The organism is Methylotenera versatilis 79, assembly GCF_000384375.1.
GTDB classification, from domain to species: Bacteria; Pseudomonadota; Gammaproteobacteria; order Burkholderiales; family Methylophilaceae; genus Methylotenera_A; species Methylotenera_A versatilis_B.
The window spans coordinates 920581-978251 of record NZ_ARVX01000001.1 but is presented as its reverse complement, the minus strand read 5'-3'; the positions used below and the strand labels follow the sequence as shown (position 1 = coordinate 978251).

46 protein-coding genes and 1 riboswitch (2 of these 47 only partly in view) are annotated in these 57671 nt (G+C 41.7%); of the genes, 14 read left to right on the top strand and 32 right to left on the bottom strand.

Going from position 1 to position 57671, the window contains the following annotated elements:
* A protein-coding gene (locus METVE_RS0104895; protein ID WP_020167333.1) for an ATP-binding protein crosses the window boundary here: on the bottom strand, positions 1 to 1294 show its 5' portion. It extends 68 nt beyond the left edge of the window; only the first 1294 of its 1362 coding nucleotides appear in the window; its start codon is at positions 1292 to 1294; the stop codon falls past the left edge of the window.
* A complete protein-coding gene (locus METVE_RS0104890) occupies positions 1291 to 1956 on the bottom strand; it encodes a response regulator (protein WP_020167332.1) in 666 nt (221 codons plus the stop codon). Before METVE_RS0104890 ends, METVE_RS0104895 begins: the two co-directional genes overlap by 4 nt.
* 337 nt (positions 1957 to 2293) lie before the next feature.
* Here METVE_RS0104890 and METVE_RS0104885 point away from each other — a divergent pair, with 337 nt between their 5' ends.
* The 6 genes from METVE_RS0104885 to METVE_RS0104860 all read left to right on the top strand — a co-directional run bounded on the left by METVE_RS0104885 (position 2294) and on the right by METVE_RS0104860 (position 11038).
* On the top strand, positions 2294 to 3586 hold the full coding sequence (locus tag METVE_RS0104885; RefSeq protein ID WP_232415393.1) for a TolC family protein: 1293 nt from the start codon (positions 2294 to 2296) through the stop codon (positions 3584 to 3586).
* Between the two features lie 23 nt (positions 3587 to 3609).
* On the top strand, positions 3610 to 4905 hold the full coding sequence (locus tag METVE_RS0104880; RefSeq protein WP_232415547.1) for an efflux RND transporter periplasmic adaptor subunit: 1296 nt from the start codon (positions 3610 to 3612) through the stop codon (positions 4903 to 4905).
* Between the two features lie 18 nt (positions 4906 to 4923).
* Positions 4924 to 8052 (top strand): efflux RND transporter permease subunit, encoded by a 3129-nt coding sequence (locus METVE_RS0104875; protein ID WP_020167329.1) that lies wholly within the window; start codon positions 4924 to 4926, stop codon positions 8050 to 8052.
* A gap of 71 nt (positions 8053 to 8123) precedes the next feature.
* On the top strand, positions 8124 to 9779 hold the full coding sequence (locus METVE_RS0104870) for a phosphoethanolamine transferase (protein ID WP_020167328.1): 1656 nt from the start codon (positions 8124 to 8126) through the stop codon (positions 9777 to 9779).
* A gap of 30 nt (positions 9780 to 9809) precedes the next feature.
* A complete protein-coding gene (locus METVE_RS0104865) occupies positions 9810 to 10232 on the top strand; it encodes an EamA family transporter (RefSeq protein ID WP_020167327.1) in 423 nt (140 codons plus the stop codon).
* A gap of 50 nt (positions 10233 to 10282) precedes the next feature.
* Entirely contained in the window at positions 10283 to 11038 is a 756-nt protein-coding gene (locus METVE_RS0104860; protein WP_020167326.1) for a COG4705 family protein, read from the top strand.
* Positions 11039 to 11144: 106 nt separating this feature from the next.
* Here METVE_RS0104860 and METVE_RS0104855 read toward each other — a convergent pair whose 3' ends face one another.
* The 8 genes from METVE_RS0104855 to METVE_RS0104820 form a co-directional block, all read right to left on the bottom strand.
* Complete coding sequence (locus METVE_RS0104855; protein WP_020167325.1) at positions 11145 to 13022, bottom strand: AsmA family protein; 1878 nt, start codon at positions 13020 to 13022, stop codon at positions 11145 to 11147.
* A gap of 10 nt (positions 13023 to 13032) precedes the next feature.
* The gene (locus METVE_RS0104850; protein ID WP_020167324.1) at positions 13033 to 13632 is read right to left on the bottom strand and encodes a hemerythrin domain-containing protein; all 600 of its coding nucleotides are present in this window, start codon (positions 13630 to 13632) and stop codon (positions 13033 to 13035) included.
* A 321-nt stretch (positions 13633 to 13953) separates the two neighbouring features.
* Positions 13954 to 14949, bottom strand: coding sequence for a vWA domain-containing protein (locus METVE_RS0104845; protein ID WP_020167323.1), 996 nt, complete (start codon positions 14947 to 14949; stop codon positions 13954 to 13956).
* Positions 14946 to 15482 carry a hypothetical protein gene (locus tag METVE_RS0104840; RefSeq protein WP_020167322.1) on the bottom strand — a complete coding sequence of 179 codons (537 nt, stop codon included), beginning with the start codon at positions 15480 to 15482 and terminating at the stop codon, positions 14946 to 14948. The genes METVE_RS0104845 and METVE_RS0104840 overlap by 4 nt, the downstream gene beginning before the upstream one ends.
* Positions 15476 to 16447 (bottom strand): vWA domain-containing protein, encoded by a 972-nt coding sequence (locus METVE_RS0104835; protein ID WP_020167321.1) that lies wholly within the window; start codon positions 16445 to 16447, stop codon positions 15476 to 15478. The genes METVE_RS0104840 and METVE_RS0104835 overlap by 7 nt, the downstream gene beginning before the upstream one ends.
* Positions 16444 to 17385 carry a hypothetical protein gene (locus METVE_RS0104830; RefSeq protein WP_020167320.1) on the bottom strand — a complete coding sequence of 314 codons (942 nt, stop codon included), beginning with the start codon at positions 17383 to 17385 and terminating at the stop codon, positions 16444 to 16446. Before METVE_RS0104830 ends, METVE_RS0104835 begins: the two co-directional genes overlap by 4 nt.
* A complete protein-coding gene (locus tag METVE_RS0104825; protein ID WP_020167319.1) occupies positions 17382 to 18245 on the bottom strand; it encodes a DUF58 domain-containing protein in 864 nt (287 codons plus the stop codon). The genes METVE_RS0104830 and METVE_RS0104825 overlap by 4 nt, the downstream gene beginning before the upstream one ends.
* 16 nt (positions 18246 to 18261) lie before the next feature.
* Positions 18262 to 19299: an AAA family ATPase gene (locus tag METVE_RS0104820; RefSeq protein ID WP_020167318.1), complete on the bottom strand. Its 1038-nt coding sequence runs from the start codon at positions 19297 to 19299 to the stop codon at positions 18262 to 18264.
* Positions 19300 to 19549: 250 nt separating this feature from the next.
* Between METVE_RS0104820 and METVE_RS0104815 the strand changes: the two genes are divergently transcribed.
* Together METVE_RS0104815 and METVE_RS0104810 are read left to right on the top strand one after the other, a co-directional pair.
* Positions 19550 to 20305 carry a hypothetical protein gene (locus METVE_RS0104815; RefSeq protein WP_232415390.1) on the top strand — a complete coding sequence of 252 codons (756 nt, stop codon included), beginning with the start codon at positions 19550 to 19552 and terminating at the stop codon, positions 20303 to 20305.
* A gap of 9 nt (positions 20306 to 20314) precedes the next feature.
* The gene (locus tag METVE_RS0104810) at positions 20315 to 20869 is read left to right on the top strand and encodes a TetR/AcrR family transcriptional regulator (RefSeq protein WP_020167316.1); all 555 of its coding nucleotides are present in this window, start codon (positions 20315 to 20317) and stop codon (positions 20867 to 20869) included.
* Between the two features lie 41 nt (positions 20870 to 20910).
* Here the strand turns inward: METVE_RS0104810 and msrB are convergent, their stop codons facing one another.
* Complete coding sequence (msrB, locus tag METVE_RS0104805) at positions 20911 to 21351, bottom strand: peptide-methionine (R)-S-oxide reductase MsrB (protein ID WP_020167315.1); 441 nt, start codon at positions 21349 to 21351, stop codon at positions 20911 to 20913.
* Positions 21352 to 21549: 198 nt separating this feature from the next.
* A complete protein-coding gene (locus tag METVE_RS0104800; protein ID WP_020167314.1) occupies positions 21550 to 22143 on the bottom strand; it encodes a DNA-3-methyladenine glycosylase I in 594 nt (197 codons plus the stop codon).
* Between the two features lie 448 nt (positions 22144 to 22591).
* Here METVE_RS0104800 and METVE_RS0104795 point away from each other — a divergent pair, with 448 nt between their 5' ends.
* On the top strand, positions 22592 to 23767 hold the full coding sequence (locus METVE_RS0104795; RefSeq protein WP_020167313.1) for a GGDEF domain-containing protein: 1176 nt from the start codon (positions 22592 to 22594) through the stop codon (positions 23765 to 23767).
* Positions 23768 to 23957: 190 nt separating this feature from the next.
* Here METVE_RS0104795 and METVE_RS0104790 read toward each other — a convergent pair whose 3' ends face one another.
* Positions 23958 to 24845, bottom strand: a complete 888-nt coding sequence (locus tag METVE_RS0104790) for an SDR family oxidoreductase (RefSeq protein WP_020167312.1) — start codon at positions 24843 to 24845, stop codon at positions 23958 to 23960.
* Positions 24846 to 25012: 167 nt separating this feature from the next.
* Here METVE_RS0104790 and METVE_RS0104785 point away from each other — a divergent pair, with 167 nt between their 5' ends.
* Positions 25013 to 25933 (top strand): LysR family transcriptional regulator, encoded by a 921-nt coding sequence (locus METVE_RS0104785; RefSeq protein WP_020167311.1) that lies wholly within the window; start codon positions 25013 to 25015, stop codon positions 25931 to 25933.
* A gap of 237 nt (positions 25934 to 26170) precedes the next feature.
* On the opposite strand, the gene METVE_RS0104780 is transcribed toward METVE_RS0104785, so the two are convergent.
* From METVE_RS0104780 to METVE_RS0104760, 4 genes are all read right to left on the bottom strand, one after another.
* Positions 26171 to 29293: an efflux RND transporter permease subunit gene (locus tag METVE_RS0104780; protein ID WP_020167310.1), complete on the bottom strand. Its 3123-nt coding sequence runs from the start codon at positions 29291 to 29293 to the stop codon at positions 26171 to 26173.
* 9 nt (positions 29294 to 29302) lie between these two features.
* A complete protein-coding gene (locus METVE_RS0104775; protein WP_198290303.1) occupies positions 29303 to 30508 on the bottom strand; it encodes an efflux RND transporter periplasmic adaptor subunit in 1206 nt (401 codons plus the stop codon).
* Positions 30509 to 30766: 258 nt separating this feature from the next.
* The gene (locus METVE_RS0104765) at positions 30767 to 31267 is read right to left on the bottom strand and encodes a DUF2165 family protein (RefSeq protein WP_020167307.1); all 501 of its coding nucleotides are present in this window, start codon (positions 31265 to 31267) and stop codon (positions 30767 to 30769) included.
* Between the two features lie 54 nt (positions 31268 to 31321).
* Positions 31322 to 32851 carry an MFS transporter gene (locus tag METVE_RS0104760; RefSeq protein WP_232415389.1) on the bottom strand — a complete coding sequence of 510 codons (1530 nt, stop codon included), beginning with the start codon at positions 32849 to 32851 and terminating at the stop codon, positions 31322 to 31324.
* Here METVE_RS0104760 and METVE_RS0104755 point away from each other — a divergent pair.
* Entirely contained in the window at positions 32835 to 33497 is a 663-nt protein-coding gene (locus tag METVE_RS0104755; protein WP_020167305.1) for a helix-turn-helix transcriptional regulator, read from the top strand. The two genes, METVE_RS0104760 and METVE_RS0104755, sit on opposite strands and share 17 nt — an antisense overlap.
* 543 nt (positions 33498 to 34040) lie before the next feature.
* Complete coding sequence (locus tag METVE_RS0104745) at positions 34041 to 36602, top strand: TonB-dependent receptor (protein ID WP_020167304.1); 2562 nt, start codon at positions 34041 to 34043, stop codon at positions 36600 to 36602.
* A gap of 361 nt (positions 36603 to 36963) precedes the next feature.
* On the opposite strand, the gene METVE_RS0104740 is transcribed toward METVE_RS0104745, so the two are convergent.
* From METVE_RS0104740 to METVE_RS0104705, 8 genes are all read right to left on the bottom strand, one after another.
* Positions 36964 to 37656 carry a TSCPD domain-containing protein gene (locus METVE_RS0104740; protein ID WP_020167303.1) on the bottom strand — a complete coding sequence of 231 codons (693 nt, stop codon included), beginning with the start codon at positions 37654 to 37656 and terminating at the stop codon, positions 36964 to 36966.
* Positions 37657 to 37789: 133 nt separating this feature from the next.
* Positions 37790 to 39967 carry an adenosylcobalamin-dependent ribonucleoside-diphosphate reductase gene (locus METVE_RS0104735; RefSeq protein WP_020167302.1) on the bottom strand — a complete coding sequence of 726 codons (2178 nt, stop codon included), beginning with the start codon at positions 39965 to 39967 and terminating at the stop codon, positions 37790 to 37792.
* Between the two features lie 649 nt (positions 39968 to 40616).
* Complete coding sequence (locus METVE_RS0104730) at positions 40617 to 41465, bottom strand: thioesterase domain-containing protein (protein WP_232415388.1); 849 nt, start codon at positions 41463 to 41465, stop codon at positions 40617 to 40619.
* 42 nt (positions 41466 to 41507) lie between these two features.
* A complete protein-coding gene (locus tag METVE_RS0104725) occupies positions 41508 to 44039 on the bottom strand; it encodes a glycoside hydrolase family 2 protein (protein WP_020167300.1) in 2532 nt (843 codons plus the stop codon).
* A gap of 5 nt (positions 44040 to 44044) precedes the next feature.
* Positions 44045 to 45025 (bottom strand): DUF1839 family protein, encoded by a 981-nt coding sequence (locus tag METVE_RS0104720; RefSeq protein ID WP_020167299.1) that lies wholly within the window; start codon positions 45023 to 45025, stop codon positions 44045 to 44047.
* Positions 45026 to 45034: 9 nt separating this feature from the next.
* Complete coding sequence (locus METVE_RS0104715; RefSeq protein ID WP_020167298.1) at positions 45035 to 45949, bottom strand: amino acid--[acyl-carrier-protein] ligase; 915 nt, start codon at positions 45947 to 45949, stop codon at positions 45035 to 45037.
* Between the two features lie 62 nt (positions 45950 to 46011).
* Positions 46012 to 47184, bottom strand: coding sequence for an acyl-CoA dehydrogenase family protein (locus METVE_RS0104710; RefSeq protein ID WP_020167297.1), 1173 nt, complete (start codon positions 47182 to 47184; stop codon positions 46012 to 46014).
* A 2-nt stretch (positions 47185 to 47186) separates the two neighbouring features.
* Complete coding sequence (locus METVE_RS0104705; protein WP_020167296.1) at positions 47187 to 47444, bottom strand: acyl carrier protein; 258 nt, start codon at positions 47442 to 47444, stop codon at positions 47187 to 47189.
* Positions 47445 to 47679: 235 nt separating this feature from the next.
* Here METVE_RS0104705 and waaA point away from each other — a divergent pair, with 235 nt between their 5' ends.
* Complete coding sequence (gene waaA / locus METVE_RS0104700) at positions 47680 to 48936, top strand: lipid IV(A) 3-deoxy-D-manno-octulosonic acid transferase (RefSeq protein ID WP_020167295.1); 1257 nt, start codon at positions 47680 to 47682, stop codon at positions 48934 to 48936.
* A 35-nt stretch (positions 48937 to 48971) separates the two neighbouring features.
* Here the strand turns inward: waaA and METVE_RS0104695 are convergent, their stop codons facing one another.
* The 7 genes from METVE_RS0104695 to METVE_RS12790 all read right to left on the bottom strand — a co-directional run bounded on the left by METVE_RS0104695 (position 48972) and on the right by METVE_RS12790 (position 57140).
* On the bottom strand, positions 48972 to 49535 hold the full coding sequence (locus METVE_RS0104695; protein ID WP_020167294.1) for an isochorismatase family protein: 564 nt from the start codon (positions 49533 to 49535) through the stop codon (positions 48972 to 48974).
* A 1-nt stretch (position 49536) separates the two neighbouring features.
* Complete coding sequence (locus METVE_RS0104690; protein ID WP_020167293.1) at positions 49537 to 50946, bottom strand: TolC family outer membrane protein; 1410 nt, start codon at positions 50944 to 50946, stop codon at positions 49537 to 49539.
* Entirely contained in the window at positions 50915 to 51652 is a 738-nt protein-coding gene (locus METVE_RS0104685) for a protein-L-isoaspartate O-methyltransferase family protein (protein ID WP_020167292.1), read from the bottom strand. The genes METVE_RS0104690 and METVE_RS0104685 overlap by 32 nt, the downstream gene beginning before the upstream one ends.
* A gap of 95 nt (positions 51653 to 51747) precedes the next feature.
* Positions 51748 to 54951, bottom strand: a complete 3204-nt coding sequence (locus METVE_RS0104680; RefSeq protein WP_020167291.1) for an efflux RND transporter permease subunit — start codon at positions 54949 to 54951, stop codon at positions 51748 to 51750.
* Positions 54944 to 56089 (bottom strand): efflux RND transporter periplasmic adaptor subunit, encoded by a 1146-nt coding sequence (locus METVE_RS0104675; RefSeq protein ID WP_020167290.1) that lies wholly within the window; start codon positions 56087 to 56089, stop codon positions 54944 to 54946. Before METVE_RS0104675 ends, METVE_RS0104680 begins: the two co-directional genes overlap by 8 nt.
* A 45-nt stretch (positions 56090 to 56134) precedes the next feature.
* Positions 56135 to 56767: a TetR/AcrR family transcriptional regulator gene (locus METVE_RS0104670; protein ID WP_020167289.1), complete on the bottom strand. Its 633-nt coding sequence runs from the start codon at positions 56765 to 56767 to the stop codon at positions 56135 to 56137.
* A 232-nt stretch (positions 56768 to 56999) separates the two neighbouring features.
* The gene (locus tag METVE_RS12790; protein WP_020167288.1) at positions 57000 to 57140 is read right to left on the bottom strand and encodes a hypothetical protein; all 141 of its coding nucleotides are present in this window, start codon (positions 57138 to 57140) and stop codon (positions 57000 to 57002) included.
* Positions 57141 to 57301: 161 nt separating this feature from the next.
* A riboswitch (TPP riboswitch) is annotated at positions 57302 to 57404 on the top strand.
* Between the two features lie 105 nt (positions 57405 to 57509).
* On the opposite strand from METVE_RS12790, the gene thiC reads away from it, so the two are divergent.
* A protein-coding gene (thiC, locus tag METVE_RS0104660) for a phosphomethylpyrimidine synthase ThiC (RefSeq protein WP_020167286.1) crosses the window boundary here: on the top strand, positions 57510 to 57671 show its 5' end (the start). 1734 nt of this gene lie beyond the right edge of the window; 162 of the gene's 1896 nt are visible here — the first part of the coding sequence; its start codon is at positions 57510 to 57512; its stop codon lies off the right edge, out of view.

Genomic DNA, 57671 nt, shown 5'->3' with positions numbered 1-57671 from the left:
TTACAATCTTGGCATCATGCTGATCTGCAATTTCTTTCACGATAGATAAACCTAATCCAGATCCTTTAGCATCTTTGTTTTGACCTCTGTAAAACCGTTCAAACACGCGTTCAAAATCTTCAGTAAAAATACCTTCTCCTGAGTCATTTATTTCTAAAATGACCTGTTCATTCTTTTGGATGACAGAAATATCCACTTTGGCGTTGATTGGCGAATAGCGAATGGCGTTATCAATAATATTATTAATCAATATTTTAATTTCATGACGAACAGCATGAATGTAAGCAGCATTCGATGTGATTAAACCAACGTCAATCGATTTGGCTAGCGCGAGCGGCAGTAATTCCCCTATGCTTTCTTTAACAAGTTTCAGCAAATCAATAGTTTCCAGCTCTCGAATCTGGCTATTCGGCTCAATTTTAGCCAAGGTCAATAACTGGCTCACCAGTTGTTCAGAGCGATCAATCCCGCCTCTAAGCGCATCAATCGCTTGATCGCGCTCCGATTTATTTTTCGCTTGCTCAATTAAAGTGAGTTGTAGTTTAAGCGCCGTGATGGGTGTGCGAAGCTCATGTGCCGCATCTGATGTGAATCGTTTTAATACGCCAATCATGTCAGAAACTCTAACCATAAATAAATTAAGCGCGTGTACCAAAGGTTTGATTTCCGCAGGCGTTTTATCTTGTGAAAAAGGTTGCAAATCAATACTTTGACGACTTTGAATCGCTTGAGATAACGTCGTTAAAGGAGTTAACGCTTTTTTAATCGCAAAAAAGATAATTAAGACCAACACAGGTATAAATAACAGTTGAGGCGCCAATAAACTAAGCGCTGTTTCGGTGATGGTTGCGTTTCGTAATTTTAATGACTGTGCGACTTGAATGGTCTCTTCATTCACTTTGATGGTAAATAGACGCCACTTTTTATTTTTATAAGCTTGGGTAGAAAATCCCTCCATTGCCGTTGCGGGCACTTTTTCTTTGGCGTGAGAAACATATAAAATATGGTCCTGATTATCGATGATGCGCACATAAAATTCTTGCTCACGTTGAATTTTCCCGCCCGCGCCTAACGTATTTTTATCCTTCTGCGCGTCAACATCATTTGTTGCAGTATCGCGCAACGTTACATGTCGCGCCGCAATGGTATTGGCAACCTGCTCTAAGTTTGCATCATATAATTCATCTAGCTCACTCTTGCTCGTCATGTACGAAACAACGCTAATCAATGCGTAAATGACAATAATGGCTAACGTAATATTAACGAATAAAAAGCGCTTAATTGAATGCGTCATTTTGAGGTGGATTCCTTAACAAAGGTATAACCAACGCCGCGTACGTTCACAATGATTTCAGCGCCAAATTTGCGTCTAATGGTATGAATATGCACCTCGACTGCATTGCTTTCAATTTCATCTGTCCAGCCGTAGATTTTTTCTTCCAATTGATTTCTAGAAAAAATCACGCCTGGGTTTTCTAACAAAACCGTCATTATCGCAAAAGCTTTAACAGATAAACGTTCTGTAATGCCTTTAAAAGTTAAGGTATAAGTAGCTGGGTTTAAAATGGCGCCGCCGTATTGAATCAACGGATCGCTTCGATCTTGTTTGCGTCTTGTCAGCGCTCTGATTCTCGCTTCTAATTCATCCACCGCAAACGGTTTAAGCAGATAATCATCCGCACCACTATCCAAACCTTTTACACGATCTTCAATACTATCTTTTGCTGTAATAATCAGCACTGGCAGCACCTCTCCTCTGCTGCGTAAACTGATTAAAAAATCGATACCAGAACGCTTAGGCAAACCCAAATCTAACAGAATCAAATCATAGGCTTCAACACTTAAGGTTAAATCGGCAGCAAAAGTGTCTTGCACCCAATTGATCGTATGATGCTTCAATGCTTTTTGTAAGCTTTGACCAATCATCACATCATCTTCAATTAATAGTAAGCGCACAAAAGTTTTTCCAAAATAATTAAAGGTTTTTTAAAGATTTTAAGTGGTTAAGTTTTACTGATTACTCATATCACCAAGCTTAGCAAATACGCTTGATTGATACAGAACGATATATTGATAGCGATTACTTAATGGAAACTTAACACTTATTTTGAGTGAATTTAAATTCCAGATTAACGCTTTCAGTATTCAAGCTTTTTAATCGTTAAGTCTTTTAAGTTTCCATTAAGTTTGGCGCTCTATATTTCGCACTACTTAATCGTCTCTGACTTAAAAAATGCACCGCAGGTTTGTCTCTATTACTAAAAACTGTTTATGTTTATCAGCCATTATTTTTATGGCTGGTTGCCAGTCTGTTCCTCAAACAGCGGATAAAGCGGCTGTTTTAAACAAAATAATCGCATACGATCAAGCATTAACGGCCAGCGCATCTGCTGAAACTGAATCTGCAGCAGCGAAATTAAGTCAGCAAAAAACACTCACTGAAACAGAGGCAGTCTTGTTGGCATTAAACAATAATGCTGCTTTTAAGTCACTATTAATCGATTTAAAGTTAGCCAAAGCCGATTTAACCACTGCAGGCTTGCTGCCAAACCCCGATTTATTGTATGCCTTTGGCACAATCAACAAACCCTATAAATACGCGATAGATTTGCCTTTAGAGGCGCTGTGGTTGCGTCCGATAAAACTGCGCGCCATGAAAAATGAAGCGGATGCGACTGCGAATCGCCTGACGCAATCGGGGCTAAATCTGATTAAAGAGGTACGAGTTGCCTACGCGCAACGCGTGTTGGCACAAGAAAAATTGCAAGTGAGCGAATCATCGTACCAATTACGCCAAAAAATTTATACGCTTTCTAACAAACGTCTTGAAGCAGGCGATATGAATGGCAAAGACATTCTCATCGCAAAAAATGATGCGATTATCACCAAGCGCGATTGGGATCTTGCGCAATATGATGTGCAATTGAAAACGGAGATTCTGCTTAATCTGCTTGGTGTAAATAGTTTAGATACAGCACAAAAAAATCGCAATATTCAATTATCGCCTAATGTTATTCCTGCCTGCCAAGCAGTTGATATTGACCACTTGCTCACTCAATCGCTAGCGCAACGTCCAGACATTATCGCCTCACAATTTTCAATCGATGCCAATAAAGAGAAACTGAAATTATCCAATATAAGCTGGTTTAAGTTGACCGGTACTGCGGATGCGACAAGTGGTCAAAATGGGCACGTTCTTGGCCCGACCATCCGCACCACTATTCCAGCGCTCAATCAAAATCAAGGCGAGATTAGTCGGGCAGAAGCGGAGTTAGAACGTGCAGAACTGAACCTTGAAGTATTGAAGCAACAGGCCTTATTAGAAACTAGAACTGCGCACCTTCAATATCAACAATCTTGCCACGACTGGAATGTGCTGCAGGATGAATTAATGCCTTCGATATTAGAAACCATGCAATTAACACAACAAGCCTACGCAGAAGGTGACATTTCCTATTTGCAAACACTAGAAGCAAATCGCCAATTGGTTGATGCGCAAATGCGGCAGATTCAGTTGAAGGCCGAGCTTATTGGCAAATGGGCAGAATTAATGCGCAATATCGGGCCAAAACTGAGTGCGAGTTGATGATGGATTTAAACAAATTACAAATGAAATTTAAAAAGATGAATCGTACTGTTTTGATTATCGCGGCCACCAGCGCACTCACTGTATCCGTTTTGCTGGTTTGTTCGGCCTTAATCGCCAAGCCAAACGAAAGTTTAATGTCTAAAAATATTGCTCAGCCCAAAACGGTTTCTGAAAATGATCTGAATCAAGTGCAGATTACTGAAGATGCCTATCGAAAATTAGGTATTCAAACTGCCGCGCTGAAACGTGAACGCGTGACGGCAACAAAAACTTACGCAGGCGAGCTGGTTATTCCCACCGGCGAAAAAGTCACCGTTACAGCGCCCATTGCGGGCAAATTGGTTTTTGCTCAAAAAAATGGGTTAACTCACGCGTTACAACCTGGGGCGCAGGTAAAAGCAGGCGAGGTGCTTTATTTTATTCAGCCATTGTTAACACCCGATGCACGCGTCAATATGTTGAGTGCGTTAGCCGATGCCGAAAGCTTGGTGAACACGACAAAGGCGCAGCTAGAAGCGGCTGATATCGCGCTGGTTCGTGCAAAAAAATTACTGGATGAACTGGTTGGTAGCCAACGCAATGTAGATGAAGCGAATGCGAACTATCAGTTTGTGTTAAAAAACTTAGACGCTGCAAAAACCAAAAGAGACGTATTAGATCAAGTAGTGAATATCGGCACCATCGCGCCGATGGAAATCAAAGCGCCGCAATCTGGCATCATCAGCAATATTTTAGCGGTTTCAGATCAGCTGGTTTCTAGCGGAAATCCCATCATTGAAATCTCTAAGTTGGATACACTTTGGGTGCGCGCGCCAGTTCCAGCAGGTGAACTTGATGAAGTTAACCTGCTGGCAGACGCAAAAATCACGCCCTTATCTGTTAGTGCAAATGCAATACCACTCACTGCAAAACCAGTCAAAACACCACCTTCAGCAGACCCATTAACCGGCACCGTGCATGTGTTTTATGCAGTGGCTAATCAACAAGCGCACTTAAGCCCTGCGCAGCGTGTAACTGTCACTTTAAGCACGCGAAAAAATCTGCAAGACGTGATTCAAAAACCAACCCAAAACTCAACCGAACATTCAAACCAAGATGCAATGACTGTGCCTTGGTCTTCAATCGTGTTTGATGTCTATGGCGGCAGTTGGGTGTACGCACAAACTTCGCAAACCATTTATGCGCGAAAAAGAGTGTTTTTAGAACGCGTAAACGGTGCAACTGCCGTGATTAGCCAAGGCCCAGAGATCGGCACGCAAGTCGTGACCAATGGCGCTTTGGAACTATTTGGCATTGAAACTGGCTTTGCCCACTAACCCGAATAGGCACTTAATATGCTCAACAAATTAATCCATTCGGCAGTTAAAGCACGTTTGCTTGTGTTGTTTTTGTCCGCACTTCTTATCGCAATTGGCATTAACACGATTAAAAAAGCGCCTCTCGATGTATTTCCAGAATTCGCGCCAGTGAAGGTTGAGATTCAGACAGAAGCACCTGGACTTTCAACCTTAGAAGCTGAGCAACTGATCAGCATGCCTTTGGAACAAGCACTTAACGGCACGCCGAAGCTTAAAACACTGCGCTCAAAATCTGTGTTGGGATTATCTTCTGTTGTACTGATTTTTGAAGATGGCACTGATATTAATCAAGCCAGACAGTTTGTTCAAGAACGTCTCACCTTGGCCGCTTCTAAATTGCCATCAGTCGCAAGACCACCTGTTTTAATGCCACCTTTGTCTTCACTTTCCCGCGTATTGAAAATCGGCATTTCGTCTAAAACGCTTTCGCAAATGGATATTAGCGCGTTGACCATGTGGACGATTAGGCCGCGATTGATGTCTGTGCCTGGCGTTGCGAATGTTGCCGTTTGGGGGCAGCGCGATAAACAATTGCAAATATTGATTAACCCAGACCGTCTGCGCGCTTCTGGCGTCAGTTTGCAACAAGTGATTAAAGCTTCGGGTGACGCGGCCAGTATTGAATCGGGCGGATTTGTTGATACGCCGAATCAACGTATTGCTATACGCCACACAAACCTGACAGCGAAGCCAACAGAGTTAGCAGCAACAGTAGTTGATTTTAAAAATGGTGCACCGATTCGATTAGGCGATATTGCCGATATTACAGTTGGCAGCCCGCCGCCGATTGGCGATGCGGTGATTAATCAAGGCGATGGATTATTGCTGATTGTAGAAAAGCACCCCAATGCCAATACGATTGAAGTGACAAAAAATCTGGAATCTGCACTCGCAGAACTCAAACCTGCGTTAACAGGATTAGAAATTGATTCGACAATATTCAGACCCGCAACATTTATTGAGCGCGCCATTCAAAACCTGCAAAAAGCCTTACTGATAGGCGCAGTATTAGTTGCGCTTATTCTGATGGTATTTTTACGCAATAAACGCGCTGCGCTGATTAGTATTTGTGCCATTCCGCTGTCATTAATTACCGCAGTTTTAGTGTTAACTGCACTCAATATCAGCATCAATACTATGGTGATTGCAGGCTTAGTTATCGCGCTTGGAGAAGTGGTGGATGACGCGATTATTGATGTCGAAAATATTATTCGGCGATTAAATTTGAACAAACAGTTAGCGTCACCCAAATCTAAGCTCAGTGTCATCGTTAGTGCGTCATTAGAAGTCAGAAGTGCTGTGGTATACGCCACGATGATTGTGATGGTGGTTTTTCTTCCTGTGCTGTTTTTAGACGGAATCGCTGGCGCATTTTTTAGACCGTTAGCCATGGCCTATTTATTAGCCATTTTTGCTTCGCTACTAGTTGCGTTAATCGTCACGCCTGCACTTTCCTATCTATTGCTAGATGGCGAAACGCACAGCCAAGAAATGCCTGTTGTGCTTTGGCTACGTCAGCAATATGCCCGAACACTCGATATTGTTTTAGCAAGACCTAAAAAGATATTTATCGCAACGGCGATTGTGTTTCTGACGACGGGATTCGGCAGCCTTTTTTTAGGCTCAGAATTTTTGCCAGATTTTAAAGAGACTGATTTTTTGATGCACTTTCTGGAACGTCCTGGTGCATCGATTGAGCAGATGAAAAAAATGAGTGTGCGCGCAAGTCATGATTTGCTTGCGATACCTGGCGTTAACAATTTTGGTGCGCATATTGGGCGGGCAGAAGCGGCAGATGAAGTGGTTGGTCCGAACTTTACCGAACTGTGGGTGAGTATTGACCCGAAAGTGGATTACCAAAAAACTGTTGCTGCGATTCAACATGCGATGCACGGCTATTCAGGTATTTTTACTGATGTGCAAACCTATTTAAAAGAACGCAGCAAAGAAGTGTTGTCTGGTACCAGCGCCAGCATTGTGGTGCGTTTATTTGGGCCAGATTTGGATGTATTGCGTAAACAAGCTGAAGCAATCAAACAGACGATGCAGTCTGTGGATGGTATTTCAGATTTAAAAGTAGAACCACAGGTTCTGATTCCACAAATTGAGATTCGCCTTAAACATGACGTCGCACAACGTTACGGCATTAATACCAATGACATTCGCAAAGTCACCAGCCCTATTTTAAAAGGCACAAAAGTAGGTGAAATATATGAATCCCAACAAAAAGTAGACGTTGTGGTTCTAGGTAGCGCTGAAACCAAATTAGATTTATCTGCCATCCAAAATCTAGCCATAGATACCGCTTTCGGCACGCAATTAAGAATTAAAGATGTAGCAGACGTTTATTTTATCGGCATGCCAAATGAAATTAAACGTGAAGCGGTATCACGTCGTATTGATGTGTTAGCCAATGCAAAGGGTAGAGATTTAGGTTCTGTTGCCGCAGAAGTACAACAAAAGGTGTCTGCGATGTCATTTCCAAGTGGCTACTATCCGCAATTTCTGGGTGAACATATCGCGCAAAAAGATGCGGCAAATAAGTTGTTAAGTCTGTCGTTGGTGGTGTTGCTGACCATTATTTTTATCGTGTATATCGATTTTAAATCGTATCGACACACGCTGGTATTTTTACTCTCACTACCTTTTGCAATTGTTGGCGGCGTGATGGGCGTATTTATTTCTGGCGGCGTTGTTTCGTTGGGTTCAATTGTGGGCTTTATTGCAGTGTTGGGTATCGCTGCCAGAAACGGCATTTTGCTGATTAGTCATTACCGACATTTAGCGATTGATGAAAAACTTCAATACGGCATTGAGCTGATTAAGCGCGGCTCAAATGAAAGACTTATCCCGATCTTAATGACTGCGCTAGCGACCACACTGGCATTGCTGCCTATTGTCATCAAAGGTCCAATCTCGGGTTATGAGATTGAATATCCACTTGCAGTTGTAGTGGTCAGCGGACTTTTAACCTCCACTGTATTAAATCTTATTTTACTACCCGCTATTTTCTTAAGATTTGGCGGCGGTAATGCGCAGACTTTAGAACGGCCTTTAAAAGCACCTTTAAAACAACCGTTAAGACAATTGATAAAGCAATCTTAAAAGTTAGTCCCTATACCCACTGGAAACCCTATATTATGTCCTCAATAATTATAAATGCTAGGTACAAATCTATGCTACTTCAAGGTGTGCTTAAAACACAAACGCGGACTATTTTACTGGTCGTCGTGTTCATTATGCTGACGGGTAACTATTCACTGTTTCATGGCATCTTGAATATTTATCCACTTACTATTGCAAACGTGCCTTTTCTGATTTCGCTGGCATTATTTTTCACTTCGCTCACCGCCATCTTTTTCTTGCTGATTTGCTATGGAAAATTAACGCGTTGGACACTCGCTTTATTTTTAATCGTCGCGTCACAATCCGCTTATTACATGGACTATTTAGGGGTGATTATCGATACGGTCATGATAGACAATATCATGCAAACCAACAGTAGCGAATTTGCCAGTTTAATCACGTTAAGTTTGGTTGCCAAAACCATTTTTTTAGGCATCATCCCGGCTTATTTCGTCTTAAAATATTGTCCAAAACCTGGCACTATTCAATCAGAATTAAAATCTAAATTACGTCATGTATTATTATTTTTACTGGCAATCGTGTTGTTAATACTGCCATTTACAGCCGATTACAGTTCATTTATTCGCGAGCATAAAATCGTTCGATTCTATGCAAATCCCACTTATTCGGCCTATTCAGTCATTAAGTATGTAACGCAACAATCCAGTATTTCTTCTCATCATATTCCCTTAAATAAAATTGCAGATGATGCCGTTTTACTAGACCCACCCACTAGCAAAAAAGAGTTGATTATCTTGGTGGTGGGCGAAACAGCGCGAGCAGATAGATTTTCTTTGAATGGCTATAAACGCGAAACCAATCCATTACTATCTAAACAAGATGTTGTCAGCTTTAGCAATGTCAGTTCTTGTGGTACATCGACTAGCGTTTCTGTGCCTTGCATGTTTTCGTCCTTAGGGCGCGAAAAATATGACAAAGAAAAAGCACTAGAGCAGGAAAACGCCTTAGATGTATTACATAAAAATGGCATTGCCGTATTATGGCGAGACAATAACTCCGACTCGAAAGGTGTTGCAACGCGCATAGACTATGAGGACTTTAAAACGCCAACACACAACCCTTTGTGTAAAGGCGAATGTAGAGATATTGGCATGTTAAGTGGTCTGGATGCGTATATTGCGGCACACAAAGATAAAGACATGCTGATTGTGTTGCACCAAATGGGCAACCATGGTCCAGAATATTATCGCCGCTATCCAAAAGAGTTTGAGCGCTTTAAACCCGCTTGCCAAACAGGGGAATTGAGAGATTGTACGCAACAAGAAATTGATAATGCTTACGACAATGCTGTTTTATATACCGACTATTTCTTATCTGAAGTGATTAACTTTTTGAAGAAATATGACAATCATTACGAAACGGCGATGTTATATGGTTCAGATCATGGAGAATCATTGGGAGAGCATGGCATTTATTTACATGCTGCGCCTTACGCAATTGCACCTAAGGAGCAAACGCATATACCCGTCATCGCATGGACTGGTCAAAACTTTGATTACAAATTACAAGATATCCAGCCATACAAAGATGCGCCACTGAGCCATGATTATTTATTTTGCACAATATTGGGGGCTTATGAGCTTAGCTCAAAAGCGTGTGAAGGCAAAAATAGCATGCTGAGTAAAAATAGTAATGTAAAACTTTACAGCGCGACAAGAGAAGTTTTAGATCAAAAATTAGATTAACTCATGGATTAGCTGGCGGATTAACCACCTATGGAACGTTGGATTTTATACGCACTGATTTCAATGCTTTTTGCTGGCTTTACTGCGGTGATTGCCAAGCAAGGATTGATTGGCATTTCCGCTGAATTAGGCTTAACGGTAAGAACGGCTTTTGTCTGCATATTTATCATTATTTTTGGCCTATTAGCCGTTGCGCCTGCCGAAATAAAGTCACTTCAAAAAGCCAACTATATATGGCTGGCACTTTCTGCATTAACAACCGCTGGCTCTTGGATTTTTTATTACAAAGCACTCAAAATGGGCGATGTAGCCACGGTTGCGCTCATTGATAAAGGTAGCGTTGTGGTTTCCATTTTGTTGGCATGGTGGATATTTAAAGAAGTGATTACGTTGCGCATGATTATTGGTGCTCTGCTCATCGTCATTGGGGTTTTAGTGATATCAAAAAAATAAACCCATATTGTTTATGATCATTACATTTTTGAAAAGTTAACGACGCTTAGATGACTAAATCTATACAAGACACGGTAAGCAAAGTAGCTGAAGTAACGCTGACATTTTGGATCATCAAAATCATCGCTACCACTTTGGGTGAAACAGGCGGCGATGCCTTATCTATGTCGATGCAGTTGGGCTATCTGGTTAGCTCGTTTATTTTTTCAGCTATTTTTATAGTCGCAGTTGTCGCGCAAATTAGGGCAACTCGCTTTAATCCAGCACTTTATTGGGTGACGATTATCGCAACCACCACATTGGGTACGACTTTAGCTGATTTCGCTGATCGCTCGCTCGGCATCGGCTATGCTGGCGGAACGACACTTTTATTTTCGCTGCTGATTACTTCATTATTTATTTGGTATCGCTCAATCGGCACCATTGCCATATCCAGCATTCACACACCCAAAGCTGAAGTTTTTTACTGGGTAACCATTCTATTTTCTCAAACGCTTGGCACTGCGCTGGGTGATTGGACGGCAGATTCTGCAGGGCTGGGTTATGTGGGTGCCGCAACTATTTTTGCAACGCTGCTATTAATAGTGGCCGCGCTGTATTTTTGGACAAAGATATCTAAAACCCTATTATTTTGGTCCGCTTTTGTACTAACGCGTCCACTAGGCGCCGTTGTTGGCGATTATTTAGACAAGCCAATTGCTGCTGGCGGTTTAGCATTAAGTCGATACACTATCAGCGCTTTAATGATTATCATCATTGTAGTTTTGCTAAATGTCTATCCCCAACGTGCGGTGCAAAAAACGTAGGTTTTATGGTTTTAACTGATCCGTAATATGCAGGCTAAATTTGTTGCTGTTAGCGGTTATTCAGTTGACAATCCAGTTAGGAAACGAAGCCTCTAAACACTTTGATTTAGTGCTGATTACACTGCTGATGTGACGCATTTTTAGCAGATTTTTTCAGTTGATTATCCGTAGTATTGATGGCGTAATTAGCCTCATCAAACTGACCAGCTACTTGAATGGATTTATTATTCACGAATAAACTTGGGTCTTTAGGTTGCGAGTCCAAAAGCACATTAACCTGCTTATTAATCAAGTTAATATTTGCATCACCCTGAATAACAGTTTGCTGCGTGTTCACCCAAAATACATTCGAAGTTGCTATGCCATCTTTGATATCAAACCCGAATTTGCCACAATTTAAAGTGATATTTTTATCACCGCGCAATGATAGCCAAAATAGCTTGCCGAAGTCCAAACCCAACTTAGCATCTAGCTTGTTTGAAATCACACCTTTCCCAATTGTTACATTTGCATGACCAAACATATTATTAGTGATTTCGGCTAATGAATTTCCTTTTGAGTGAGCATTCACTGTTACATTTAACGGCGCAGATACTTGGTTTTCCAAATTTTCATTAGCTAATAAACTTTCAATTTTAAGCTTATTAACAATAATATCGCTTTGAAACTCAGGTAAATCTTTGTTTACATTTAAGGTAGCATTAGCTGAAAGTTTGCCGCCATTGATTAAACCATCCTGAATTTTTAAATCGAATTTTCTCGCATTTCCGTTCGCTTTTAAGGTTAAGTTACTAAGCGTAATCTTGTTTAAATGCGCTACTTTTTTAATTTTCAACACCAAACTCAACTGTGATTTTTTTAGATTTTCTATTATGGAAGATTGATTTGTTGAGCCGAGTTTTAGTGAATTGGCTTTGGGTAAATTAGAATGAGCTGAATGTGCGTCAGATTTTTTTAGCTGTTTGAATAGGTTAAGTAAGCCTTTAAAATTGATTGCTTCGCTAGTGAAATCACCTTTTATTTGAGGCGTATCTTTGTCATCCAAATAACTGAAATTCCCCTTTAAATCCGACCCATTAATACTCCCAATAAAATGATTCACTTGGTATTTATTTTTCGATTTAACGATATGCGTAGACACATTAAAAGCATCTTGTCCTGCTAATTTATCCTTACTGACGATATTAACTAAAGAAAATAAATTTCCGGAAATCTTCATGTCAGCATCAATTAAAGGATCTTTAAGAACGTCACCTAATTTACCGATTATGCTGACTTTATTTTTACCTTGATTCACAAAACCATCCACATTAAAGAGCGCATTGGTTTGCTGAAAAGTCACTTTGGCATCCGTCAATAGTTTGCCGTTAAAAGGCGCTTTCAGATAATTGCCTGAAAACGTAACGCTGTTTGACATTTTTTGCGATTTTAGATTGGAGTTAGGATTAGGGTCTATTTTGGCAATTAAGTCTAAATCTAAAGCATGATTTTTAACACGGATGACACTACGTTGAACCGTTAGCGAAAGCACAAGATACTTTCCTAAACCCTTGTAATTAGGATCTAACAAACGCCAATTACGTAATCCATCGTTCAATCTTTCCAGATTCACTTCACTATCAGACAGTGTCACATGAACGATTCTAGCTTTTGGGTTTAGTAAAAATTGCAACGCATTAAACCTGAAAGAAATTTTTTTGGCCGAAATTAATGGTCGCTTATCCGCCCACGATGCATTAGGAATGTATAGGTTTTCAAGCTGAATAGTTGGATTTAAAAACCCTGAAAAATCCACATCTAGCTTGCCTATCTTAATGTCACGTTCTGACTTTTGGCTGACATAACTAACAAGAAATGGTCGAAACCAATTCCAGTTAAACGTAGCCAAAAATGTGATGAAAACAATTAAAACCGCAAATATGATTAATGGTACTTTATAGTGAATTAAAGCGTCTTTTATCTTGAATGATGAAAAGGCAGACATTTGGCCAATGCTAGCTAATGTCTTTTGGTTTTTTATTTCTAGCAGAAATCAACGCATGACGATCTCGAGTTAGCGCTAACTTTCTCAAAGCGATTTCTTGCCCTAGTGCTTTTAAATCAATATTGCTTAATCTTAATTTGGGGAATATTTGCTCATGATCTTCTTTAACGTGATGTTTCACATATTCTGCCAAAAATTTTATTTGGTCGTCAAAGCAGTTTCCTGGCAAATAAATAGCTTCAATATCCGCTATTAAAGCTTTCAAACCTTCATATTCAATAATCGGCTCTGGTAATGTAGCGCCTTTGTCTAATATGGTTTTAACTAACGGGTAAAAAATCTCTTCTTCCACTTGAGTATGCACCAACAATTCTGTGCATATTTCTAAAGCCAAACGCTCTTTTACTGAGGTGGTTTCCGCGTTGTTGTAATCTAAAAATAAATGGGTTAAATAATCATGATCGGCCGTTAATAAAGTGATTGCATCTGTAGATTTTGAGTCCTGCGTAATGGAATGCTGAAAAGTAATAAATTGTTCCAAATCAATGCACTCCATATTTTGAATAACGCTACTTTTAAAGCTTTTGTTATTATTTGAAATTGTTAACATGTTTAACTCAATAATTTTTTACGAAGCGAATTATCCTTTTAATTAGTGCAATCACTTATCAGCATAAAGTGGATTCTGCTGTCAGTAAATTCTGACAGATGATTGATGGTTAAATCTTGACGGATAAATCATCGTCATTCACGCGCAGCAAATGGTAATCAAGAAAAAACGACTAAACAATTAGATAAATTGTTTAGTCGTTTAGATTTAAATTGACGTATTTTTAAGTGTTAACTTGATATTTCTGCCGCAATTGCTCAATAGAACAAATGCTCATATAACTGGTGCTTAAACATACTTTTTAGATTTTATTTCACACGCTTATATTGTGCTTTTGCGCGGCGTTTTACTGACTAAAGCACCTTTAGATTTAAAAGATTTCAGAATAATATTGGGTAAAAAAGTCAGCAAAACCAATACTAACGCGCATACTAGATACATCCAACGGATTGAATATGCCGTCACAAAACTTGCTGCTGGCTTTTGCTGTTGCACAAAGGCATAAAACTCTGGCGTGTCTTGTCCTTTGATATATTTTGCTTTTATATCGCCCGCAAGCGACTTGAGATAATCATCCTCGAGCTGAGATAGAAATTGGTCATATTCGGCACTTGCGATTGGCGGATCAGGTTCATCTTGACTAGCATCAGAATAAGTGACGCCAACTGCACCCGAATTGTTGTTATCATTAATTGGCCAATAGCCTACTCGCTTATTAGCCGAGTTGAAGCGCGGCACAGCTACTTTTGTTGCTCCGCCGACACCGACAAAAACAAAGTTTTTCCCTATTTGTACGCCACTTAAGTCTTGTTTAATGGTGACATTCACTCTTGGTGCTTCGTCGCCATCGGTAAAAAATAGCATTTGCGCGGGCACATTTAATGAGTCGAATACATTTTCAGCAGCCTTTACACCAAAACTCAGGCGACTGTTACCCTTCCAAGCCATACGCCATTCTAAGTGTGAAATGGTGTCTGTAATCACGTCGTAATTCGCGCATACTTCTAAAGGCGTAATCAGCAAAGCGACGTTATCGGAAGCAAAAATACCCACACTGATATACGTGCCGCATGAAGAAGTCTCAACGATTTTTTTCATCATTTGTCGCGTATAGGCTAATCGACTCACCGCCTGATTGTTCAGTTTCTCATCTTCCGCATTCATGCTTTGCGATACATCGGCAACCAATAAATAATTATGTACCTTTTGCTCCAATTGAATCTCTGGCTTGACTAGCGCCAAAGTGAGCAAGGTAATTACACCAATATAAAGTGCGGTTTCATAGTTATTCTTAGCAAATTTGATGAATTTTTTCATGGCAAACCAATCGGCAAATTGCTCAATTCCATTGTCGACTGATCTTTAGGCGCCGCTTTCATATTGTTAAACATGACAGAATTTAACAAGCTTAAATTGAATTTTGCAGGCAAAGATTGCGGGGACAATCTTAACGATTGCTCATAGGCAATTTTCGCTTGCGAATACGCATAACGCGCTTCGTCCTGCAGTGTGCCGTCATCATTAATGCGCCGAATCAAGCCAAAAATAAACAGATTATTACCAATGTTATATTGAATTTTCGCCTGTTCGGCTAGGCTTGGTGAGGTATCTAATAATTGGCCATAAGTCTGCACCGCGTGTTTGTAATCACCTTTTTTGCCTTGACCATAAGCGGCAGCAAATTTTTGCAATTCAGGATACGATTTATCGGTAATCTGCTGTTCAGATTGGATGGCACGATTCACTGTGACGATTTTGTTGTATTTAACAATCTCATAGACGCTACCAATCAAACCGATTATCAGCAGTAATCCAAAAACAAGATTACCTTTATGCAATTTTTTTACCATGAATACACCTTTAAGTTTTTGAAGATCAATATAAAAACGCCGAATACCAGTGCAAAAATAATCAAATCACGTGAGTAATCATGCCCTGGAATATTCACAGAGTATTGAATGATATTTTTTTCTTTTGAATCAATATATTGCAACGCAGATTGCAAAGTAGCTGGATTATCGGCTTCAAAAGCTTTGTATTTTATTTTGATGGATTTAAAGAATTTATCCAAAGCAATCGCATCAGGCACGCTGTCAGCAGGATAAACTTGTTTAGTAAAAATACTAATGTCATCTGGCTCACGCAGCACGATCCAGTAGAAATTTAATTTTTTACCACTTAACTCTTCAGTGATTTTTCGCTTAACGCGCGGGCTCAACTTGCCTGCACCATCAGACAATAAAATAATGGCGCGCGAGCCAGAACTCTGAATATTATCAAAAAGAGTGACTGCCTCTGTTACGCCAGCGCCAATATTGGTTTGATTAATTGCTGGGCCAGTCGCTGCATTGATGGCGGAATGAATCGCATCGATATTGGTAGTGATTTTCATGCCATATAAAGATGAGTTAGTGAAACCAACTACGCCCATCATGTCATCTGGGCGTGAGTCGATAAATTGCGTAATCAAGCGCCTAGCAGCAGCAGATTTAATCTCAGCGGCACGACCACTATTTGATTGGCCGGCGAACGGATGATCCATACTCACGCTACGATCAATCACAAAAACCGTTTGTGCGCCTTTGCCCACTTTCAGCACTTTTTTGCTTGCGCCTTGCGGTGAAGCCAGCGCCAAAATAAGGCTCAATATGATGGTGGCGATCATTGTCTTCACCACGTAATTCGCAATGTCTGACGGCCTGTCTACCGGAATGATCGGCAGCCAGGAATACAGTTGGCCTTGATGGCTTTTAAACCAAAATGGAACGAATACAAGTGGCAGTAAAAATAATACCCATGGATGCAAAAGCGTCATTTAACGCCTCTTTCACAGTTTCTGAGTGCCTTACTTAACGTGATTAATGCATTGATATGTGTTGCGCTATTTTCGTTTTGGTCAGAGAACAGCGCCGCATTTGAGCGCTCAAAGAAATTGATAATCTCTGTTTGCATTGAAGCATAAGCAGGATTTGCCAAAATAAACGCCTTTACATCGCTGGCAAATAAATTCGCACCATGAATTTTATTAAAAGCTTGATGCATATAAAGCAAAGCTTTTTGTTCGCTCGCTTTGTCTTTATTGAGTTTTTTAATTTTGCGATGCGCTTGCGCAAAAGCGCCGTTCATAAATGGCAGCCATTGTTTATCTGCATTGATATATATCAACCCAATCGCACCGACAATCAACATGCTAAACAATGTAATCAGCTTAATCTGATGCTGACGCAAATCGATTAATGTGGGCTTGTATTGCGGCTGAACATTGTCTTTGGCATTCTTGATTCCAGTTGGCACCAGCGATGCCTGCCAAAAACGCCATGCAGGAATATCGACAGAAAATGCCGTCTGATTATTGCCAGACACTGCAATGTGCTCTGCTGGCAATTGCATCACAGTTGGTTTAGCGGAATAGCCGAATACTTGATAAGTTAACCTAATTTTATAGGTGGTTTTTTGATCACTTTTCTTGGTTTCTACTTTAATATCATTTAGCTCAACGCCGTCCTGATTCGCACCTTTCACTGGAAATGCGTTCTTGCTGATTTGATACGGCTTTGATACTTCAATCTCTATTTCTCTATTGAGTAAATCCCCAATTTGAATGCCGACACTTTTTGATGGATTTATAGTGTTAACTATTTTGGCACTGGATTCTTGCGCAGCCCAACTTACATTGCTGAAAGCGATTGCACCAAAAGTCATCATCAAATACAGCAATTTAAAGCACAGCGGTTTATGGATTATATTTTTCATAGGCTCATATATTCTTCAAAATAATGTGACATCGCATCTGCATCAAATTTACCGCTGATGTAAATCGCTTGGGTATCGAAACGAGAAAACAGAGTTTCAAGCGCTTCTTTTCTTTCCGCAAATGCGCCTTCTAACTGTTTTCTGACCGAATCTCTAAAAAATAGCGTTCTGCTAGCGCCTGTTTCGGGATCGATCATATTGCCGAAACCAAACTTAGGCAGTTTTTTGTATTCGTGCTCATCCCACAACACGATAGGCACAATTTGGTGTGCTGACATCGCGTTAAATGCTTGCTCGATCAAATGGTTCGGCATATGAAAATCAGACAGCCAAAATACCATTGACTTGTTTTGGCTTAAATATTGCGGCACATCCAAAATACCTTCGGAACTCACACGCATTTTTTCGTAATCGTCTAATTGCGCTATCGTTTCAAATGCGAGATGCAAATGGTGGCTTAAAGGCAACGTGAGCTCTTCTATCACATGCTCGTTATAGGCAATAAAGCTGAACAAATCGCCGGTTTCTGACGCGGAATAAGCAATCGATGCAGCGATTTCTTTGGCTTGATCTAGCTTGCGCACATTGCCGCGATACTGCATCGAGCTAGACAGATCACACACCGCGAAAATAGGCGTTGTGTTGTCTTGGTTAAATATGCGCACCTGCACTTGCTCGTAAGGGTCGCGTAGCGTCTGGCGTAAATCCATGCGTCTGGCATCTGGATAATCAATCAGCGAAACGTTGCTTTTATACTCAAACCCCAAGCCGCGTTGCAAACCTTTATGCCCACCGAAATGGACGCTGTTGGATTTCCAAGGAACCAGATAGGTAAAAATCTTGGCGTAATTTGGGATCATGCGTGGAATCCTGACGTTAAGCTTTTGCTGGTACAGCGACTGTGTTTAATATTTGTGATGTCAACTCACGCGCCAGTTGTGTTCTGCGGTTTTCATACATGGCGTTAAATACTAATCGATGTGCAATCAACTCATGAAACACTGCATGAATATCTTCAGGATACAAATTATCGCGATTGTGTAGCCAAGCATTTACGCGCGCGGCTTTCAGCAACATGCCCATGCCTCTTGGGCTGGCGCCGGTGTGAATCAGTCTGTTCACATCGACACTATCCAACTTAACACCGTATTTTTCTGGCGATTGGGTCGATTCCCATAAGTCCAGCGCATAATCTTCCATCGTGCTACTGGCTTTGATGTGGCGTTGCAAAATGTCAGAAAAAGCATTCAACTGATCAAATTGCAATACATTGGATTCCACCTGTTTAGTCAGGCTTTCTGCATGTTGGAACTTTAAGTTGAACATGAGTGATTTTCTAAGCTCGCGGTCGGCAGGAATATCAATCGGGATTTCCATCATAAAGCGATCGCGGGCGGCTGAAGGAATTTCAAAGGTTTCGTTTTTTTCGACTTGGTTTCTATCAGCAAATACCACCATGTGCGGTAAACGATATTCTTTTTTGAAAGCACTGATATGGCGCTCTGCCATCACGCGTAGCATCAAAGCATGCACTTGCGGTCTGGCGCGATTGATTTCGTTGAAAAAGAACACGGATAGGTTCTCACCTGCGCGTAATAGCGGACCTTCATCAATCTTTGGGCGACCGTCTTCGCCCAAATAGGTGTGGTAAATCAAATCATTCGGCATTAAGTCGACAGTGCCTTCAATACGCTCGTAAGCGCCGCCAATACAGCGGGCGATTGATTGCAGCAAAGTGGTTTTACCAACGCCAACACCACCTTCGAGCAATACGTGGCCGCGAGCAAAAATGGCCGTATTCATCAGTCGAATAGCTTTATCTTGGCCAACAATGACTTTCTTTACTTCGTTCTCAAGTTTCAGTGCGTGACTGCGCCAGTCGGTAAGCTGAACATCGGTAGATGCAATATTCATAGATTTCCTATTTAAAAAAATATAAAGTACAAAATATAAATACAAAGTCAGCTAAAGCTAGATTACTAAAAGTTGTTATGCTTAAAGTTGTTTTCACTGGACTTTTGTAGTAGTATGCAGACAGGTCTGTTCACTTATTTACAGTCTACTTCAAGAGTTCTAGAAATTGCAAGGGATTTTGTCAGTATATTTTTAGGGGTAATTTACATTGAACCAGGTACGAAGTTTTTATATGGAAAGTCTGAAGCACTTGAACTTCAGTCGTCTGTTTTCATTGGATTTTGTTGAGTATTTGAGCGCGCTAATTAGGCCTTCTAATGCGCAGCTGCTAAAACTTTGCGCTGAGCTTAAGTATTGGAATATTGACCGTATTTCTAAAAAAACCGCCAATCAATTACCGCACGATTTAACGCTGGAAGACGTGAATGCCATTAAAAAAATGATTCATGTTGCCATTAACAAAGCGTTGATTAAGTATCCAGAAGTAATGTCTGACCAACTGCTATTTTTAACAGTTGGCGCCATACAGATACAATCGCAAACCAGCTCCGATAAAGCATGGAGATTAGTCAATCAATCCATCGTTAACCATTTGAACTCACAAAAAGAAAAACGCTTTTTTGCGATTGGATTTTTAATCACGGCTATTGTGATGTGTGTGTATATCACCAGTGTGAACAATGTTAAAAAATTAGATAGCCATCACGATGTTCCACAATCTCCGCTTGAAGTGTTTGGAATAAGCGAACCAGTCAAAAGTGATGCCGACCCTGTGACCCTGAGCATGCTAAAACTGACGTATCACAAAATGCAAAGTGGCACTTGCCAATTACCGCAGGCAGCCATGTTGCCGCCTGAACAAAGACACGCTTTTTTATTGTTTATAAACAAAGGTGTGGTTGAAGTGCAGCATGTAGAAAATCTTAGACTTGCTATCAATTATGTTAATTGCCTCTATCCACAAGAGCTGATGCATCCATCGCCCTCCATTGGAAATAGGTTATAAGGAAATATGATGAACATGAATGAAAAAATACTCGCAACAGCAACCATGCTTTTTGAATCTAGAGGCATTCAAGCCTCCGGTATTGATACGATTATTGCAGAAGCTGGCATTGCAAAAGCGACGCTTTACAAATACTTTCCGAGTAAGAATCTGCTGATTACCGCTTACTTAAGGGATAAATCGGATAAGTTTTATGAGTGGTTGAATGCAAGACTGGTATCAAAAAAAGCTAACTCGATTGATATACTGATCTCACTATGTGAATTGGTGGAAATATGGATTGTGACGCCTAAGTTTCATGGATTGCCGTTTCACATCGCATCTGTGGAATTTCCAGATCCAGAGCATCCGATCAATCAATATTCCGCAGTATTGGCTGTTGAATTACAAGGTTATTTAACCAAGATTGCAGAAACGGCGGGGGCAAAGGATCCAGAAGCACTTAGCCAGCAACTCACTATTTTATTTGAAGGCGCGGCATTATTGGAAAGACTAAGCCCAGGTTTAGGTGCCGCTGAACGCGCGAAAAATGCAGCCATCACCTTAATTAAAGCATCTGTATAAAAGTAAAAAGCTGAATTTTTCTTTCGCCGAACTATTTCTAGTTATTTCTTTAAAAGCGCGATTGCGTTCATACAGTAACGCAAACCACCTTTGCCCGGACCATCTGGGAACACATGGCCTAAGTGCGCATCGCAAGTATTACAGGTAGTTTCCACACGCGTCATGCCATGTGCGTTATCCAAATGATAAGCGATCGCGTTTTCTTGAATCGGTTGGCTAAAAGAAGGCCAGCCTGTTCTGGAATCAAACTTTTCTGAAGCATCAAACAGCAAATTATCACAGCATCTGCAAGCGTAAATGCCTGACTCTAATACTGAGCATAATTCAGAACTAAATGCTCTTTCAGTTCCCGCTTCTCGCGTGACCCAATATTCCTCGTCACTCAATTGCTGACGCCATTCTGCTTCTGTTTTAACTACCTTCTTTTCTGGCTTAAGATTGCCTTCACGGGCAAAACCCAATACATCATTCCATGTCAGCATACTGCTTCTCCTGATTGAATTTTTATACTTATCTGAGCTAACTAAACTTGATTTAGTTGCATGATTTTAATTACGTAAAAATTATGCCGTATTCTACATGAACACTAAAAAGTGAGATTAAAAGCAGTATTCTTTCTACTCATTTTTTAGAGGTGAATGATTGAAATTATTATTAATTGAGCGTTAAGTAACGGTGAGCTAAATGTGCACAGCTGCTGTTGAACAGAAACAATCTGATGCATGGTCATTCACAATTCCAACCGCCTGCATCCAAGCATAAACAATGGTTGGGCCTACGAATTTAAAACCGCGGCGTTTAAATTCTTTTGAAATCTCTTCAGAAAGTGGCGTTGTGACAGACACATGTGAGCCATCGCCTTTTAATACTTTGCCTTTTGTAAAAGACCAGCAAAACTCACTGAAATCCTCACCTCTTTCCAGCATATCGCAATAGATTTTTGCACCTTTGATGGTTGCCTCAATTTTGGCGCGAGCGCGAATAATTCCTTCGTCATTCATCAAATGCTCTATGTCTTTTTCATCGAATTTTGCTACTTTTACTGGATCAAAATTAGCAAATGCTTTGCGAAACGCCTCACGCTTTTTAAGCACGATAATCCAAGCAAGCCCCGCTTGAAATCCTTCCAGCATTAGCATTTCCCAAAGCATACGTGAATCACGCTGCGGAACTCCCCACTCACTATCATGATAGGCTTGCATCAGCGCATTGCTTTCTGCCCAAACACAGCGTTTGCGCGTACTTACTTCTTTTGAAGATATATTTGGACTCATTTTACCTATTAGCAAGCTATCTAGTTTTTAATCATAAATGTAATAAAGTTAAAAATCACCTTTATTTCCTGCTTTAGTAAGGTTAAGTTCTCTTGGATCATTTGCATGAGACCAATCAAATTCAACCAGTCCAGATTCCAAATTCAACCGTTTTAAAAGTTTGTGCGCATCGAAAGGTGCTTCACTTTTATATCATTATCGAAATAACAGTAGATATCGCACGATTTTCTTACTAACGGTTCTTGGTCAGAAACTAAATTAGTACTTTTTGGTTGTCCGCCTTCGCTCCATGTATCTATAAAAAGTTTCTAAACGGCCCTATCTACCAATGTAGTTGCTGTAATATATGTACGAGATTGACCAAGTTTCAGTTGTGTTGATTGGAACCTACAAAACCTAGTAAAACTCAAGTAATATGGTTTCACTATAATAAAAATTTAGGTGTGGAATGAAGCTTGATGTGCGTACAACCATGGTGCTACTCGCAATGCTGTCCATCATGATTTCGGGTTTAATACTACTAGCCGGTCTTCGTACACGAAGTTTTACTAGCATAAAACAATGGTCAATTGCTAGCTTATGCATTGGTTTGGGCTTAGGGTCTGCTTATTTTTTCAGAACAGTAACACCTAGCGCTAAATTAGCTGTTGTCGTTGGCTCAGCACTAGTGGCCTCTGGTGTAGCTTTGCAATTCACTGGGATACAATCTTTCAAGCTGAGCCGCATTTACAAGGGATTAGCTATTTCCTATGTCGCTGTGACTATACTTCAGACTTATTGGTTTGAATTTATACAAATAGATATTAGCGCTCGTTCTATTGCGAACTCACTTTTGTTGTCTATAGGGTACGCAGCATGTGCCAGCCTGCTTTTGCGTAACACTAAACCTCCACTTAGAGCAGTCTTATGGTTTACTGGTTTGTCGTTTGCCTTGCTATCAGTAGTCATGCTGATAAGGGCAATTGTAATCGCGCACTCTTTAGAGGTTTATAGTCTTTATTCAAATACTCCGATTAATCCGATTACTTTTGTTATCAGTTGCGTACTTCAGGTGTGTGTTGCGTTTGGCTTCATGTTAATGTTGAACCATCAATTCATAGCAGAAATTGAAAAAATAGCTTCTAGGGATACATTAACAGGAGCTTTCAATCGACGTCAGCTTGAACAAGAGATAGTACGGTTACAGTCGCGCTTTGAACGTACAGGCGATAAATTCTCTTTAATGCTAATAGATGTAGATAATTTCAAATTCATTAACGATAACTATGGGCACCCCAATGGCGATGAAGTCTTGCGCAGATTAACCAATATAGCAATTGCAACCATACGGGTTGAGGATTATTTTGCGCGTTATGGGGGAGATGAGTTCTGTATTCTACTTCCCTCAACATCAACTGACAAAGCTCTTATCGTAGCTGACCGCTTAAGAGAAGCATATGCCTCGACTACTTTTGAATTCGGAGGAGAAGTTATGAAAAGTTCGATTAGTATCGGAATTACTGATTCTTCTAAAATTGGTTTAGAGTCCAGAAATCTAATTGGTGCAGCAGACCGAGCACTCTATAAAGCCAAGCAATATGGTAGAAACAAAGTGGTTTTTTACTCGGCATCAGATAGCGTATGAATAACACTTTAACTCAGAAATTCTTACAAGTGACAGTTGATATTCTTTCAAACAGATTGCCGTAGTCACCCTTCGACTCAGATTTTGAATGTCCGCTATGTATGGGCCGAAAAACTGCGACATTAACGGCTCTAAACGGACGCTCAGTCTAGCGACCCCATCTTAACTAAATTCATCCGCTGGAAGAAGATCAATAAGCGAAAGCTGCCTGGTGTTTCTTCACGAACGCTTCCCACCGTACGGGTTCTTTACCAGTAATGCCTGAAAAATTGTCGAATGTCTCGTCCACGCCGGGAATGGCATAGGCGGCAATGCGTTTGAAGTTATCGCACACGCAGTTCATATAAGCCATTTCGGCACCGGCTACCCGCATGTTCTCCAGAAAAATCTCTGGAGATAAGGACTCGTAGCGGAACGGCTGCCCTAACACTTCGGACATAATAACCGTGATGTCGCCGTATGATTTGGCGTCATAACCTAAGCGATACGTTTTACCGGCATGTTTGTCTGGGTGTAAAAGCGTTTGTGCAGCGACTAAGGCAACATCCTCGCCATCGACCCAGCTAAACGGAGCATCTCCGGTGAATTGCTGGATGACGCCATTATTCACCGCCTTCGTGCCATCGTAGCTGAGTAAATTTTGCATGAAGGCTTCCGGTCGCAAGTGCGTGAATGAGAAACCTGACCACTCAATGTACCGCTCCACAAACTGATGCCATGCCCAGTGCCCAATCGTCGTGTCGTCACGTCCGCAAGCACCGAGATGCACAATATGCTGCACACCGGCCAGCTTGGCTTTGTCCAAAAATGCTTTGCTCTGGCGCAGCATGTCTACTGAATAACCAGTCACAAGGAAGACTCTGTCGATTCCTTGTAACGCGGGTGCCAAGGTCTCCTCTTTATCAAAGTCGAGGATGACCGTACGAATACCTTGCGTTTCGAAAGCTTTGGCCTTGGCGGGTGAACGTGCTGCGGCCACTAACGTGATGGAGTCATCGGCTTGAAGGAAGCGAAGTGTGTCGCCGCCAATTTGACCGGTAGCGCCAGTAACGAGAACGGTTGGTTTCTGATTGTTCATCTGTAAATCCTATTCTATGGTGGATGTAATGTCTGGCTGCTGAGCCCTTCTCGACTTGGTCACATGCTCGGCGCAGCTTGAAAGCACAAGCTTACTATAAAATTTATTTCAGATTAATGGTATATTTTACTATTAAATGAGAATTTAATTCATTAATAGGAGGCTTGATGTATTCTTCGGAGCGTTTGAAAGGCATAGATGTGTTTGTCTGCGTTGCAGATATGGGCAGCTTTACAGCAGCGGCTGCACGGATGAACCTAACTAGTTCTGCTGTAAGCAAGGGCATCGCCCGATTAGAAGGCAGACTTCAAACACGCTTATTCAATAGAACTACACGACGTCTGTCGCTGACTGACGCTGGAACGGAGTTCTATCGCACGTGTACAGGAGTATTGGCAGATCTTAAAGAGGTTGAGTCGTCTCTTCATTTGGAAAACACAGAGCCTCGTGGAAAGGTTCGTATTGACCTACCTGCGTCATATGGGCGCTTGCATGTACTACCGGTCATTCTGAAATGTATAGAAGAGTATCCATTGCTAATACCGCACATTACGTTCTCTGACCGATTCGTCGACCTTGTTGAAGCAGATATCGACATTGTCGTGCGAATCGGTGGCTCTGACGTCTGGCCTAATGTCTTAGGACATCACTATTTAGGCAAGGCTCGAAATATATTTTGTGCTTCACCCACGTATCTAAGCAAATATGGCGAACCCTTAAATGAGCTAGATTTAGAACATCACAGTTGTATTGTATATGGCGAAGGTCAAGGCATGGTGAGTCCTTGGTACTTTTCCGAAACTAAGACTGGATACACTGAACGCCGAGTAATGCCAGCGCGGATTGCTATAGGTGATGGTGAGGGTGAGTTAGTTGCGGCAATAGCCGGACATGGAATCGCTCAGTTACCAACATGGTTGGTCAAGCACGAGATCGAAAAAGGCACAATAGTAGAAGTTCTTCCAAACTTGGCAACGGATGGCCTGATACTGAACCTTGTCTGGCTCAAAAGTCGTCAAGCTCTTCCCAAGGTCAGTGTTTTACTAGGGGCGCTCGCCGCAGGATTGACGCTACCAAGCACCAACTGAGTCTTCAATAAACGGGCAAAAGATACGTCCGTTTCGGGCCGACCTATGCCAGCTTACTAAAGACAATAAGCGGCCCAAAGCAGACATTGATAAATAGCACCGTGCTTACAACCCTATATAAATTGATTTAAATTTATATAGGGTTGTAAGTAGTCGGTCGGTCCACTGTATTTTCGATATGTTGCATAAATTAATTTAGAATTTTACTAATTAGCCATATACAGAGTTTACGGCGCATCATCTTGCAGCTAGTTTCCTTAGTACCACATAGAAAACAGGCGTTAGAAACAATCCAAATAGCGTTACACCAAGCATGCCCCCAAATACAGTGATACCCGTAGCCTCCCTAACTTCACTGCCTGCGCCATGTCCTAAGAGCAATGGGACAGAGCCTGCAATAAAAGCAACAGAAGTCATGATGATTGGGCGCAACCTCAAGTGGCATGCCTCAAGTGCTGCTTCTATGATGCCCATGCCTTGAAGTTCCAACTCACGCGCAAATTCAACAATCAGTATCGCATTTTTGCATGCCAAGCCCATTAGTACTACAAGGCCGACCTGTACGAACACGTTGTTGTCACCTCCTGTGAGCCATACTCCGAATAGCGCTGAACACATACAAACAGGAACAATTAGAATGACGGCGAGAGGTAGTGTCCAACTTTCATATAGGGCAGCTAGCACTAGAAAAGCTAGCATGACAGACAGTGGAAACACGACTGCCGCGGTATTGCTTTGAGAAACCTGCTGGTAACTAAGATCTGTCCATTCCATCACGATTCCTGGGGGTAGCGTCTTCTTTGCTATCTCCTTTAGTTTAGAAATAACTTCAGATGACGATAGAATTTTGGGGTCTGAATCACCAATAACATCAGCTGCTGGATAGCCATTATAACGAACGACAGGATCAGGCCCAAAAGTTGGTACTACCGTCACCATTGATCCAATCGGCACCATTTCTCCATTAGCATTACGGGTACGTAAATTAGTGATATCTTCAGGTTGCTGGCGAAATTCAGTATCCGCCTGAACCATGACTCTGTTTACACGACCGAATATATTAAAGTCATTTACATAGGCAGATCCAAGATAGATTTGCATGGTGTCAAAGATATCTGTCATAGAGACGCCTTGAGCTTTTGCTTTCTCTCTATCTACCTTCACTTCCAACTGTGGAATATTAGATTGATATGAACTGACTGGGTATGTCATACCTGGCGTATTCGCTATTTCAGCTTGAAAAGCCTTAAGTGCATTTTGAAGTGCGCCATAACCTAGACCTGCTCTATCTTCCAAATAGAGTGAGTATCCCGAACCATTGCCAAGCCCTTGAATAGGTGGCGGTAACAAAGCGTAAGAAAAGCCGGACTTAATTTCAGCAAACTTGCTATTTAGCTCATCATTAATCGCTGCTGCACTCCTGCTACGCTCATTGAAAGGTTTTAGAATAACGTATGAGGTGGTGAAGTTGGGCGTATTCACTGACTGTAAGGCATTTAAACCAGAGTATGCATTGACCATCTCTACTCCCTCGACTTGCTTAGCAATAGCTACCATTTTGCGTGTCACGTCATCAGTTCTTGATAAAGATGCACCTTCTGGCAATTGAGAGCCGGCAAAGAGGTACAGCTTGTCTTGAGTAGGTATAAATCCGCCCGGTACTGTATGAAACAAAAAAGCGGTTACAATCAACAAAATAGCATATACAGCAAACACTGGTCCCCGATTACTAAATGTGCGCGAAACAATCGTTTGATATCCTTTTGAGCTACGCTTAAAGAATCTATTAAAAGGATTGAAAATCCAGCCAAATGCAAATTCAATTCCACGCGATAAAGCATCTTTGGGAGCGTCATGTCCTCTTAACAACATTGCCGCCAATGCAGGTGACAAAGTTAATGAGTTAACAGCTGATATGACCGTTGAAATTGCGATAGTGACGGCAAACTGTTTGTAGAACTGGCCAGTTACTCCTGACATGAACGCCATTGGCACAAAAACAGCACAAAGCACAAGTGCGATAGCGATTATAGGACCTGAAACTTCCTGCATTGCAAGATGAGCAGCCTCTTTTGCACTATGACCAAGTTCAATATTTCTCTCTACGTTTTCGACCACTACAATGGCATCATCTACAACAATACCTACAGCAAGGACGAGCCCGAACAATGTCAATGTGTTAATTGAATAACCAAATAGATACAAAAATGCAAATGTTCCTACTATTGAAACCGGCACTGCAATGAGTGGGATAATTGAAGCTCTCCAACTTTGCAGAAATAGAATAACAACTAAAACTACCAATATGACTGCTTCAAACAATGTGTGTTGAACTGCACTAATGGAGTCTCTTACAAACGTAGTGGGATCCCATACAGCACGATATTCAACGCCTTTAGGAAATCTTTCTGCTAGCTCATCTAATTTTTTATACACTTCATCAGCGACACCAAGTGCATTTGCCCCTGGTGTTAAAAAGATACCGAGCGATGTTGAGTTATTCTCATCCTGATATACACGTAGCGTATAGTCACCAGCTTCAAGGGCTACTCTGGCAACATCTGAAAGACGAACAACTTGGCCATCAATACCATTTTTTATAATGATGTCTCTAAATTCTTGCTCCGTCACCAGTCGACCACGCACATTGATTGAAATGAGCGAGTCTGTGTTTTTAGGAGAGGGTTCAGCACCAAGTTGGCCCGCAGACACCTGCACGTTTTGCTCTCGAATTGCGTTGATAGCATCAGTAGCCGTAAGCTCCCTAGACGCTAATTTATTTGGATCTAGCCAAATACGCATTGCGTAATCACCGGAGCCATAGAGCCCAACGTCACCGATTCCATTTAATTTTGAGAGTTCATCTTTAATGTGCAATCGCAAATAATTGCGCAGGTACAGAGAGTCGTAACTATTGTCTGGCGAAAAAAGACTCACATACATCAGCGGGGTAGGCGATTGTTTTTGGGTTGTCACTCCAAACTGGCGCACTTGGTCTGGTAATCTTGTTAAGGCCTGACTTACTCTATTTTGTACGCGAACCGCTGCAACATCAGGATCCACATCCGATTTGAAGGTAATAAACACTTGCAAGCTCCCGTCAGAGCCTGCAACCGACTTCATGTAAATAATGCCTTCAACACCATTTATGGCCTCTTCAAGCGGAATGGCAACGGATTCTGCAATTTCCTTCGGGTTAGCGCCAGGATAGGTGGCACGGACCACGACACTCGGTGGAACCACCTCTGGATACTCACTAACTGGCAATTGAGGGATTGCAATAAGGCCAATAGCGAACAGGATAATTGACAATACAATTGCAAAAATCGGTCGATCAATGAAAAATTTAGAGAAATCCATTGATGACTCCTATTTATTAATTGAGTTATTTGGAGATGCGGCTTTGGTAGAAGATAATTCCATAGACACAACGTTTGGTTTCACTTGTGCGCCTGAAAAATAAATTCTTTGTAATCCGGCTATAACTACTTTGTTATCTGGCGCTAGCCCAGATTCGATTACTCTCAGTCCGTTCCATGTTCGGCCAAGCACCACATCTTTTCTGACTGCTTTATTGCCTTCTTCTAAGATATATACATAGTTGCGATCCTGATCAGTAAGAATCGCTTTGTTATCAAGAAGAATCTTCTGAGTATCATCATCGCCGGCCATTTGGACACGAGCGTACATTCCTGGCGTAAATAACCTATCTGCATTATTGAGTTTTGCGCGGGCACGAATGGTGCCAGTAGTAGGATTGATTTGATTGTCGAGAAAATCTACGTTACCTAAGTGCGGAAATCCTTGCTCATTAGCCAAGCCAACTCGCACCTGCGCGCCTCCCTCGCTTTTACTCTTCCTTCGTGCTTCTGACTTGTAACGCAAATAGCTATATTCATCTGGGTCAAAATAAACGTATACAGGGTTTTGTGAAACGAGTGTGGTTAGAGTGGTTTGATCGGCAACAACGAGATTACCAACAGTTAAAATAGCTCTACTGACACGCCCGCTGATGGGTGCTCGTACTTCAGTAAAGCCTAAATTCAACTTAGCTACTTCCAATGCAGCTTCAGCATCCTTAATATCTGCTTGAGTTTGCGCTTGAGTCGCTTGACGAGCTTCAGTTTCCTCTCTTGAAATTGCGTTATCTTTCAATAAGACTTGAGCGCGATTACTTTGTGATTGAGCAAGAGCATCAGTAGCAACCATTCGCTCATGACGCGCGGCCGCACTGTTCAAGGTAGCTCGGTACGGGCGCTGATCTATGAGAAACAATAAATCTCCTTTTTGAATTTCATCCCCTTCTTTGAATGCAATTCTTTGAATATATCCGCTGACACGCGGCCTTATATCCACAGATTCAATTGCACTTATGTGGCCATTAAATTGATCCCACTGTTGGATAGATTGAAATAAAACGGTTGCAACATCGACTTCAGGAAATGGAGCGACTTGAGCTTCCTTCGCTTTTTTCTCGCATCCATTTAACATGGTTGTAATTAGCAGTATCCCTACGGCTATTAAAAATGATTTATTTGAAAAACTTTTGACTATTGATTTATTCAAGTCATTCATGACGTTGCTCTTATCTATGTTAATTTTGATGCATTGATTGTTAACGATTATTTATGATCTATTTATTCAATAAAGTTGAATCATTGGAAATATTTGAGGGCACTATAATATGGATATTAAGACTATATTAGTAGTAAGGATTTTTGTATAACTCATTCAAATATTTTGAGTTTTTTAAGTTACAGCTCCTGTTTTTGGCCGCTAAGCATCTAATAACGCATCTTGGTTATCAGTACAATGAAGTTAGTACTTAACCATTTAATAACTCCCCATATTATTCCATGAAATATTGAATAGAAAGAAAGCCGCCAGCGTCCAAATTAGCAAGCTGATATGAGTAAGTTGTAGACCTTCTTGCTTAATCCAATAACCGAACCACAGACCACCTAGATGCATGGTAAAAAGACAAGCAGAAAATGAAGCAAGTGCAATATTTAACCAAGGTTGTGCCGCAGTGAGGTCGCATGCAATGACCAGCTTATAACTTCCTATCCAAAATGATAAGGCTGCAATAATTTGGAGTAGCAATATAAATAACAATCCAATCTTATGTAAGGTTACAAAAGATAGGGCTCGATTTAAAAGTGGTGTATTGATTACAGGTGGTAGTGTAAGTGGCGCCATAGACATGATATTGCCAATAGCAGCTATTGAGCTTTGGAAAGCCTGATAGTTATTAATAATTGCAATAGTTAACCATACCGTCAACCCGATAGCGTGAATTGCCTGAAATAGCCAAATAGAAGTGTGTAATGTCATATTAGATACTTGCCCTATGGTTAACTAGTTGTACTGCATGAGTTTTTGCATTGTTTAATTTTTAATGATTCTGTAGGCAAGAATGGCTGCCAGGGCAGGCGCGATGGCAAACGAACCAAATAACCACACCGCGGCAGATTGCACGCCTTCAGTACCATTATTCAGACCTGCCGTATTAACCACCAATCCTGCTGCTGCTGCACCTATTGCCATTCCGTACAATTGAACGGTGGTGATGGCCGCTGATGCCATATCTTCTTCGTTGGCGGGTGCTAGGGTTAATACCTGAGTCACTAAATGTGGCCATCCTATTCCTACACCAGCTCCAGCACTAAAAAGGGTCAAACCGCAGAGTAATGTTAGTAAATTGAGTTCTAATGCTAAGAAATTGGGAATGACCAACGCTAAAGCCAGTAGGCTAATAGTGCAAAGCATTGGGCCTATACGTAATAAACGCATGGCATTTGCACGATGGTTACCTGAAGAAAGTAGTGAGCCTAAACTCCAGCCACCTGCCATAAGTGCCGTTAAATACCCTGCGGCTAAGGGTGTGTAATTGTGTAAAGTCTGTAAAAAATAAGGCACAAAAATTTCAGTAGTTGTACCAATAAGCAATAAGGCAATGCTTGCATAAGTGGCACCTAACGGCATGTTAATCATTGCGCCGCTGCTAGGCAGCAATCGTACAGATGTTCGTTTGTCCCACATAATTGCAGTACCACCTAGAATTAAGCCACTAATAAGGCCAATACTCTGCCAGATGATTTCCATTGACATGCTGCCCGCTGCGACTGCTAATACAGAACAGGTGAGTAAAAAGATTTGAGTCATTGGAATATTCGGTGCTTTATTACTTGGCGATTTGAGTTTTGTGTAAGGACGTAATTGAGCAGATACTAAAATTCCTTGAAGTAGTGACACTGGAAGTAATATCCAAAATGCCCAGCGCCAATGACCTAATTGTGCAAACAAACCGCCTACTGCAGGGCCACAAAGTGTTGCAACTCCCCACATGCCAGACACTAGTGCAACTGCACGCGACCATAAAGACGAAGGAAATACAACTCGAATAAGTGCATAACTTAATGCTGCAAGGATGCCGCCTCCCAAGCCTTGTATGCTGCGTCCAATGAGCATTAAAGGCATAGATATTGCAAATGCACAAATCACTGAACCTATTGCGAATATCATTAAGACTGATATATAAGCTTGGCGAGCGCCTAATATATAAAACAATTTAACTGACATTGCAGCACCAATGATGGAAGCCACCACAAAAAGCGTAGTGTTCCAGGCATACCAATCTAGCCCACCAATCTCTTGCACAACTGAAGGCAGCACCGTGGTAACGATATGCACATTAATTGCGTGCAGTGCTACACCACCAGTTAATGCCAGAGCGAGTAAGCCATTTTTACCTTTAAGCAAGTCTCCCCATGTCGCGGTAGCGGATAAGGGGGTTGCTTTTCTGATACTTAACTCTTCCAAATCCAACCCTTTCATCGCTCGACAAGACAGCGAAGTTCCTCTATTATCCAACCAATAGCTTGGATAATAGAGGAACAATATGAATAATGCAAGCATTGTCTTTGATAATTTAAATGCGGAACCCACTGCAGACCGCATCTTATTTTTTATCAAATCGAAAGGCCCTACATCCACAGCTGCGCTTTCAAAAGCATTAGAGATGACCAGTGAAGCTGCGCGGCAGCAAGTACAAAAACTGATTGCCTTAGGGTTGATTGAAGGTCAGCAGGAGGCGATCTCTGGCGTGGGACGGCCTCGCCAAAACTGGGTGCTAACTGAAGCTGGTAATAATCGATTTCCCAATACACATGCTCAATTAACGGTGCAGTTAATAGGATCTATTCGGCAACTTTTTGGTGAAGAAGGCTTAGAGCGCTTGATTCTGCAGCGTGAAGATGAGTCGCGCAACAGCTACCTTCAGGCTTGCTCGGGTAAATCTTTGCACGAAAAATTAAAGCAGCTTGCAGCAATACGATCGAGCGAAGGCTATATGGCAAGAGTTGAAATAGATGGGAATGATTGGTTGTTAATAGAAGATCATTGCCCAATTTGCGCTGCAGCCCGCACATGCTCAGGATTTTGCCGCTCTGAGTTACAACTCTTTCAAGATGTTATTGGAGATGTTGCTAAAGTAACACGCGAGCAGCATCTACTTTATGACGCTAGACGCTGTGTTTATCGAATTACACTGATTGCTAAGTAGGATGTATGTAAAGCTCATCAAAATCCAAGTGTAGACGCAATAATGGATATTTGAAGATATCTATCTAATAATTAAAACTTTGAATAACCAATAAAGGATACTTTGTACGCTTAACAGGCCTACAACTTAGAGCACAAAGCGTACTTGTGATGCTCGGAATGATTGAAGTAGCCTAATGCACATTCTGCTCCATTTGTTAATACCTCCTTAAATGCAGTCATTAGAATCAACAACTTACCCACCAATAAAATATTAAGATCCGTTTTTTTAAGGTATTTTTTAACATTAATTTTATGCAATAACATAGCAATTTCTGAAGTTATTGTTGGCCGCGTTGTGGGTGTAAAGATGGGCATATCGAAGCTTGGTGGTTGCATAGAGCCACAGCGGCTACATATAACCGAACTTCCAGCTTAAACTAAGTCGCAGCAAATCGAACTTTATGCTATTCAATTGATTTAATTGAGTTTTTATATTTATTCAATAGTTGGATTATTTTTTGCTCTACCTCCTTTGCAGTTCAACAATATAAGGGGGAAATAGATGAAAACAAAATTAAAACAAAAATTGATATTGGCCGCAGTTATCGCAGCTTACTCAATGTCACAAACCGTGTTCGCTGAAGATAAAAGTGAAACAGTTAACCTTGAAAAAGTAAAGATTATTAGTACCACACCGCTATCTTCAATTGGCTTGCCAATTAACCAAATCCCATCAAATGTACAAACGCTTAATGCAAAAGATTTGGAGAAGTCTCAATCACTGGACATTACTGATTACATGACACGTTATTTCAGCGGCATTAATATCAATAATATTCAAAATAACCCATTGCAGATGGATGTTAACTATCGCGGCTTTATCGCTTCACCGTTACTGGGCTCTCCCCAAGGACTTTCTGTTTACGTAGATGGCGTACGTATGAATCAGGCCTTTGGCGATGTGGTCAGTTGGGATCTCATTCCAAAAAATGCAATCTTGGGCATGCAATTAATGCCAGGATCCAACCCGCTGTTTGGATTAAATACATTAGGTGGCGCGCTATCAATTCAAACTAAGGATGGGCGCAACTCACCAGGTGGTGCGCTTCAACTCACTTATGGATCATTTGATAGAAAAATAGCCGAATTTGAATATGGCGGCTCACAAGATAGTTTGGATTGGTTTGTTGCTGGGACTTATTTTGATGAAAACGGCTGGAGAGATAAGTCACCAACTGACTTTGGCCAACTTTTTGGTAAAGTGGGATGGCAAGGTGAAAACACAAATCTTAAATTGACGTACTCCTATGCAAATACAGATTTAACAGGTAACGGCTTAGTGCCTAAATCACTCAATCGTCGTGATTATGATGCTGTCTTTACATCGCCTGATAATACAAAGAACAAATCTAACTTTGTAAATTTGCAACTAGATCACTTCTTTACCGATGCGGTTAATTTATCCGGTAATGTGTACTACAAAAAATTGAAAACTAACACATTAAATGGCGATATGAATGATGAGTCTCTACCAGAGGTTCCCGGTGGCGCAGGTCAATCAATGGGCACCAATTATGGTGGAGCGAGTGCTGCAAATAATTGTCTTGCGCAGGTTTTAGCGGCAGACGAGCCTGGTGAGAAATGCCCTGGGGTGATTAATCGTACCAGCACAGTGACAGACACTTTCGGTCTGTTTTCACAGGTTAGTGTAGTCAACAAATTGTTTGATTTGAACAACTCCTTCGTAGTTGGTGCAGGTGCGGAATATAGCAGTATTAAATTTAATCAATCAGCTGAATTTGCTGATATATTTGGCCGCGCTGCAGTTGGCACTGGATATATGGCAGATGGTACCAATGGCGATATTGATGGTGATCCGGATGACAGAAGAACTAAATTAAACAGCAAAAATGTTGTGTATAGCATTTATGGTACCGACACACTTGCGCTTAACGATAAGTTAAGTTTAACTGGTTCAGCACGCTACAACCACGTTAGGGTTGCAAACCGCGATCAGTTAATTACGGATAGATCTGACCCTGGCACTTTGACAGGTACACATCATTTCAACCGTATTAACCCTGCAGTTGGGTTAACTTATGCGCATACAGAAACCCTTAATTTCTATGGTGGCTATAATGAAGGTAGTCGCGCACCTACATCTGTTGAGCTAGGTTGTGCTAACGAAGATGCGCCTTGCCGTCTACCGAACTCTTTCGCTGGTGACCCACCTCTAAAACAAGTGGTCACAAAAAGCTGGGATGCTGGTGTGAGAGGTCGTTTTAATGATGATATTAAGTGGAGCGCAGGTGTATTTACTGCAACCAATTATGATGACCTTCAATTTGTAAGCGCTGGTAGCACAGGTGCAGGCTTCTTTAAAAACTTCGGTGAAACAAGAAGACGTGGTATTGAGGCAGCTCTTTCTGGTGATTACAATGCATTGAGCTATGGTGCAAGTTATACCTTTCTAGACGCTACCTACCAAAGCGGCGAAACTATTAACGGTAATAACAATAACTCTGGTCAACCTGTATCAGCTATTGAGGGGAATGGTGCTAACTTAACGCCTGTAAGTAGAGTAGTTAGCATTAAAAAAGGTGACAAGATTCCGCTTTTACCAAGAAATCAACTCAAATTATTTGGTAGTTATAAATTTACACCAGCATTTGAGTTAGGTGCTGACGCTCAAATATATTCAGATGCTTTTGTACGCGGTAACGAGAATAATGACCACAAAGCTGGCACCGTTACTTACAATTGTGTTGGTGCTGTAAATGCTGACACAGGTGCAGTTAATGCGGCTCCATGCGGAAACAGAACGAAGCAAGGTGAGTTTAAAGGCGGCGGAAAAATAGGTGGCTATACGCTTGTTAACCTTGTCGCTAGCTATAAAATCCAACCGGAATGGAAGCTTTTTGGCCGTGTAAACAATCTGTTCGATCGTGAATATGCGACAGCAGGACAATTAGGCGCAGATCCATTCAACTCAGGCGGTAACGTTGCTTTAGGTACAGGAACGCAAGCGAATAGAAGTACAACTATTGGTGATACGTTTGTTGCTCCAGGTGCTCCACGCTCAGCATGGGTTGGCGTTCGTTATGAGTTTGGCGCTAAAAAATAGGCTTACCCATCTTTGATGGAATAAACTATTTATCAATGCTCGCATGTTAGGACCCTCTAAAATGCGAGCAATTTATATCAAATGTGAATGTCCTTTAAGAACCACTACAAGACATCAAAATTGAATTAAAAATAGCCGGCAATGCCGGCTATTTTATTTACTTGATTGGAGGTTAGACTAACTCGCCAGCTTTTCATTTTCGCCACATTTACAATGTTAACTCTCATATGCCCATAAAAAAGCCTGAATTATCAGGCTTTTTACTAGTGCTTTATGCGGTTGGTACTGGCGACTTATGAGGTTGAACTAGTCGCTTATGGGGTGTCGCACAACAGTACAGTCGCACCTCATTTTAATCAGTTTACCCACACTTACTCTCACCACAATTCAAACAAGTCAAACAACCATCCATGATAATCGCCGCTTTGGTTTGGCATTTATTGCACAGTTGTGCGCCTTTTGGAAAGCCTTCCGCGTTCATGTCTTCGCCTGATTTCGCATGTTTTTCTAGATACTCTGCTTTTTTCTCATCCACCAATTTTTGTTGATGTTGGTCTAAGCCTGGTTTTTTAAGCATGCCAATTTCTTGCAGATGTTGCTCTACGACTTCGCCAATCTCTGCCACCAAACTTGGTACGAATTTGCCGCCTTTTTTAAAGTAGCCGCCGCTTGGTTCAAATACGCTTTTCAGTTCTTCCACCAAAAACGTCACGTCACCACCTTTACGAAACACAGCAGACATCACACGGGTAAGGGCGACTATCCATTGAAAGTGATCCATGTTTTTGGAGTTGATGAAAATCTCGAACGGGCGACGGTGCTCTTGCGGCGTGCCTTCGTTCATCACTACGTCGTTAATGGTGATATAAAGCGCGTGCTCTGTGACTGGCGTTTTTACTTTATAGGTGCTGCCAGTGATTTTTTCTGGGCGGTCTAGCGGCTCGCCTAGTTGTACGATTTTCGCATTCGCTTCTTTAAGTTCTGCGGTTTTTGTTTTGTCGTCTTCACTCACTAGCGCATAGCCAGTGATTTTCTTTTCAATTTTAACTGCCATGATATTTCTCCTTTATGTTGTCATTCCGACGAAAGTCGGAATCTAGTGTCTTTATAAATCACTGGATTCCGTGTCGAGCACGGAATGACAATCTACTAAGAGCAACGGACTGTTAATCCGTGTTCCCTATAATCTAAAACTTCCCGTAGTAACCTTCTTTAAGCGCATCGTATAAATTCGCCGCGCTATGAATCTCACCATCATATTCAATCTCTTCATTACCTTTTACTTCTAACTCAGTGCCGTCATCTAGCGTGAATTTGTAAGTGGTATTTTCCAGATCTTTTTCAGTCACCAGCACGCCTTGGAATGCCTCTGGATTAAACCTGAAAGTGGTGCAACCTTTTAGGCCTTTATCGTAAGCGTAGAGATAGATGCTTTTGAAATCTTCAAAGTCATAATCGGTTGGCACGTTAATGGTTTTTGAGATAGAACTATCAATCCATTTTTGTGACGCAGCTTGAATATCCACATGCGCTTTTGCCATGATAGTTGATGAGTCTAGGAAGTAATCGGGTAACTTTTCATCTTCTTTATCGCTAAACGGCATCGCTTTTGGGTTAATTAACTCGCGATATGCCAATAATTCGTAAGAGAATACATCAACTTTCTCTTTTGATTTTTTGCCTTCGCGAATCACATTGCGATTGTAATGATGCGCAAAAGATGGCTCGATACCGTTGCTGGCGTTGTTAGCCAATGAAAGTGAAATAGTGCCAGTTGGCGCGATTGAGCTATGGTGCGTAAAACGCACACCTTTAGTAGCGATTTGGTTACGCAAGCCTTCTGGGAATTGCTGCATATAGCGGCTATATTTGCCCAACAACACTTTACCTGCCACTTTGCTGCCGACTTTAATGCCATCCGCCGCCATTTCTGGGCGTTTCGCTAGCATGTCTGCGGTTACTTCAAACTTCTCTTCCATGATAGGCGCAGCGCCTTTTTCATCGGCCAATTGCACGCCGATTTCCCAGCCCACTTCTGCCATCACGCGCGTCACTTCATCGGTGAACTTGATTGAATCTTCTTCGCCGTATTTCATTTTCATCATGGTGAGTGATGAGCCTAAACCCAAATAACCCATACCGTGACGGCGTTTGCGTGCGATTTCATCGCGTTGTTGCTGCAATGGTAAGCCATTGATTTCAACCACGTTATCTAACATACGCGTGAAAATAGCTACCACTTCGCGGTACTCAGCCCAATCAAAATGCGCTTCATCCGTAAATGGTTTTTTCACAAATTTAGTCAGGTTAACTGAACCCAATAAGCACGCACCATAAGGCGGCAATGGTTGCTCACCACATGGATTAGTCGCGCGAATATTTTCGCAGAACCAGTTATTGTTCATTTCATTCACGCGATCAATCAGGATAAAACCTGGCTCAGCGAAATCGTAAGTGCTGGACATAATTACATCCCACAAACGGCGTGCTTTGATAGTTTTATAAACGCGGCAAGCGACTTTTCCTGCGTCTAAGCCATGGTCTTGCGTTAAGTATTTACCTTTAACTGGCCACTCGCGCCACACCACATGCGCTTCATCGTTTACATTTAAGCCGTCAACAATCGCTTCTTTTTCCGTCACAGGGAAAGCCAGTTTCCACTCAGCATCCGCTTTTACCGCTTCCATGAACTCTTTTGTAATCAAGCAGCTTAAGTTGAATTGGCGTAAACGGCCATTCTCGCGTTTGGCTTTAATAAAATCCGTCACATCAGGGTGTGAAATATCAAATGTTGCCATTTGTGCACCACGGCGGCCACCAGCGCTGGACACGGTGAAACACATTTTGTCGTATATATCCATGAAAGATAATGGGCCGCTGGTATAAGCACCCGCACCCGCTACGAATGCGCCTTTTGGACGCAATGTGGAGAACTCGTAACCGATACCGCAACCCGCCTTTAGGGTTAAGCCAGCTTCATGTACTTTGCCTAAAATATTGTCCATGCTGTCTTCAACCACGCCAGACACCGTGCAATTGATAGTTGAAGTGGCTGGTTTATGCTCTAACGCACCCGCGTTAGAGGTGATGCGGCCAGCTGGAATCGCGCCACGGCGCAATGCCCATAGAAATTTCTCATGCCATTCATGGCGTTTATCATCCGTTGTTTCTACATCGGCCAGCGCACGCGCCACGCGTGAGTAAGAATCATCTATATTCTGATCAACGTGGTCGCCATTTTTGGCTTTTAATCGATATTTTTTATCCCAAATATCCAGTGAAACCGCTTGAATAGGGATTTCCTTTGCGGTTTCATTCTGCATATTTTCGCCTACTTTTTTTGCTGTTTCTACTGCCTTTAACATGGCTTACTCCCCTGATTTATCTCTGACTCAATGTATAACTAATGATGCTTTAACCTGAATGAATGCTAACTATGTGATTTATATTAATAATCACAAAATTTTTGTGTAAAAAAACTGCTTTAACACAACATGTTGTGTCTTGAATGGAAATTTAGGCCTTTATTTTGTGTACGTCAATACTAATTTTAAAGTTAATTTTGCACCATTTTGGTGTGTTAAGTCATTAAACAAGGCCAGTATTTGCATTGAGTTAAGGTGAGTGATTACTTACAGCACATTAAATTTAAAAAATAAATTTCTCGCTTAAATAAATGGTTTGTGTATGCGGTGGTTGTCAGAGCGTAAGTTGAAAAATGAAAATATTAGAATTAAGTTCAATGGTGATAAACGCTGGTCTTTTTGCGTATTAAACAATCTAACCGTAGATGCAATTGAAATAATAATTTCATGCATATGAATGTGTGTATTTGATGACTCGTTCAGTCAGGTATCTACATCTTGCGATGAAGGCAATGCAATCCAAAAAATGACTGTAACGACCTGCTAGATAACTATATTCTGCATTACTAGCAAAACTTAATTAAGAATTTTTTTATCAATAAAGATTAACCCAAAATTCTAAAATATGTCAATTTCGAGCATTTAAAAACTAATAGCCAGTCTCATTTAATCGATTATGCAACATGCGAATAATAAGTGGCCATGATGGATATTTATGGGAATATCCTGGTACAAACTCTACTTGCAAACCACCCTTGGCAATTTTGCGCCAGTAACGTCTAAAAAAGCCTAATTGATAATAACCAAACACGCCCCAGCGGATGAAAAACAAATTTACTTTGCCTGAATAAGGCTTAAGTTCATACATCGCTTCAGCAGGTTTTTTGACATATTTAATACGATTACGCGGATCTTCGACTGGTTTGTTTGAACCAGTGTTAATAACTTTCAGCGTGTTAGTTATTTTAAAACGGGTATCTTGTTGTTTAATCGCATCTCTTAATGCATAAGCTTTAGCACCAAGCCTGTCTGTCCAATCAAATAGCTTTCTAAACACACGTAGCATCTTCGTTTTTTCAGTGACATCGCGATCAACTAATCCTAAAAAACCAATTTTGTAGCCGCGTTGCATTAGCAAGTTAGCTACTTCTATCGAAATGTAAGCAGCGGCACAGTAGCCTGCAATTAAATAAGTTTGTGACGGAATCGTGCGCTCAATTTCATCTGCATAATATTGGCTTAAGGCAGTAATCACATCATGTGTTGGCTCTACAAAATCGTACGTACCACGCAGGCCATAAATCGTGCGCTCTTTACCGAAAATACTAATAATTGTGCCCATTTCTGGCGGACCGCCACACCAAATTAACGGTAATTTTGTTGCATTTGGTACATCGTGGACTTTAATCAGTAAAGATTTCTCATTGACACGCTCCCCCACCCATGAAGAGGTAAGCATGAGCAAGCCGCGATATAATTTAGGTGGTAGCGTATTCATTAATATTGATGCATCTTGAGGCATAGTTTCACTATATTCCATCTATTTTATTGCAACCGCTTGGGTATTTAATGCCCGTACACGCCCATGCAACTTAAGATCACGACTTGTAAGCGTAATTTGCATAGAGTAGCTTGGCATCAAGTGAAAATAATTATCGCTTAAAGTGCAATTGGGTACATCAATTGTGACGAAAAACGCAGGTTTATTTGTGCTTAAACTCAGGCAATAACAGTCAATTTCTACTTGCTTCAATGTAGCCACAATATCAACATCTTGGCGATTTTCTAGTGTTAAACTTGGTTCTACAAACACTTTTTGACTAATGATTTCACCATCTAAATTGGTGAGTTTAGCCACCGTTGCCACAAAGCCGCGCGCACCAAAGCGGTAGGCATAACTCGAGTCTACAAATCGTCCCAAGAATGCATCAACGCTAATACGCTTAACACTGCGCGGCGTTAATTGACAGGCTTGTGTAGCACGCTCAAATAAAGAGCCTTCTGCTGTGATCAAAGCGATTTCAAGCTGATAATCTAACAATTCCGCACTATCATTTGCCAAGTAAACGGCAAGGCCTTCCAAACCTTCGTCTACAAATAAAACTGTGATAGGTTGTGACGCGCGCGCTAAGCCGTAAAACGGCGATTTTGGTACACCAAAGCTATCAATATAACCCCAACCTGCGCCAGGTTTTAAATCGTGTAGCAGCCACACCAAAGCGGCGCGGCCTTTCGGCGCATTTGACCGAAATATTGCCATGGTTCGTTCAACTACCTCACAGCTTGCTGCGCGGCATAAATCTAAATAGCGTTGCGGTTGCGTAGCGCGCAGCGATTTAACGTTAACACCAAACAATTGCTCAACGTAATAATCAGTAATGTCAGCAAAATCCCAACCTGCGCCATTGTCTCTTGGTACACCTTCTTTCCAGTGCGGATGATGGGTTGGTAACAACTCTTGATTAAAAAATTGAATCAAACTGGATTCTTCTGGCACATGCGAAAATGCTAAGCATTCAGCAATAAGCTGGCCTTTAAATAAACGTGCATCGTCAAAATCACGCATATAACCACCAACGCCGTAGTAATGTGAACTGCCATTATTATTACCTACATGAAACGGAATCGTGTCTGACATTGGGCTAGAGCTGATATAGGTTACGTTGGGCGCGAATTGTGCTGATAAACCCTTCAACACATCATCAAAAATAGGATTTCCTAGTTGATTTAAATCTAACCCCATCATAGATGCTTGTTGCGCTACTTCGCTATTGCCCGCCAAAATACTTAAACAGGCACGGTTACCGTGTTTGTTTAAAAACTGAGTTGCCTCAACCGTCACGCTAGCCACAAAATCCGTATCGGTATCAGGATAATCAAAATTGGTAAAGGCAAAATCTTGAAAAATCAGTATGCCGAGCGCATCGCACAGTTGGTAAAAATCATCACATTCGTACGGCATATTGCCAGGAATACGCAACATATTAATACCCGCTCGCTTGAGTAGATTCAAACGTTCACGTAAATCTTCTGCGGATGTTTGCAAATTGGCTGGGCTCATCGGTGTCCAACATGCACCACGTAAAAAAATTGGTGTGCCGTTCATATTAATTTGGTTGTCTACTCGCGAAAACTGCCTAAAACCATAAAGACCTAGCTGTATTTCACAATCTGTATCTAATACCAATTTAAATAAATAACGTTGTGGCTTACCGTGTGTATGCGGCCAATACGCAGCGACATTTTGTACATCGCCACTTGCCTTAATATAAATCATGTCTTGTTGCTGACTAATATTAACTGGGTAATGGGCGACCTGTGTTTGAGTCGATTCATCTATCACTAACAAAATGACGCTTTCTGGCGACTTAACCAAACTTTTTAGCTGTAAATTCAGTGTAAAAACACCTGTATTCGGCAGCGATAAATGCGTATCTATTTGTGAGGATTGCACCAAAAACTGTTGTTGAGTAACTAATGATATTGGCCTGTAAGCACCGATTAGTTTAGTTGCCGAGGCAAAACCCAGCATATAACCCAGCGTTGGCGTGCGAATAAAGCGTAAGTGTCGCTCATTCACCAATTTTGTTGAGTGACGGCCCCGTGCTTGTTTTTTCGCTAATAAAGGCGCGATTGCTCTGAAACAAATATATAGCTGATTGTTCGCTTGTAAGTGTGCGCTCACATTCACCAAGTGTGTCTGGAAAGCGTTCCGCGATTGCACAATTAGATTGCCGTTTAAAAATACATCTGCGTGCGTAAGAAGCCCATCAAATTGTAAAAAATTTACCGTATTTGAATGAGTAGTCGCGTTAAAGCTAATACATACCCAATGATCATACTGATCTAATTGTGCGTCTTTCTGTACATCGTTGCTTGTGATGGTGCCAGGTACAGTTGTTACATTAAAAATTGCATCTTTTGGAATATCAGCAGGTATTTCGTAAACGCCATCCTCAGTTGTTAGATAAGAAAACTGGTAACCTGCCTGCGTATTTAGAGTTTCAACTGTTTCACCCGCTAATGATAAAAAGGCGTGTGGTATTGCAGAATTGGCGTCAGACACTGTCATGACATTTAAGAAAATGCCACATCCAAATGTTGGCTTGCTAACTCATATTGTGCCGCCATTTCTACGAATATTGCCGTTAAATCAGTCGGCTTGGCGCTATAGCTGACACGAGCAAGCTTTAATACCAGCATTTTAGCGGCAGCAGAGATTTGCTCAAATGCGTTTGCAGAAGCTTTTAGATTCTCATCATCAGCATTTAACCAGCGCAAAAAATGCGCGCCTAATTGATGTGCCGCACCCAATTGCCGTAAAGCCACAAATGTATAGGCATGATAAAACGCTTGTCCACCTGAAATCATATTTTGCTGATGCTCAGCCATTACCAAGCCGTGTTGCTCAATAGGATTGCGACGTGGTCGCTTTTTAAGGTGAAATTTTGCGCTGGTAAATGCCAGTGCGCGTAGTTCATCTTGGGATAATACTTTTAGCATATCAAGCTTCACCAACTCACAGTAAGGGGGTAAATATCCCTTTTGAGCGCTGATTAACGGCCGCAAAACACCGTCAAAATCCTCACCATTTAGCTCAGCAAATGCTGCATTATGAAAATAACGTAACACTTTATTTTCGACATCAATATGCGTGATTGCTATGGTGGTTTTAACATGGTTAACCAGATAATCGATTCCTGCGGTGTCGGGCAAATGATATGCATCTGCTTCAAGCAAAGGCACGGATCCGCGCTGTATTTGCGTCACAATTTGATCGATTAGTAAGCGATACAGCGATAGTTCTTCTATGCGGATACCATATAGCTGCATTAAATCGTGACCTGATGGCTTGCCGAAAGTCCACTGATCACCCTCAAAATCGACTGCCAATGTATAGGCTAAGCAAGCTGTTGGCTCAAGCCCTAAGCTGTAAACTAACTCAATAATCAAATCACCATAACAGTTGGTTTCACGAAAATTTTGATTAAAACCGTGCAGCGTATGTGGACTAAACATCGCGGGTGTTAAATTAAATAATTGCTGTTGCGCGCTCATCAAACAGACTCACATCATCAAAGTTTGGCGTACGCTGGCAGGCCAAGCTTTCATGTCAAAACCATGTGTTTTAAGCAAACCAATAACTAACCTATCAATACCAAAACCCAAACAAGCCGTGTGTGCACCTTTTCCATCTGCAGTATGAATGCCGAATATATGGGCGAAGTGGTCTTGATGATAATTAAATGAAGCCACAGCAGTGGGTGAATCTTCACCCCAGATCGGCACTAACAATTCAAATTTAAGCTCTAACTCTTTTTGGCTGGCTTTCATCATTCGGCCGCCACGGCCAAAAAAAGGATCACTAGCAGTATCTAAAAATACAGGTAACCCCAATGACTCAATCAATCCCTGACCTCGATTAAGCCAATCGCTACGCCATTTTTGAACATCTGCTGGCGAACCGGCACGGACATTTTCACGTATTTCAAAACTCATCAAACGTGCAGGATCATTGGATGGTTCATGTCGAAAACAGTAGCAATTTAAATCGAATAATACGCCGCCATCTGGTAGCGTACCTGCAAGCGTTGGGTATAAGGGATAACAGCTGGCAGGTGTTAGAGTCACTTCAGTTTGCACTAAATGCGGTGACCAATCGCCGCCACTTTTCACCGTTTCAACTAACGTAAGTTGCTCTTTATCGCCTCCAGAAAAAGTACTGATAGAGCCACATAAGTTAGGGAAATTTTCCATATAACCCACTTTACGCAGCAATTCGCGTGGTACGACTGGCGGAAAGCAAGCTTTTACCGCACCATCTTTTTTGGATTCGCGATCAATCATGCTTTGCAAGCTGCTCACCAATTCGACTAGAGGCGCTGCGCGACCAACAATGCCTTTTACGCCGCTATCTAGTAGTAGTTTGTGTTGAAAAAGCTGTGCTTTAAATGCCAAATGCGCATCATCAAGTTTATCCAATTTTGTCCCCTTTAATTTGCCGCTTAATTATTATTTTATGACGACTTAACTTAAGACTATTTTTAATTGCCTTTATGCACCAGCAACATTGCCGCATTAGTTAATTGGATGCGGTCGTTATGCACCATCATCACGGACGAATGCGCATCGCGCAGATGCCGCCCTAATGAAAATGGCCCATTATTCTTGTAAGCCTGAATACCACATACACTTAAAGCTTCACTCACAATTGCCACCACAGCACGTGAGCTATTCAACTTAAGTGTATTAATCCGCAATGAAAATGCCAAACTGGATAGTTTTTGCAGGTCTTTAACGGCTAATGCTTCTGCGTATTCGCGCGCTAAACCAAATACTTCGTATTCCATTTTTTGCAGCTCGGCGTCTAAATCGGCCACACGATGTGCGCCCATTGGCGTTACACCTGGATTAGAGCGGCCTTTGGCACGAAATAATTCGCGCGCTTTACTTACCGCATCTGTCGCTAAACCTAACCACCATGAAGACCAAAAAATATGCGATGTTGGCACCATTGTATAGGTGGCTATATCTGCAAATGGTGTGGATATCACTTGCCAGGCAGCGCCTTTTGCAACAATAGTGGCCGGCGGGCTGCAAGTGCCACGCATGCCTAAAGTATCCCACACGCCTTGATCTTGTAATTGAAATTGGCCTTTTTCAGCAATCACTAACACTTGATCGCCACTAGCTGCATCCACATTTTTACGTGCGGTAATCATTAAGTCATCGGCATAACTACCATAAGAAACGGTAGTCGCTTTTTTGGTCAGCGTGTAACTATCGCCTTCAACCTCTACCGCGCAATTACTACTGCGCATATCGCCACCAGGCCCTACTTCAGAAGTGACCGAGGCGATAATGCGATTATCACGTGCGACTCGACGTAAATAATCTTGCAGCTGAACATTATCATTAGCGTGATGCACAACCGACAAAATTTGTGTGTGATGCATCGCTACGATTGATGCAGTAGCCGAACAATATTGTCCTAAAATCCAGCAGCCACGCGCTAATTCAATAGCATCTGCGCCTACGCCACCAAACTCGACAGAAATCGGTGCTGCAAAAATACCCGTTGCGCGTAACGCCGTGATAGCCTCAATCGGAAAGCGGCTGTTCGCATCAACATCAACCGCATTGACGCTAGCAATCTCGCGGCCAATACGTTCTATGTCTGCAAGTCGCGCGTCAACCTGAGCCTGATTGGCTAGCATCTCTAAGCTTGCAAGCTAGTAATGGCATTGCTAATCGCACGTACGCTTTCGAAAACATCGCGGCGCAGCATCGCATCGGGAAACTCAAGATCAAATTCTGACTCAAGCCCCAACATTACCCCCACCGTTGCACGTGAACTCATTCCCGCTGCAAACAAATCATCGTCTAAATCGAGATTGCCAGCGTCTTGATTAAGCTCCGCTTGTGATGCCAATACTGCCTTAACGCGCACATAAACTTCTGTTGTCATATTTTGCATGTTAATTAACCTTAGTAAAATTGTTTAAGTTCAAATTTGTTACAATTATTTACAATTAATCCATTGTAATCACTTTATTAAATAAATCTATCACCTAAATGGGCTATCAGATAACGTATATTTTTCATCCAATAAGTCCACTTACTCAGAATTCAATTGCTTAAAATTATGTAATCAGTTGAAATCGTATTTCATACAACGCAAAAACTGGGCCACTTTCGTGAGAAAATAAAGTATGTCTCAATTTATTTACAATCTCTTGCTGTATTTAGTGTTGCCATTCGTACCGCTTAAATTATGGTGGCGCGGTATTAAGCAGCCCGCTTATCGTCAGCATTGGGCAGAGCGTTTTGGTTTTTATCGATTTAAAAGTGTTAAGTCTGTTATTTGGCTGCACTGCGTTTCTGTTGGCGAAACGCGAGCTGCAGAGCCATTAATTAAAGCCTTATTATTGGCGTATCCGAATCACCAGATTTTGCTTTCCCACACCACGCCAACTGGGCGCGACGCCAGTGAGCAATTATTTGCGGATAGTGTGCTACGCGTTTATTTGCCCTACGATTTACGGTTTGCGGTGAAGCGTTTTTTAAAGCATTTTCAACCTAAAATTGGTTTATTAATGGAAACCGAGCTTTGGTTTAACTTGATCGCCACGTGTAAAAAGCGTGATATTCCATTGCTGTTATTAAATGCGCGTCTTTCAGAGAAATCCGCTAAAGGTTATGCAAAACTGGGCAATTTAGTGACGAATGGTTTGCAAAGCTTAAAGGCAGTCGCGGCGCAAACCACTGACGACGCCGCACGCTTACAGATGTTAGGCGCGTCAAATGTGACGGTTTTTGGCAATTTAAAATTTGATGTAAAACCGCCAGTTGATGCTGTAGAAAAAGGTTTAAAACTACGACATTTATTCAACGCTAATAAAGAACGCATTGTTTTTTTAGCCGCCAGCACGCGCGAAGGTGAGGAAACATTAATATTAGAAGCCATCAAAGGTTTAAACCTGCTCACAATCATCGTACCGCGCCATCCGCAACGTTTTGATGAGGTGGAAGCATTAATCAAACAAGCTGGCCTAAATTATCAGCGGCGCAGCCAATTATTTACGCCAATTGATGCAAGTGTACAAATCATTTTGGGCGATAGTATGGGTGAATTATTCAGCTATTACGCCGCTTGCGATTTCACTTTTGTGGGCGGCAGTTTACTTGAATTTGGTGGTCAGAATTTGATTGAAGCCGCTACGATAGGCAAACCGATTTTGATTGGTCAACATACTTATAATTTTGCTGAAGCCAGCAAAAATGCAATCGCAGCAGGCGCGGCGATACAAGTGAGTGATGTGATTGAATTGCGCAACAATATTCAAAATCTGTTGAATAATCCACAACAATGTCAAAAAATGCAACAAGCCAGCCTAGATTTCAGCCAAGCGTCAACTGGCACAACGGTTAGAGTAATGCAGCTGATTGCAACGTATTTAAAAACTTAAAAACAATCTACAGTTGCGATTAATAAACTTAATACTTAGCGAATCAATTTAGAGACTTCTTTGAACGCTGGGTGATTCGCGTTGCCCAACCACTCAAACAAGACCGATTCAGTATTGGTAATAACACAGCCAGCCTCACGCAGGCGCGCAATGGCATTAGCCTTATTTGCAGGGTTACGCGAAACAATTGCATCTTCTAGCACAAACACTTGCTTGCTCATTTGTTTCAGCGATAACGCCGTTTGCAAAACACAAATATGGGCTTCCATACCAGCCAGTATTATTTGCGATTGATCGCGATGTAATTGTTGATTAAATTTTGGTTCACCGATTGCCGAAAAAGCGGTTTTTACGATGGGTTTAAAGTTAGTCTTAACCTGCGTAAAATGCTGCTGAATTTCTGGCAGCGTTGCGCCTAAACCTTGTGGATATTGCTCAGTGACAATGATTGGCACATTAAGTAATTGCGCCGCTTGCGTCAAAATACTGCAATTTTTAATCGTTGATTGCATCGCTTCCAAAGGCATCGCATTCACCAATTTGGTTTGCATATCCACAATCACTAATTGGCTTAATATCTGTTGTGCGAGCTGGCCCATGTTAATTACCTAACAATAATTGCTGATTAATATCTTGTAGATCGGCTTCTGCCAGTAAACCTGTGGCAGATTTTAAACGAATAATATTCACTAGATAATTGTAGCGCGCTTGTAACAAATCGCGCTTGGCAGAGAACAATTGCTGTTGTGCGTTTAACACATCCACACTAATTCGTACGCCTACTTCGTAGCCCAACTGAGTTGAATCTAACTGGCTTTGACTACTAATCAACGCTTGTTCTAATGCCTTTGTTTGCGCGATGCTGCTATTCAGGTTTAAAAATGCCCTTTGCGTTTCTAAGTCGGTTTGGCGGCGCGCAATGTCAATATCATCTAAAGCTTTTTGTTTATTCAGCACCGCTTGCCGCGTGCGCGAGCTGATTGCGCCGCCTTGATACAAAGGGATTTGCAGTTGCAGCCCAATCACCGCATTAGTCAAATCAGTACCAAACCCATTGATTCCGCCATTATTGTAATTATCGGTATATGCCGCTACCGCATCTAAAGTCGGATAATGCGCAGCATTATTACGCTCAACTTCCTGCTCGGCAAACTTAAGCGTATCTTGCTGAATGGCGATATTCAGATTATTTTGCAAAGCCACTTGTTGCCAATTTTGCATCGATTGATCCAATTGATGCACTTGAATATCACTTTTCACCGTGGCAAGTGTTGACGGTAAAATGCCGGTAATCGCCTCAATCTCATGCTGAGCGATTTGAAATTCATTGACTGCGGCGATTTCTTGCGCAACGATTAAATCAAAACGCGCCTGGGCTTCATTTACGTCTGTAATCGTTGCACTGCCCACTTCAAAAGTCGTTTTTGCTTGGTCTAACTGACTCAAAATCGCTGTTTTTTGTGCTTTAATCAGCTCGATTTTATCTTGTGCGATCAGCACATTAAAATAGGCTTGTGTGGTGCGCAAAATAAGATTTTGTTGGCTTAAATGATATTGTTTATCGGCAATACTCACTTGCGTTGCACTTTGGTCCATTTGCACCAGATTTTGCTTACGGTAAATGGGCTGACTCGCTTCCAAGCCGTAGTTATAACCTTCAAAATAGGTCGTTCCCGGAAGACGCGGGAAGTTTGAAGTAACATTATTGAAGGCGAGATTACTGCGTGTGCTGGTTATGCCAGCATTAAAATTAACCGTTGGACGATACAAAGCTTTGCCTTGCTCAATAATTTCTTGCGCGGCTTTATTGGCGTTTAATGCAGAGGCTAATACGGGATCATTGGCTAATGCTTGATGATAAACATCGACTAAACTCAACGCTTTATCCTGTGGCACGTTATCTTGCGCTTGCAAAGTCATTGGCAACGACAATAAAGCCGACAATGACAAGGCCAACATAAGGTTTTTGGCGCGCATATTAAAATTCAAAAGCGTTGGCTTGTGGCGCATTCACCAGTTCAGAAATACAAGTTTCAAACAATACATCTTGCCTAAAACTGGTTTCTGATAATCGTTGAATCAAGGTAGCCTGCATCGCTGGCGCAGTTCCCAGCACAATAAACATCGCACCACCAATTGCCAATTGATTACGTACACCAGCTGGCTCAATCGGTGATGAGGCGGTATAGACAATCAGATCAAACGGTGCGCTTTCAATCAAGCCAAGTGCAGCATCGCCCACGATTAACTGCACATTTTGGATATTATTTTGGGTTAAGTTTTTAGCAGCTTTTGCACTTAATTCTGCATGAACCTCTACTGAAATAACCTGTTTGGCTAAACTAGCTAATAACGCAGTCATATAGCCGCTGCCAGTACCAATATGCAAAACATTGTGCGTTTTTTGCACATTCAGCGCCTGTAAAATACGGCCTTCTAATTTTGGGCTGAGCATCAATTGATTCAGTCCAATTGGAATCTCAATATCTGCAAATGCTAAACCTTGATACTCCGCAGAAATAAAGTTTTCGCGCGGGATTTCGTTTAACAGCGCCAGCACGACTGGATCTAGCACTTCCCAGGTACGAATTTGCTGTTCTATCATATTAAAGCGCGCTGTTTCACGCTGCATATTAAATCCCGCAGTTTCGCGCTGCGCATTCAAGTCATTAGGTAGGTTAAAATTTCTATTAGTTAACGTTGTTTCTGGCGTCATTTTAGGCACTCTCAAGGATTTAATTGCATTATAACTGATGTACTTAAGCCATTTTACATCTGGTATTCAAGTTAGTTTTCAAGTAGTTTCACAGTCTATTCTGGCGCTTTAACGCGAAACCATGCTGCATATAATGCAGGCAAGAAAAGCACAGTCAATAAAGTAGCTACCGCTAAACCGCCCATAATCGCTACTGCCATTGGGCCAAAGAATACACTTCTGGTTAACGGTATCATGGCTAATATCGCCGCGGCCGCCGTTAATACAATTGGTCGGAAGCGTCGTATAGTGGATTCGATGATTGCATTCCAAGCGTGTATTCCGTGCGATTTATCTTGCTCAATCTGATCCACCAGGATCACCGAGTTGCGCATAATCATGCCCGATAAAGCGATTGTGCCCAGCATAGCCACAAAACCAAATGGTTTATCAAATATTAACAACGCTATTGTGACGCCAATCAAGCCCAAAGGCGCGGTGAGCAACACTAAAAATACGCGTGAAAAACTTTGTAATTGCAATATCAGCAAGGTTAATACCGCCACCAAAAACAATGGCGCACCTTTGGCCACCGATGCGCCGCCTTTAGCAGACTCTTCTACCGCACCACCTGTTTCAACGGTTACACCGAGCGGCAAATTGGCTTTTATTGCCGTTAGTTTTTCTTCGATTTGCGCAGAAACGACCGGCGCCTGCAAGTTGCCGCGCAAATGCGCACGCACGATAATGGAAGGCACGCGATTACGCCGCCAAATCACGCCTTCTTCGAATTCGGATGAAATCGTCGCAATTTGCGAAAGCGGAACCGCAGTTTGACTACTTGTTGATTGACTACTTGGCGTTTGATTATTTGCACCGGCATTCTGTGTATTAATCATCAAATTTGCTAGGCGCGATAACTGTGTACGCTCAACCTCTACACCGCGTGCGACTAAATCGATGCGCTCATTGCCTTCTCTAAATTCAGTGATATAGAGTTCGCTAATCGCCGCATTGAGCACATTAGCAATATCCGCCGAGCTAACGCCCAACAAGCGCGCTTTTGCTTGGTCAACATGTACTTTAATCACTTTACTTGGCTCTTCCCAATTAAGCTGCACATTAGTTAACTGATTATTTGCACGCATTAAATCGGCAATTTGGTGCGATATGGTGCGAATTTCTTCGATATTGGTGCCTGCAACCCGAAACTGCACAGGAAAACCGACTGGCGGACCATTTTCCAATCGCAAGACGGAAGCTCTTAATGCAGGGAAATCCTGTTCAAATAGATTGAGCAAATCTTTGCGCAACGCTTCGCGGTTTTGTAAATCTTTACTCAAAATCACAAATTGAGCAAAACCGCGATGCGCTAATTGAATATCTAATGGCAAATAATAACGCGGGCTGCCTGTGCCGATATAAGCCACAAAATTATCGATCCCTTTATTTTTAGCGTTCCAAGCGCGTAGCCAAGTTTCCAGCTTTTTCACTTCCACATTGGTTGCTTGATAAGACGCACCTTCGGTCATGCGCAAATCGACCATTAATTCTAATCGCGTGGAATCAGGGAAAAACTGCTGTTGCACTTTGCCAAAACCCACAATTGAAAGCGCAAACAACAATAGCGTTATCACAATAACTGTTTTGCGATAACGCACACATGCGGTCACTAAACGCCGGAATGCGCTGTAAAACGCCGTATTATAAATATCGTGATGGTGATTATCATCGGGTTTATCAGCCCAATTAAATTTTGCTTTAAACCATGTTGTTAACTTAGATGGCTTAGGTTTTTGCGCATAATCTGGCAATAAATGGTAACCCAGATACGGCACAAAAATCACCGCAGCTATCCAAGAAATAATCAGCGCAATGGCAGAAACCTGAAAGATGGAGCGTGTATATTCGCCTGTGCTGGATGCCGCTGTCGCAATCGGCAGAAAACCAGCTACGGTTACTAAAGTGCCAGTGAGCATCGGCATAGCGGTTGATGTGTAGGCGAATGCAGCAGCTTTCGCCCTTTCCATGCCTTGTTCCATTTTGGATGACATCATTTCTACCGCGATAATTGCATCATCTACCAATAATCCAAGCGCTAAAATCAATGCGCCTAAAGAGATTTTATGTAAGCCAATATCAAACAAATTCATCACTAAAAAAGTGGCTGACAGCACCACAGGAATAGTAATCGCTACGACAATTCCCGTGCGTAATCCCAGCGATATCAAACTAACGCCCAACACAATCACCAGCGCTTCAACCAATGACATCACAAAATCATTAACAGAATGCGCCACTATTTTTGGTTGCGAGCTAACCGTTTCAAAGCTTAATCCTACAGGCAGATTTTGTTGAATATGCGTGATTTTTTCATCCAGCGCATGGCCAAGCGCAATCACATCGCCGCCCTCACGCATACTCACGCCCAATAATAAGGTTTCTTGGCCGTTGTAACGCACCGCATCTTTTGGCGGATTTTCATAGCCGCGATAAATACGCGCAACATCGCCCAATTTAAAATCTTGATTATTAGCGCGCAATCTTAACTCGCGCAAATCTTCTAAAGTGCTATATCGTCCGGAAACTTCAATGCGAATGCGCTCCTTCGATGAGTCAAACGTGCCGCTTTTAACCACTGCATTTTGTGTTTGCAGAATATTAATGAGCGTCGTTGTGCTAATCCCCAACGTAGAAAGTTTGGCGTTTGAAAATTCGATATAAATACGCTGTTTTTGCTCACCGAAAAAATCTACTTTGGCTACATCTTTGGTCTTAAGCAGTTCTGCACGGATGATTTCTGCTTGTTTTTTTAAGCCAAAATTATCAAAACCATCGCCTGTTAAGGCATACATGCTGCCGTAAACATCACTAAATTCGTCATTAAAAGTAAGACTTTCAATGTTCTGCGGCAAAGTGTGGCGAATATCGCCGACTTTTTTGCGCACTTGATACCAGATTCCTGGGATATCTTTAGAAAAAGTATCGTCTTTAATCACGATAAATATCATCGACTCACCAGGGCGCGAATAGCTGTTGGTGTAATCCAGATGCGGTACTTCCTGCAATTTTTTTTCTAACTTATCGGTGATTTGCTGCTCGACTTCAACCGCACTTGCGCCTGGCCAACTGGTGCGAATCAGCATCACTTTAAAAGTAAATGGCGGATCTTCTGATTGACCTAATTTGGTATAAGCAAACAAGCCCGAAAACGTTAACATCAACATCAGATATAACACCAATGTTTGGTGGTTAAGTGCCCATCTGGACAAATTAAAGCCAGTTGTTTGCTGGTCTTGCGTATCTTTAGCGTCACTCATGGCTAAAACCCTTGAATTGGGTTTCTTGTATTGGTTTCACTTGTTGACCATCAGTTAACGTATGCGCACCTGCAATTACCACCAACTCTCCCGCGCGCAAACCTTGCGTAATTTTTACGCCATCCTCAGTGAATTGTCCTGAGATAACTTTACGCGCATGCGCTACACCAACATGGTTTTTTACGTTATCTATCACCCATACACTCGTTTTACCGTTCAGCTCTGTTAATGCGGTAGACGGAACCACGATATTTTCGGATACATCATGCTTGCCAAATCGCACGCCTGCAGTCATACCAAATTTAATCGCCTCATCTGCATCGTTTATGCTCACACGCACATCGAAAGCACGCGTTGCAGAGTTAGCTGCAGGTGCGATTTCGCGCACTTTTCCTGTGTAGGTTTTTTGTGTATTTGTAACTGGACTATCTTTATCGGCAGTATTTTTATCTTGGTTTGCCCAAAGCCTAACCGTCACCGCGTCATCCAACTTTAAATCTGCCATATGCGACTCTGGCACTGCGACTAACACCTCAATCTTTTGAGTATCGACAATTTGCGCAATCGCCTCACCTTCATTCACCACTTGGCCCGGTTCAGCGCGAATCTGCGTCACAACGCCATCTCTATCTGCAACTAAAGCGGTATAGCGTGATTGATTACTCGAAACAGCCGCTTGTGCTTTCACCTGTTGCAAGCGCGCTGTTGATGTTTTCAATTCTGCTTCGCGTAAATCGAGAGCAGAAGCTGAAATGAATTTTTTATTAAACAGACTACGCTGGCGTTCCACTTCTGCTTGCGCTAAAGCATGGTTGGCTTCTGCAGCACGCACATCTGCCAAAGCTGCAGCCGCGGTTAAGTTGGTATCAGCGGCATCTAACCGCGCAATTATTTGGCCTTTTTTTACTTGCTGCCCAATATCCACTTTGCGCTCAATAATTTTGCCGCCAATTCTAAAGCCAAGATTTGATTCATAGCGAGATTTCACTTCGCCTATCAACACCATGCCCTCGTTTAAAGTCATTTCACCTGCAACCACAACCAGCGCTGGACGCGGCGGCGCAGGCACTTCTGCAGGTTTTTTACAACCTACCATCAATAGACTTAACACAATTAAACTGACCATTTTTTGCTGCATAATTAGCTTTCGTTTATTATTTCTTTATGGTTATCACATTATCCGTCATGATGGCTCTTTCAGCATGCCGCGCATCAAGGTTAATTGCATCATCAGCAAACGCGCCTCAATTTCACGCCAATTCACCCACACGTCATTCGCCATACTAATATGCAAAGCGCAAACACCGTGCATACCCGCCCAAATAGTTTGTGCAATTAGCTCTGAATCTGTTAAATCTGACTTAAATTTATTCGCCAGAAAAACTTCATTAACCACGGTTTTTAATTGAAAATAGGCATCTTGTTCAGCATTATTTTGTTGCAGCGTGGATAATTTTGGGTCGCTGAGTGGATGTTCTGTCATAAACATCATGCGATAGTGATTGGGATAATTTAAGCCGAATTGCGCATAAGCCCAACCGAAAGCCAGCAAGCGCTCAACTGGGTCACTAATGCTTAAATTGCTTTTTAATGCGTTGGCCAACGCTAAAAAATCCGTATCGCAAATGGCACGGATTAATGCTTCTTTATCGGCAAAATGCAGGTAAATGCTGGTGGCAGAATAACCAATACGCTTGGCTATCTCACGCATCGTCACCGCTTCTGGACCGCGCGATACAAATAGCTCACGCGCTGCATCCATAATTAAGGTGCGTAATTGCTGACGTTCGAGCTGTGTTTTAGGTTTTGGTGGCATTATAAATAACTTAAACTTAACATCGTTAATTTAACAACGTTAAGTTGCTGTGTCAACAACAACTTAACCTGTTTTTTAGTGTAAATTTTAGTGCGGGATTTAAGCCTTCAAATAAGGCTTGTATTGAATTTGAGAAAGAGATAAATCAGCAATAGAAAGCAGTACATCAAACAATGCGCTGGTAATCAAAACATCATTACTTAACACTTAAATACTTGTAATTTTTGAATGCTTATAAATAAAGCACGGCAGGGAAAACGGTTATCGCGAACACAAATACCAACCACTCCATATTCCAACGTTCTAGATGCCCAGTGAAATGCAGGGTCAATACAGCAATGGCTAGCGCGTAATAGAGGGCGATGAGTATCATAGTTAACCTACATTATAATTATGTGAACGACTACGGCATTTATAACATTTTTTGCTGAAAAAACCTATATTAAACACTATATTTATTGCAATCTAAGGCCGATAATCACTCTCAAATTTAAAGGCATTTGTTGCCTTTTTAGTGGTTTTCGCGTACATTGCAAACATTGCTAGGGGTCTGATTTATTTCAAAATAAGCCAGTGAGAATCACCCTTTGAACCTGATGCGGGTAATGCCGCCGTAGGAAAGCAGCTTCACAAGCTTTCCTACAAATTTATAGTGGGTAAAGCATCAAAATGCTTTCCTACCAATCTAACCAAAAAAGTAATCTTACTTTTTTGCGCTTGCATAAATGAATAGGAACGCACCATGAACGCCACCGATAAAAATCTGCACAAAAATTTAGCCAAATTTTCAGGCGAAACTGCCGAAATTGATCCAGACACTAAAAAATCTTTCGCAAACTCGCGCAAAGTTTATATTCAAGGTTCACGACCAGACATTCAAGTCCCATTTCGTGAAATCTCACTT

Excerpts from the sequence above, each read along its gene's own strand:
- METVE_RS0104745 (WP_020167304.1), top strand. The coding sequence starts at position 34,041 with ATGAAAACAAAATTAAAACAAAAATTGATATTGGCCGCAGTTATCGCA.
- METVE_RS0104800 (WP_020167314.1), bottom strand. The coding sequence starts at position 22,143 with ATGAGTCCAAATATATCTTCAAAAGAAGTAAGTACGCGCAAACGCTGT.
- METVE_RS0104830 (WP_020167320.1), bottom strand. The coding sequence starts at position 17,385 with ATGAAAAATATAATCCATAAACCGCTGTGCTTTAAATTGCTGTATTTG.
- METVE_RS0104765 (WP_020167307.1), bottom strand. The coding sequence starts at position 31,267 with ATGACATTACACACTTCTATTTGGCTATTTCAGGCAATTCACGCTATC.
- METVE_RS0104840 (WP_020167322.1), bottom strand. The coding sequence starts at position 15,482 with ATGGTAAAAAAATTGCATAAAGGTAATCTTGTTTTTGGATTACTGCTG.
- METVE_RS0104755 (WP_020167305.1), top strand. The coding sequence starts at position 32,835 with ATGAATAATGCAAGCATTGTCTTTGATAATTTAAATGCGGAACCCACT.
- METVE_RS0104850 (WP_020167324.1), bottom strand. The coding sequence starts at position 13,632 with ATGTTAACAATTTCAAATAATAACAAAAGCTTTAAAAGTAGCGTTATT.
- METVE_RS0104855 (WP_020167325.1), bottom strand. The coding sequence starts at position 13,022 with ATGTCTGCCTTTTCATCATTCAAGATAAAAGACGCTTTAATTCACTAT.
- METVE_RS0104785 (WP_020167311.1), top strand. The coding sequence starts at position 25,013 with ATGTATTCTTCGGAGCGTTTGAAAGGCATAGATGTGTTTGTCTGCGTT.
- METVE_RS0104780 (WP_020167310.1), bottom strand. The coding sequence starts at position 29,293 with ATGGATTTCTCTAAATTTTTCATTGATCGACCGATTTTTGCAATTGTA.
- METVE_RS0104820 (WP_020167318.1), bottom strand. The coding sequence starts at position 19,299 with ATGAATATTGCATCTACCGATGTTCAGCTTACCGACTGGCGCAGTCAC.
- METVE_RS0104790 (WP_020167312.1), bottom strand. The coding sequence starts at position 24,845 with ATGAACAATCAGAAACCAACCGTTCTCGTTACTGGCGCTACCGGTCAA.
- METVE_RS0104720 (WP_020167299.1), bottom strand. The coding sequence starts at position 45,025 with ATGAGCGCGCAACAGCAATTATTTAATTTAACACCCGCGATGTTTAGT.
- METVE_RS0104675 (WP_020167290.1), bottom strand. The coding sequence starts at position 56,089 with ATGCAGCAAAAAATGGTCAGTTTAATTGTGTTAAGTCTATTGATGGTA.
- METVE_RS0104775 (WP_198290303.1), bottom strand. The coding sequence starts at position 30,508 with ATGAATGACTTGAATAAATCAATAGTCAAAAGTTTTTCAAATAAATCA.
- METVE_RS12790 (WP_020167288.1), bottom strand. The coding sequence starts at position 57,140 with ATGATACTCATCGCCCTCTATTACGCGCTAGCCATTGCTGTATTGACC.
- METVE_RS0104875 (WP_020167329.1), top strand. The coding sequence starts at position 4,924 with ATGCTCAACAAATTAATCCATTCGGCAGTTAAAGCACGTTTGCTTGTG.
- METVE_RS0104870 (WP_020167328.1), top strand. The coding sequence starts at position 8,124 with ATGCTACTTCAAGGTGTGCTTAAAACACAAACGCGGACTATTTTACTG.
- METVE_RS0104880 (WP_232415547.1), top strand. The coding sequence starts at position 3,610 with ATGAAATTTAAAAAGATGAATCGTACTGTTTTGATTATCGCGGCCACC.
- METVE_RS0104695 (WP_020167294.1), bottom strand. The coding sequence starts at position 49,535 with ATGGGCCAGCTCGCACAACAGATATTAAGCCAATTAGTGATTGTGGAT.
- METVE_RS0104670 (WP_020167289.1), bottom strand. The coding sequence starts at position 56,767 with ATGCCACCAAAACCTAAAACACAGCTCGAACGTCAGCAATTACGCACC.
- METVE_RS0104835 (WP_020167321.1), bottom strand. The coding sequence starts at position 16,447 with ATGACGCTTTTGCATCCATGGGTATTATTTTTACTGCCACTTGTATTC.
- METVE_RS0104680 (WP_020167291.1), bottom strand. The coding sequence starts at position 54,951 with ATGAGTGACGCTAAAGATACGCAAGACCAGCAAACAACTGGCTTTAAT.
- METVE_RS0104825 (WP_020167319.1), bottom strand. The coding sequence starts at position 18,245 with ATGATCCCAAATTACGCCAAGATTTTTACCTATCTGGTTCCTTGGAAA.
- METVE_RS0104710 (WP_020167297.1), bottom strand. The coding sequence starts at position 47,184 with ATGCTAGCCAATCAGGCTCAGGTTGACGCGCGACTTGCAGACATAGAA.
- METVE_RS0104795 (WP_020167313.1), top strand. The coding sequence starts at position 22,592 with ATGAAGCTTGATGTGCGTACAACCATGGTGCTACTCGCAATGCTGTCC.
- METVE_RS0104810 (WP_020167316.1), top strand. The coding sequence starts at position 20,315 with ATGAACATGAATGAAAAAATACTCGCAACAGCAACCATGCTTTTTGAA.
- METVE_RS0104705 (WP_020167296.1), bottom strand. The coding sequence starts at position 47,444 with ATGCAAAATATGACAACAGAAGTTTATGTGCGCGTTAAGGCAGTATTG.
- msrB (WP_020167315.1), bottom strand. The coding sequence starts at position 21,351 with ATGCTGACATGGAATGATGTATTGGGTTTTGCCCGTGAAGGCAATCTT.
- METVE_RS0104760 (WP_232415389.1), bottom strand. The coding sequence starts at position 32,851 with ATGCTTGCATTATTCATATTGTTCCTCTATTATCCAAGCTATTGGTTG.
- METVE_RS0104735 (WP_020167302.1), bottom strand. The coding sequence starts at position 39,967 with ATGTTAAAGGCAGTAGAAACAGCAAAAAAAGTAGGCGAAAATATGCAG.
- METVE_RS0104725 (WP_020167300.1), bottom strand. The coding sequence starts at position 44,039 with ATGACAGTGTCTGACGCCAATTCTGCAATACCACACGCCTTTTTATCA.
- METVE_RS0104885 (WP_232415393.1), top strand. The coding sequence starts at position 2,294 with ATGGCTGGTTGCCAGTCTGTTCCTCAAACAGCGGATAAAGCGGCTGTT.
- METVE_RS0104845 (WP_020167323.1), bottom strand. The coding sequence starts at position 14,949 with ATGAAAAAATTCATCAAATTTGCTAAGAATAACTATGAAACCGCACTT.
- waaA (WP_020167295.1), top strand. The coding sequence starts at position 47,680 with ATGTCTCAATTTATTTACAATCTCTTGCTGTATTTAGTGTTGCCATTC.
- METVE_RS0104860 (WP_020167326.1), top strand. The coding sequence starts at position 10,283 with ATGACTAAATCTATACAAGACACGGTAAGCAAAGTAGCTGAAGTAACG.
- METVE_RS0104865 (WP_020167327.1), top strand. The coding sequence starts at position 9,810 with ATGGAACGTTGGATTTTATACGCACTGATTTCAATGCTTTTTGCTGGC.
- METVE_RS0104690 (WP_020167293.1), bottom strand. The coding sequence starts at position 50,946 with ATGCGCCACAAGCCAACGCTTTTGAATTTTAATATGCGCGCCAAAAAC.
- METVE_RS0104685 (WP_020167292.1), bottom strand. The coding sequence starts at position 51,652 with ATGACGCCAGAAACAACGTTAACTAATAGAAATTTTAACCTACCTAAT.
- METVE_RS0104730 (WP_232415388.1), bottom strand. The coding sequence starts at position 41,465 with ATGAATACGCTACCACCTAAATTATATCGCGGCTTGCTCATGCTTACC.
- METVE_RS0104740 (WP_020167303.1), bottom strand. The coding sequence starts at position 37,656 with ATGGCAGTTAAAATTGAAAAGAAAATCACTGGCTATGCGCTAGTGAGT.